At 67.6% G+C, this 53,149-nt stretch carries 65 protein-coding genes and 1 pseudogene (2 of these 66 only partly in view); 27 read left to right on the forward strand and 39 right to left on the reverse strand.

The annotated features are described in order from the left end of the window. Positions 1-152: the 5' portion of a hypothetical protein gene (locus tag DFQ15_RS02150; RefSeq protein ID WP_110464380.1), read on the reverse strand. 103 nt of this gene lie to the left of the window's left edge; 152 of the gene's 255 nt are visible here — the first part of the coding sequence; its start codon is at positions 150-152; its stop codon lies off the left edge, out of view. 91 nt (positions 153-243) lie between these two features. Beyond that, positions 244-714 carry a manganese catalase family protein gene (locus DFQ15_RS02155; RefSeq protein ID WP_110464381.1) on the reverse strand — a complete coding sequence of 157 codons (471 nt, stop codon included), beginning with the start codon at positions 712-714 and terminating at the stop codon, positions 244-246. Positions 715-1,132: 418 nt separating this feature from the next. Here DFQ15_RS02155 and DFQ15_RS02160 point away from each other — a divergent pair, with 418 nt between their 5' ends. The 4 genes from DFQ15_RS02160 (at position 1,133) to DFQ15_RS16915 (ending at position 5,709) form a co-directional block, all read left to right on the forward strand. After that, the gene (locus DFQ15_RS02160) at positions 1,133-2,365 is read left to right on the forward strand and encodes a BaiN/RdsA family NAD(P)/FAD-dependent oxidoreductase (protein WP_110464382.1); all 1,233 of its coding nucleotides are present in this window, start codon (positions 1,133-1,135) and stop codon (positions 2,363-2,365) included. Positions 2,366-2,895: 530 nt separating this feature from the next. Continuing rightward, on the forward strand, positions 2,896-3,108 hold the full coding sequence (gene rpsU, locus DFQ15_RS02165) for a 30S ribosomal protein S21 (RefSeq protein ID WP_007833691.1): 213 nt from the start codon (positions 2,896-2,898) through the stop codon (positions 3,106-3,108). A gap of 137 nt (positions 3,109-3,245) precedes the next feature. Continuing rightward, entirely contained in the window at positions 3,246-3,707 is a 462-nt protein-coding gene (locus DFQ15_RS02170; protein ID WP_110464383.1) for a GatB/YqeY domain-containing protein, read from the forward strand. A gap of 112 nt (positions 3,708-3,819) precedes the next feature. After that, the gene (locus tag DFQ15_RS16915; protein WP_146228620.1) at positions 3,820-5,709 is read left to right on the forward strand and encodes a DUF6600 domain-containing protein; all 1,890 of its coding nucleotides are present in this window, start codon (positions 3,820-3,822) and stop codon (positions 5,707-5,709) included. Positions 5,710-5,750: 41 nt separating this feature from the next. On the opposite strand, the gene icd is transcribed toward DFQ15_RS16915, so the two are convergent. Beyond that, positions 5,751-7,007: an NADP-dependent isocitrate dehydrogenase gene (gene icd / locus DFQ15_RS02180; RefSeq protein WP_110464384.1), complete on the reverse strand. Its 1,257-nt coding sequence runs from the start codon at positions 7,005-7,007 to the stop codon at positions 5,751-5,753. Between the two features lie 198 nt (positions 7,008-7,205). On the opposite strand from icd, the gene DFQ15_RS02185 reads away from it, so the two are divergent. Both DFQ15_RS02185 and DFQ15_RS02190 read left to right on the forward strand, forming a co-directional pair. After that, positions 7,206-7,463: a hypothetical protein gene (locus DFQ15_RS02185; protein WP_110464385.1), complete on the forward strand. Its 258-nt coding sequence runs from the start codon at positions 7,206-7,208 to the stop codon at positions 7,461-7,463. A 159-nt stretch (positions 7,464-7,622) separates the two neighbouring features. After that, positions 7,623-8,102, forward strand: coding sequence for a DUF192 domain-containing protein (locus DFQ15_RS02190; protein ID WP_110464386.1), 480 nt, complete (start codon positions 7,623-7,625; stop codon positions 8,100-8,102). Positions 8,103-8,169: 67 nt separating this feature from the next. Here DFQ15_RS02190 and xseA read toward each other — a convergent pair. Beyond that, positions 8,170-9,450, reverse strand: a pseudogene (gene xseA, locus DFQ15_RS02195) (exodeoxyribonuclease VII large subunit); the annotation flags it as partial. Between the two features lie 237 nt (positions 9,451-9,687). Between xseA and DFQ15_RS02200 the strand changes: the two are divergent. From DFQ15_RS02200 to DFQ15_RS02240, 9 genes are all read left to right on the forward strand, one after another. Continuing rightward, positions 9,688-10,308 (forward strand): MotA/TolQ/ExbB proton channel family protein, encoded by a 621-nt coding sequence (locus DFQ15_RS02200; protein WP_110464388.1) that lies wholly within the window; start codon positions 9,688-9,690, stop codon positions 10,306-10,308. A 43-nt stretch (positions 10,309-10,351) separates the two neighbouring features. Continuing rightward, positions 10,352-10,783 (forward strand): ExbD/TolR family protein, encoded by a 432-nt coding sequence (locus tag DFQ15_RS02205; RefSeq protein WP_110464389.1) that lies wholly within the window; start codon positions 10,352-10,354, stop codon positions 10,781-10,783. Between the two features lie 7 nt (positions 10,784-10,790). Beyond that, positions 10,791-11,840: a tetraacyldisaccharide 4'-kinase gene (gene lpxK / locus DFQ15_RS02210; protein ID WP_110464390.1), complete on the forward strand. Its 1,050-nt coding sequence runs from the start codon at positions 10,791-10,793 to the stop codon at positions 11,838-11,840. Then, positions 11,840-12,022, forward strand: a complete 183-nt coding sequence (locus DFQ15_RS02215; RefSeq protein WP_055835412.1) for a Trm112 family protein — start codon at positions 11,840-11,842, stop codon at positions 12,020-12,022. The genes lpxK and DFQ15_RS02215 overlap by 1 nt, the downstream gene beginning before the upstream one ends. Before the next feature lie 28 nt (positions 12,023-12,050). Further along, positions 12,051-12,794, forward strand: a complete 744-nt coding sequence (gene kdsB / locus DFQ15_RS02220) for a 3-deoxy-manno-octulosonate cytidylyltransferase (RefSeq protein ID WP_110464530.1) — start codon at positions 12,051-12,053, stop codon at positions 12,792-12,794. 185 nt (positions 12,795-12,979) lie between these two features. After that, on the forward strand, positions 12,980-13,636 hold the full coding sequence (gene adk / locus DFQ15_RS02225) for an adenylate kinase (RefSeq protein WP_110464391.1): 657 nt from the start codon (positions 12,980-12,982) through the stop codon (positions 13,634-13,636). Positions 13,637-13,832: 196 nt separating this feature from the next. Beyond that, positions 13,833-14,519 carry a transcriptional repressor LexA gene (gene lexA, locus DFQ15_RS02230; protein WP_110464531.1) on the forward strand — a complete coding sequence of 229 codons (687 nt, stop codon included), beginning with the start codon at positions 13,833-13,835 and terminating at the stop codon, positions 14,517-14,519. Between the two features lie 123 nt (positions 14,520-14,642). After that, positions 14,643-14,987: a hypothetical protein gene (locus tag DFQ15_RS02235; RefSeq protein ID WP_146228621.1), complete on the forward strand. Its 345-nt coding sequence runs from the start codon at positions 14,643-14,645 to the stop codon at positions 14,985-14,987. 179 nt (positions 14,988-15,166) lie between these two features. Then, positions 15,167-16,174, forward strand: coding sequence for a D-2-hydroxyacid dehydrogenase family protein (locus DFQ15_RS02240; protein WP_110464393.1), 1,008 nt, complete (start codon positions 15,167-15,169; stop codon positions 16,172-16,174). Between the two features lie 136 nt (positions 16,175-16,310). Here DFQ15_RS02240 and DFQ15_RS02245 read toward each other — a convergent pair whose 3' ends face one another. Beyond that, positions 16,311-18,503 (reverse strand): type IV pilus assembly protein FimV, encoded by a 2,193-nt coding sequence (locus tag DFQ15_RS02245; protein WP_146228622.1) that lies wholly within the window; start codon positions 18,501-18,503, stop codon positions 16,311-16,313. Between the two features lie 69 nt (positions 18,504-18,572). Between DFQ15_RS02245 and DFQ15_RS02250 the strand changes: the two genes are divergently transcribed. The 6 genes from DFQ15_RS02250 (at position 18,573) to DFQ15_RS02275 (ending at position 23,776) form a co-directional block, all read left to right on the forward strand. Further along, on the forward strand, positions 18,573-20,093 hold the full coding sequence (locus DFQ15_RS02250; RefSeq protein WP_110464395.1) for a 3-hydroxyacyl-CoA dehydrogenase: 1,521 nt from the start codon (positions 18,573-18,575) through the stop codon (positions 20,091-20,093). 50 nt (positions 20,094-20,143) lie between these two features. Continuing rightward, positions 20,144-20,917, forward strand: coding sequence for an oxepin-CoA hydrolase, alternative type (locus DFQ15_RS02255; protein ID WP_110464396.1), 774 nt, complete (start codon positions 20,144-20,146; stop codon positions 20,915-20,917). Between the two features lie 112 nt (positions 20,918-21,029). Further along, positions 21,030-21,749, forward strand: a complete 720-nt coding sequence (locus DFQ15_RS02260) for a Crp/Fnr family transcriptional regulator (protein ID WP_110464397.1) — start codon at positions 21,030-21,032, stop codon at positions 21,747-21,749. A 28-nt stretch (positions 21,750-21,777) separates the two neighbouring features. Beyond that, on the forward strand, positions 21,778-22,866 hold the full coding sequence (locus tag DFQ15_RS02265; RefSeq protein WP_110464398.1) for a phosphotransferase: 1,089 nt from the start codon (positions 21,778-21,780) through the stop codon (positions 22,864-22,866). Between the two features lie 111 nt (positions 22,867-22,977). Then, a complete protein-coding gene (locus DFQ15_RS02270) occupies positions 22,978-23,343 on the forward strand; it encodes a hypothetical protein (protein WP_110464399.1) in 366 nt (121 codons plus the stop codon). Between the two features lie 178 nt (positions 23,344-23,521). Next, positions 23,522-23,776: a hypothetical protein gene (locus DFQ15_RS02275; RefSeq protein WP_110464400.1), complete on the forward strand. Its 255-nt coding sequence runs from the start codon at positions 23,522-23,524 to the stop codon at positions 23,774-23,776. 85 nt (positions 23,777-23,861) lie between these two features. Here the strand turns inward: DFQ15_RS02275 and DFQ15_RS17355 are convergent, their stop codons facing one another. Beyond that, positions 23,862-24,026, reverse strand: a complete 165-nt coding sequence (locus tag DFQ15_RS17355) for a hypothetical protein (protein ID WP_158528994.1) — start codon at positions 24,024-24,026, stop codon at positions 23,862-23,864. Positions 24,027-24,608: 582 nt separating this feature from the next. Here DFQ15_RS17355 and DFQ15_RS02280 point away from each other — a divergent pair. Further along, positions 24,609-25,379, forward strand: coding sequence for a DNA/RNA non-specific endonuclease (locus tag DFQ15_RS02280; protein ID WP_233504231.1), 771 nt, complete (start codon positions 24,609-24,611; stop codon positions 25,377-25,379). Here DFQ15_RS02280 and DFQ15_RS02285 read toward each other — a convergent pair. Further along, entirely contained in the window at positions 25,376-26,035 is a 660-nt protein-coding gene (locus tag DFQ15_RS02285) for an SOS response-associated peptidase (RefSeq protein ID WP_110464532.1), read from the reverse strand. The two genes, DFQ15_RS02280 and DFQ15_RS02285, sit on opposite strands and share 4 nt — an antisense overlap. 104 nt (positions 26,036-26,139) lie before the next feature. On the opposite strand from DFQ15_RS02285, the gene DFQ15_RS02290 reads away from it, so the two are divergent. The 4 genes from DFQ15_RS02290 to DFQ15_RS02305 all read left to right on the forward strand — a co-directional run bounded on the left by DFQ15_RS02290 (position 26,140) and on the right by DFQ15_RS02305 (position 27,785). Next, a complete protein-coding gene (locus DFQ15_RS02290; RefSeq protein ID WP_110464402.1) occupies positions 26,140-26,514 on the forward strand; it encodes a DUF7668 domain-containing protein in 375 nt (124 codons plus the stop codon). A 314-nt stretch (positions 26,515-26,828) separates the two neighbouring features. Next, positions 26,829-27,029: a hypothetical protein gene (locus DFQ15_RS02295; protein WP_146228623.1), complete on the forward strand. Its 201-nt coding sequence runs from the start codon at positions 26,829-26,831 to the stop codon at positions 27,027-27,029. Between the two features lie 8 nt (positions 27,030-27,037). After that, positions 27,038-27,550: a hypothetical protein gene (locus tag DFQ15_RS02300; RefSeq protein WP_110464404.1), complete on the forward strand. Its 513-nt coding sequence runs from the start codon at positions 27,038-27,040 to the stop codon at positions 27,548-27,550. Between the two features lie 7 nt (positions 27,551-27,557). Then, entirely contained in the window at positions 27,558-27,785 is a 228-nt protein-coding gene (locus DFQ15_RS02305; RefSeq protein WP_110464405.1) for a hypothetical protein, read from the forward strand. 374 nt (positions 27,786-28,159) lie between these two features. On the opposite strand, the gene DFQ15_RS02310 is transcribed toward DFQ15_RS02305, so the two are convergent. The 25 genes from DFQ15_RS02310 to sppA all read right to left on the reverse strand — a co-directional run bounded on the left by DFQ15_RS02310 (position 28,160) and on the right by sppA (position 46,331). Then, entirely contained in the window at positions 28,160-28,468 is a 309-nt protein-coding gene (locus tag DFQ15_RS02310) for an XRE family transcriptional regulator (protein WP_110464406.1), read from the reverse strand. Positions 28,469-28,505: 37 nt separating this feature from the next. Then, positions 28,506-28,685, reverse strand: coding sequence for a hypothetical protein (locus DFQ15_RS02315; RefSeq protein ID WP_110464407.1), 180 nt, complete (start codon positions 28,683-28,685; stop codon positions 28,506-28,508). A 93-nt stretch (positions 28,686-28,778) separates the two neighbouring features. Continuing rightward, a complete protein-coding gene (locus DFQ15_RS02320; protein ID WP_110464408.1) occupies positions 28,779-29,045 on the reverse strand; it encodes a DUF6953 family protein in 267 nt (88 codons plus the stop codon). Further along, on the reverse strand, positions 29,045-29,281 hold the full coding sequence (locus tag DFQ15_RS02325) for a YodC family protein (RefSeq protein WP_110464409.1): 237 nt from the start codon (positions 29,279-29,281) through the stop codon (positions 29,045-29,047). The genes DFQ15_RS02320 and DFQ15_RS02325 overlap by 1 nt, the downstream gene beginning before the upstream one ends. Before the next feature lie 59 nt (positions 29,282-29,340). Further along, positions 29,341-29,613 (reverse strand): hypothetical protein, encoded by a 273-nt coding sequence (locus DFQ15_RS02330; protein ID WP_110464410.1) that lies wholly within the window; start codon positions 29,611-29,613, stop codon positions 29,341-29,343. Continuing rightward, on the reverse strand, positions 29,610-29,954 hold the full coding sequence (locus DFQ15_RS02335) for a hypothetical protein (RefSeq protein ID WP_110464411.1): 345 nt from the start codon (positions 29,952-29,954) through the stop codon (positions 29,610-29,612). Before DFQ15_RS02335 ends, DFQ15_RS02330 begins: the two co-directional genes overlap by 4 nt. Then, positions 29,951-30,802, reverse strand: coding sequence for a hypothetical protein (locus DFQ15_RS02340; RefSeq protein ID WP_110464412.1), 852 nt, complete (start codon positions 30,800-30,802; stop codon positions 29,951-29,953). The genes DFQ15_RS02335 and DFQ15_RS02340 overlap by 4 nt, the downstream gene beginning before the upstream one ends. Next, complete coding sequence (locus DFQ15_RS02345; protein WP_110464413.1) at positions 30,799-31,065, reverse strand: hypothetical protein; 267 nt, start codon at positions 31,063-31,065, stop codon at positions 30,799-30,801. The genes DFQ15_RS02340 and DFQ15_RS02345 overlap by 4 nt, the downstream gene beginning before the upstream one ends. Then, on the reverse strand, positions 31,062-31,472 hold the full coding sequence (locus tag DFQ15_RS02350; RefSeq protein ID WP_110464414.1) for a hypothetical protein: 411 nt from the start codon (positions 31,470-31,472) through the stop codon (positions 31,062-31,064). The genes DFQ15_RS02345 and DFQ15_RS02350 overlap by 4 nt, the downstream gene beginning before the upstream one ends. Further along, on the reverse strand, positions 31,459-31,839 hold the full coding sequence (locus DFQ15_RS02355) for a hypothetical protein (protein WP_233504232.1): 381 nt from the start codon (positions 31,837-31,839) through the stop codon (positions 31,459-31,461). Before DFQ15_RS02355 ends, DFQ15_RS02350 begins: the two co-directional genes overlap by 14 nt. Positions 31,840-31,844: 5 nt before the next feature. After that, a complete protein-coding gene (locus tag DFQ15_RS02360; protein ID WP_110464415.1) occupies positions 31,845-32,261 on the reverse strand; it encodes a structural protein P5 in 417 nt (138 codons plus the stop codon). After that, positions 32,258-32,644 (reverse strand): hypothetical protein, encoded by a 387-nt coding sequence (locus tag DFQ15_RS02365; protein WP_110464416.1) that lies wholly within the window; start codon positions 32,642-32,644, stop codon positions 32,258-32,260. The genes DFQ15_RS02360 and DFQ15_RS02365 overlap by 4 nt, the downstream gene beginning before the upstream one ends. Then, positions 32,644-33,405 (reverse strand): glycine-rich domain-containing protein, encoded by a 762-nt coding sequence (locus tag DFQ15_RS02370; RefSeq protein WP_146228624.1) that lies wholly within the window; start codon positions 33,403-33,405, stop codon positions 32,644-32,646. The genes DFQ15_RS02365 and DFQ15_RS02370 overlap by 1 nt, the downstream gene beginning before the upstream one ends. Beyond that, positions 33,390-34,388 (reverse strand): hypothetical protein, encoded by a 999-nt coding sequence (locus tag DFQ15_RS02375; protein WP_110464418.1) that lies wholly within the window; start codon positions 34,386-34,388, stop codon positions 33,390-33,392. The genes DFQ15_RS02370 and DFQ15_RS02375 overlap by 16 nt, the downstream gene beginning before the upstream one ends. Beyond that, complete coding sequence (locus DFQ15_RS02380) at positions 34,381-35,544, reverse strand: hypothetical protein (RefSeq protein WP_110464419.1); 1,164 nt, start codon at positions 35,542-35,544, stop codon at positions 34,381-34,383. The genes DFQ15_RS02375 and DFQ15_RS02380 overlap by 8 nt, the downstream gene beginning before the upstream one ends. After that, entirely contained in the window at positions 35,541-41,003 is a 5,463-nt protein-coding gene (locus DFQ15_RS02385; protein WP_110464420.1) for a tape measure protein, read from the reverse strand. Before DFQ15_RS02385 ends, DFQ15_RS02380 begins: the two co-directional genes overlap by 4 nt. 6 nt (positions 41,004-41,009) lie before the next feature. Then, positions 41,010-41,351, reverse strand: coding sequence for a DUF1799 domain-containing protein (locus tag DFQ15_RS02390; RefSeq protein ID WP_110464421.1), 342 nt, complete (start codon positions 41,349-41,351; stop codon positions 41,010-41,012). 68 nt (positions 41,352-41,419) lie between these two features. Continuing rightward, positions 41,420-41,755: a hypothetical protein gene (locus DFQ15_RS02395; RefSeq protein ID WP_110464422.1), complete on the reverse strand. Its 336-nt coding sequence runs from the start codon at positions 41,753-41,755 to the stop codon at positions 41,420-41,422. A 120-nt stretch (positions 41,756-41,875) separates the two neighbouring features. Further along, complete coding sequence (locus tag DFQ15_RS02400) at positions 41,876-42,526, reverse strand: phage tail tube protein (protein WP_110464423.1); 651 nt, start codon at positions 42,524-42,526, stop codon at positions 41,876-41,878. A 54-nt stretch (positions 42,527-42,580) separates the two neighbouring features. Beyond that, on the reverse strand, positions 42,581-43,039 hold the full coding sequence (locus tag DFQ15_RS02405; RefSeq protein WP_110464424.1) for a hypothetical protein: 459 nt from the start codon (positions 43,037-43,039) through the stop codon (positions 42,581-42,583). Positions 43,040-43,041: 2 nt separating this feature from the next. Beyond that, positions 43,042-43,311, reverse strand: a complete 270-nt coding sequence (locus DFQ15_RS02410) for a head-tail joining protein (RefSeq protein WP_110464425.1) — start codon at positions 43,309-43,311, stop codon at positions 43,042-43,044. A 5-nt stretch (positions 43,312-43,316) separates the two neighbouring features. Further along, the gene (locus DFQ15_RS02415; protein WP_110464426.1) at positions 43,317-43,646 is read right to left on the reverse strand and encodes a DUF7210 family protein; all 330 of its coding nucleotides are present in this window, start codon (positions 43,644-43,646) and stop codon (positions 43,317-43,319) included. A gap of 10 nt (positions 43,647-43,656) precedes the next feature. After that, on the reverse strand, positions 43,657-44,601 hold the full coding sequence (locus DFQ15_RS02420) for a major capsid protein (RefSeq protein WP_110464427.1): 945 nt from the start codon (positions 44,599-44,601) through the stop codon (positions 43,657-43,659). A 19-nt stretch (positions 44,602-44,620) separates the two neighbouring features. Beyond that, positions 44,621-44,959, reverse strand: a complete 339-nt coding sequence (locus DFQ15_RS02425) for a capsid cement protein (RefSeq protein WP_110464428.1) — start codon at positions 44,957-44,959, stop codon at positions 44,621-44,623. Between the two features lie 4 nt (positions 44,960-44,963). After that, complete coding sequence (gene sppA, locus DFQ15_RS02430; protein WP_110464429.1) at positions 44,964-46,331, reverse strand: signal peptide peptidase SppA; 1,368 nt, start codon at positions 46,329-46,331, stop codon at positions 44,964-44,966. 156 nt (positions 46,332-46,487) lie between these two features. On the opposite strand from sppA, the gene DFQ15_RS02435 reads away from it, so the two are divergent. Then, positions 46,488-47,072, forward strand: coding sequence for an MltR family transcriptional regulator (locus tag DFQ15_RS02435; protein WP_110464430.1), 585 nt, complete (start codon positions 46,488-46,490; stop codon positions 47,070-47,072). Positions 47,073-47,161: 89 nt separating this feature from the next. On the opposite strand, the gene DFQ15_RS02440 is transcribed toward DFQ15_RS02435, so the two are convergent. From DFQ15_RS02440 to DFQ15_RS02470, 7 genes are all read right to left on the reverse strand, one after another. Next, on the reverse strand, positions 47,162-48,775 hold the full coding sequence (locus DFQ15_RS02440; RefSeq protein ID WP_146228625.1) for a phage portal protein: 1,614 nt from the start codon (positions 48,773-48,775) through the stop codon (positions 47,162-47,164). A gap of 5 nt (positions 48,776-48,780) precedes the next feature. Further along, entirely contained in the window at positions 48,781-49,008 is a 228-nt protein-coding gene (locus DFQ15_RS02445; protein WP_110464534.1) for a DUF6148 family protein, read from the reverse strand. A gap of 73 nt (positions 49,009-49,081) precedes the next feature. Further along, the gene (locus tag DFQ15_RS02450) at positions 49,082-49,381 is read right to left on the reverse strand and encodes a hypothetical protein (protein WP_110464432.1); all 300 of its coding nucleotides are present in this window, start codon (positions 49,379-49,381) and stop codon (positions 49,082-49,084) included. Then, a complete protein-coding gene (locus DFQ15_RS02455; protein ID WP_110464433.1) occupies positions 49,382-51,433 on the reverse strand; it encodes a phage terminase large subunit family protein in 2,052 nt (683 codons plus the stop codon). Beyond that, a complete protein-coding gene (locus DFQ15_RS02460) occupies positions 51,430-51,936 on the reverse strand; it encodes a hypothetical protein (RefSeq protein WP_233504240.1) in 507 nt (168 codons plus the stop codon). The genes DFQ15_RS02455 and DFQ15_RS02460 overlap by 4 nt, the downstream gene beginning before the upstream one ends. A 163-nt stretch (positions 51,937-52,099) precedes the next feature. Further along, positions 52,100-52,708, reverse strand: coding sequence for a hypothetical protein (locus tag DFQ15_RS02465; protein ID WP_110464434.1), 609 nt, complete (start codon positions 52,706-52,708; stop codon positions 52,100-52,102). Further along, positions 52,656-53,149: the 3' portion of a YdaU family protein gene (locus DFQ15_RS02470; RefSeq protein ID WP_146228626.1), read on the reverse strand. 547 nt of this gene lie beyond the right edge of the window; 494 of the gene's 1,041 nt are visible here — the last part of the coding sequence; its start codon lies off the right edge, out of view — the gene reads right to left on this strand; the stop codon is at positions 52,656-52,658. Before DFQ15_RS02470 ends, DFQ15_RS02465 begins: the two co-directional genes overlap by 53 nt.

Below are 53,149 nucleotides of genomic sequence, written 5' to 3' on the forward strand. Positions count from 1 at the left end.
AGCACCGCGCCGTCGCGGGCGCAGACCGGCTGCCGGATGTCGGCGACCACCAGACCGGCGGCGACGTAGGCACGCACCGTGTCCACCTCCGGACCGTCGATCTCCGCCGGCAATTGCATGATGTCGAGCTTTTCCAGCAGTGCGTAAGGCATGATGCGTCCCTACGAAGAAATGAAGAAGTAAGGTTGACAAACGCTGCGGGTCGTCCGGCCCACGGCACCCGGACAGGACCGCGCGGCGGATTCAAAGCTCGTCATTGCGCTCCAGTTCACCCAAACCCAGTTCTGCGCCAGCGGGTGGATCGGCCTGCGGGTCGGAAGCGGTGCGCAGGGCCATGGCCGTCACCAGTTCCTCCTCTTCGGCGGTCAGGCCGACGCTGGGCATGCCCGAGCCGCCGTCCACCGCGATCGCGTCTTCCAGCCTCGACACCACGTCGAACCGGGCCGGGTCGTTCCACGGGCCGGGTGCCGGCACCGCCTCGCCCTGCGACAGGTCGAAGTAGGTGCGGGTGAAGCGCGGATCGCCCGGCAGCTTGCCCGGCGGGAAGGGGCGTTCGATCAAATAAGCGCCTTCTCGAACATCTGCTGGTGGGCGACTTTCCGCCGACATTTCGCCTTGTGGGCCGCCGAACTGCTCCAGCATCAGGTTGGCGAGGCCCGGGTTGCATTCTTCGACACGCACCGTGTACTGCAGACGCTTGTTGTGACTGAACATGGGAGTGACTTTCGTGGGGTGGAGATAGACGGAGGTGAGGCGAGGAGGAAACGGATTCCGGATCGGGCGTGCCGCGCCATTCAGGTTCGTCCGCGTAAAAATCACCGCGTGCCATCCACACGGGACGGGCGCTGTAGGTAGCCGCCGACAAAGCTTTGTCGGACCCGGTCCACGATTCGTTTGGAGGGTGTTCGATCAGCCTGCCCGCCGGGTCGGTCCACCGCCGACCCGGGCCGCGTTTCCACCCGCGCGGCGCGTCGTTAGACTCGGGCCCGTCGCACCGCAACCGTTCGTGCGGCCCCGCCCCCGGGGGGCGCGGGCCGGCCGGGCTCCCGGCGATCCGTCTCCCCCGGTCGCGTCCTGCTACAGTTTCGATAGCTTGTAGTCGTCGAGCAGCAACCCCCACAGGCACTTTTCCTTGAAATCCTTCGACGCCATCGTCATCGGTGCCGGCGCGGCCGGCCTTTTCTGCGCGGGCGTGGCGGCGCAGCGCGGGTTGCGGGTGCTGCTGGTCGACCATGCGGACAAGCTGGCCGAGAAGATCCGCATCTCGGGCGGCGGCCGCTGCAACTTCACCAACCGGGAGCTGGACCCGGCCGCGCCGCAGAAGCACTTCGTCGGCCAGAACCCGCACTTCTGCCGCTCGGCGCTGGCGCGCTACACGCCGCAGGATTTCATCGCGCTGGTGCAGCGGCACGGCATCGGCTTCCACGAAAAGCACAAAGGCCAGCTCTTCTGCGACCGCTCGGCCGAAGACATCATCGGCATGCTGCTGGCCGAATGCGGCGGCGGGGCCAGTGGCGGCGGCGTCGAGCGCTGGCAGCCGTGCAAGGTCGAATCGGTGCGCTTCTCGGAGGCCGAGGGCTACGCCGTCGAGACCCACCGCGGCCCGACATGTGCGCCGCAGCTGGTGATCGCCACCGGCGGGCTGTCGATCCCCAAGATCGGCGCCACCGACTTCGGCTACCGCATCGCCCGGCAGTTCGAGCTGCGCACCGTCGCGCAGCGGCCCGGCCTGGTGCCGCTCACCTTCGACGGAGACGCCTGGGCGCCCTACGCATCGCTCGCAGGCCTGGCGCTGCCGGTGGAGGTGGCGACCGGCCCGAAGAAGGCGCGCGCCGCCTTCCTGGAAGACCTGCTTTTCACCCACCGGGGCCTTTCGGGGCCGGCGATCCTGCAGATCTCCAACTATTGGCAGGAGGGCGTTCCGCTGGCGCTCGATTTCGCCCCGGGCACCGACGTGCCGGCGCGGCTGTCGCAGGCCAAGGCGGTCTCGAAGAGGCGGGTCGCCAACGAGCTGGCGCTGATGGTCCCGTCGCGCCTGGCCGACACCTGGACGGACGGCGACGCCGCCCTGCAGCGCCCGGTCAACGAGGTGCCCCACAAGTCGCTCGCCGCGCTGGCGGCACGCATCGCGCAGTGGACCATCGTGCCGACCGGCACCGAGGGCTACCGCAAGGCCGAGGTGACGCTGGGCGGGGTGGACACGCGCGATCTGTCGTCGCAGACGATGGAAGCCCGCAAGCAGCCGGGGCTGTTCTTTTTGGGCGAGGTGGTCGACGTGACCGGTTGGCTGGGTGGCTACAACTTCCAATGGGCCTGGGCCAGCGGCCATGCCTGCGGGCAGGCGCTGCAGCCCGCCACGACCTGACGCTATACTTTCGATAGCTAAAGGTCGTTGAGGCACGCTGGCTGCAGGCACTTTTTATATGCGGAAGCGCGACGAGAGCGTGTTATCCACTTCGACCTACCCCGCGAAATCCGGGGAGCGGCCCGGCGGCGAGGCGCAGGACGCGCCGCGGTGTGGATAGCGGCAACGCGGCGGCCGGGCCTCTGCCCGGCTTTCCCGAAGCGGGGGTCCCGCGGCAGGCGCTCGCGGCATTGCGGCCCTTGCCCGGGCACGAGCCTCGGGCGGCGGCCCGCGCCTTGCGATCGCCCGCCGCGGAACCCACGCGCTTGTGTCGAAGTGCATAACACTTTCTAAATGGACGTTACCGCCGCCGGGTCGCCGCACGAATATCCGGGCACCTGCCGCCGGCAACGCGATATAATGCTCGGCTTTGCTGGCAAACCCCCGGCGGCCTGATCACCTCAAGCCGGGGAACAATCTCAGCACGCCGGTCACGGGCCCGATCTCCCGCGATTCCAAGCGGCTGCACATATCTCGGAAAACATTACGTAATGACGACCATCCGTGTTAAAGAAAACGAGCCCTTCGACGTGGCTCTTCGCCGCTTCAAGCGCACCATCGAAAAGCTCGGCCTGCTGACCGACCTGCGCGCCCGCGAGTTCTACGAGAAACCGACGGCCGAGCGCAAACGCAAGAAGGCCGCCGCCGTCAAGCGCCACTACAAGCGCGTGCGCAGCATGCAGCTGCCCAAGAAGCTGTACTGATCCCTGCCGGGGGCCTGCGGGCTTTCCGACAGCAACCCGCGCTCGGGACGCCAGGCGCGGGTTTTTTCGTTCGCGACTCCTTTCGCACGCACTCCGGCAACGCCGCACCCGACCATTTGCCAACCCCAGGAAACACCATGGCCCTCAAGGAACAGATCACCGACGACATGAAGACCGCGATGCGCGCCAAGGACAGCGAGCGCTTAGGCACGATCCGCCTGCTGATGGCGGCGATGAAGCAGAAGGAAGTGGACGAGCGGGTGGACCTCGACGACGCGGCGATCGTCGCCATCGTCGACAAGCTGATCAAGCAGCGCAAAGACTCCGTCGCCGCGTTCGAGCAGGCCGGCCGCACCGACCTGGCCGCCAGGGAAACCGCAGAGCTGACCGTGCTGCAGGCCTACCTGCCCGCACGGCTCTCGACAGACGAAGTGACCGCCGAGGTGCGCGCCGTGGTCGCCGACATCACCGCCGAACTGGGCCGCGCACCGACCGCCGGCGACATGGGCAAGGTCATGGGCTCAGCCAAGACCCGCCTCGCGGGCAAGGCCGACATGGCCCGGGTATCCACCGCGGTGAAGGCCGCACTGGCCGGCTGATCGGCTTTCCGGCCACGCCCTGCAGTTACTGGCGCTTGCACAAAGGCGGCCCGGCGGGGCCGCCGCCGGACGGACGGTGTTAACTTCCGATCGACAAGGGCGTTCTCATAGCATGGCTGTCTCTGCACTTGTTCTCCGCCTGCGCCGCTGGTGCAAGCCCTTCCTGGCGGCGCTGCTGGCCGCCTCCGCACTGCATGCCACGGCCCAGGCCGATCCTCCCGAACGCATCGCGCGCTTCGACCTGATCGAAGGCAGCGCGCAGCACCAGACCGGCATCGACCACCAGACCCGGCCCGCCGACACCCACTGGCCGCTGATCGCAGGCGACCGCGTCTGGACCGACACCGGATCGCGCGCCGAGATCGACAGCGGCGGCATGCGGCTGCGGCTCGACGGCGCCTCGGTGATGGAATTCACCGCGCTCGATCCGCAGACCACCCAGTTGAAGCTCACCCAGGGCACCCTCGGCGTCCAGCTGCGCGCGGCCGAGCCGGGCCAGCGCTACGAGATCGACACGCCCAACCTGGCCTTCGTGCTCACCCGCCCGGGCCGCTACCGGATCGACGTCGACCCGGGCCAGGGACTCACCCGGATCGCGGCCGTGGAGCCCGGTGCCGCGGGTGTCGTGTATGGCGAGAAAGGCGAATCGCTGCCGCTCCCCGGGCCGCAGCGGCGCGATTTCGTCGGCCGCGATCTCGGCTCGCCGGGCCTGCTCGCAACCGTGGTGGCGGGCGACGACTTCGATCGCTGGTTCGAGCAGCGGGCGCGGCTGGATGCGGCCTCGGTCAGCGCCCGCTACGTCTCGCGCGAGATGCCCGGCTACCGGATGCTCGACGGCCAGGGCGACTGGCAGAACGACGGCACCTACGGCACCGTCTGGTACCCCAACGGTGTGGCGGCCGATTGGGCGCCCTACCGCTACGGCCGCTGGGAATGGGTGCAGCCCTGGGGCTGGACCTGGATGGACGACGCGCCCTGGGGCTTCGCCCCGTTCCACTACGGCCGCTGGACGCAGATCAGCAGCCGCTGGGCCTGGGTGCCGGGGCCGGCGCACATCCGGCCGACCTACGCGCCCGCCCTGGTCGGCTTCGTCGGCAGCCGGATCGAGACCGGCACCCTCGTGCTCGGCAACGGCCGGCCGGGCGTGGCGTGGTTCCCGCTGGCGCCCGGCGAAGCCTGGCGCCCCGGCTACCGCGCCAGCCCCCGCTACCTGGGCGACATCAACCGCGGCTGGGACCTGCACGGCACCGCCGAGGCGGCCGCCGGCTCGTACCGGTTCCTGAACCGGCCGGGTGCGGTATCGGGCATCGGTGCCGAAGACTTCGGCCGCCGCTGGGGCGATCGCCGGCGGATGGAAGCGGTGACGGCCGAGGAACTGGCCCGCGCCCGCGCGGTGCAGCCGCCGATCTTCCGGGCCGGTGCCGGCTACGGCGGCCCCGGCCAGGCAGGCATGCCGCCGCAGGTGCCGCGCGGCGTTTACGGCACGACGGGCGTCGGTGGCCAGCCGTTCACCGCCGGCCCGCCGGGTGGCGCGCTGGCCGACCAGGCGCGCCAGCACCAGCTGGCCCAGGAGCAGCGCCAGCGGGAGCTGCAACAGTACCGCGACATCCAGCAGGTCGAGCAGATGCGCAATGCGCAGGAGCGGTTCCAGCCCGGCTTCTCCCAGCGCCGGGCCGAGGACCAGCGGCGCGCCCAGCAGGTCTACCAGGAGCAGGTCCGCATCCAGCAGCTCGACCACGAACGCCGCGACCAGTTCCGCATGGAGCAGAACCAGCGGGAGCAGGCGGTTCAGCGCATGGAACAGCAGCAGCAACAGCAGCGCTTCCAGATGCAGCAGCAGCAAGAGCGTCAGGGGCAGATGCAGCAGCAGATCCGCCAGCACCAGGACCAGCAGCGCCAGCAGATGCAACAGCAGCGGGAATCGATGCAGCAGCAGATGCAGCCCAGCCGCGGGATGGGCGGCGCGCCGCACCATCGCTTCGAGGTGCGTCCGGGCGGCTAACGGTCAGCGGGCCGGCACACGCGCCCGCCACCGGTTCGTGGCTACATCTGTTCGATCATGACCTGGCCGAATCCCGAGCAGCTCACCTGCGTGGCGCCTTCCATGAGACGCGCGAAGTCGTAGGTGACCTTCTTGCGTGCGAGCGCCTTTTCCATCGATGCGATGATCAGATCGGCCGCCTCGGTCCAGCCCATATGGCGCAGCATCATCTCGGCCGAGAGAATTTCGGAGCCCGGGTTGACGTAGTCCTTGCCGGCGTATTTCGGCGCGGTGCCGTGGGTGGCCTCGAACATCGCCACCGTATCGCTCATGTTGCCGCCCGGCGCGATGCCGATGCCGCCGACCTGGGCCGCCAGCGCGTCCGAGATGTAGTCGCCGTTGAGGTTGAGGGTGGCGATCACGCTGTACTCGGCCGGGCGCAGCAGGATCTGCTGCAGGAACGCATCGGCGATCGAATCCTTGACCGTGATGTCCCTGCCGGTCTTCGGGTTCTTGAACTTCATCCACGGGCCGCCGTCGATCGGCTCGGCGCCGAACTCCTTTTGCGCCAGGGCATAGGCCCAGTCCCGGAAGCCGCCCTCGGTGAACTTCATGATGTTGCCCTTGTGGACGACGGTCATGCTGGGCTTGTCGTTGTCGATGCAGTACTGCAGCGCCTTGCGCACCAGGCGCTCGGTGCCCTCGATCGACACCGGCTTGATGCCGAGCGCGGACGTTTCGGGGAACCGGATCTTGTCGACGCCCAGCTCGTCTTTCAGCAAACGGATCAGCTTTTTCGCTTTTTCGCTGCCGGCTTCGAACTCGATGCCGGCGTAGATGTCCTCCGAGTTTTCGCGGAAGATCACCATGTCGGTCTTCTCCGGCTCGCGCACCGGGCTCGGCACGCCCTTGAAGTAGCGGATCGGCCGCAGGCAGACGTAGAGGTCTAGCTGCTGGCGCAGGGCCACGTTCAATGAGCGCATGCCCCCGCCCACCGGCGTAGTGAGCGGGCCCTTGATCGACACCACGTAGTCGCGCACCACGTCCAGGGTCTCCTCCGGCAGCCAGACGCCGGGTCCGTAGACCCGCGTCGCCTTCTCGCCGGCGTAGACCTGCATCCAGTGGATCCTGCGGGCGCCGCCGTAGGCCTTGGCCACCGCCGCATCGACCACCTTCAGCATGACCGGGGTGATGTCCTGGCCGGTACCGTCGCCTTCGATGTACGGAATGATCGGCTCGTCGGGGACATTCAGGGTCGTGTCGGCATTGACGGTGATCTTCTGGCCTTGGGCGGGCACCTGGATGTGCTGGTAAGACATGGGAAACCTCAGGGGAAGCGGGAGGAAAGATGCATCCGACGGACGGTAACAGGCGGGACAAAGCCGTCGATTCTATGTCCGATAAATTTGCATACTTGCCGTCAACGACGGTGCGCAAGACCGCGTTGAAACTCGGCCTTCCGGCGTTTCGGAAGGCCCGCTCCCATCCCTCTTGTTTCCGATCCAGGATACCGTCACATGAACAAGCTCCTCGCCACCCTGATCGCCGGTTTCTTCGCGATGGGCGCTTTCGCCCAGCAGGCACCGCAAGGCAACTCCAGCACCTCGGCCTACTCTCCCGCCCGGTCGCAAGCTGCCGGCGAGGCACGCAAGCAGGCCCGCATGTCCAAGCACAAGGCGGTCAAGAAGCACAAACATCCCAAGGGCCCGCACGCCGCCGGCCACGAGCCGCGGCACCCGAAGCAGCCGGTTGCGGCAGACGCCCACAAGGGCTGATCGAAAACCGCTGCGTACTTCGTTGCGGAGAGACCCGATCGACATAAGCGGCCGCCAGCGGCCGCTTTTTTCATGCCCGCCGTCTCCGCACCCGCGCCGCACGCCGAAGCGCTCCCTGCGTGAGAATCGACATCCCTTCCCATCGTTCGAAATCCGCACATGAAGAATGCACCGTCCCGCCGTTTTCTCTGGGCACTGCTGTACTCGACCCTGCTGGCTGCTACCGGCGCACAGGCGCAGGACAGCCCGAACGGCGTGCCGCAGACCGATCTCCCGCGCGTGCCGCTGATGGCGGGTATGTACCGGATCGATGCCCAGGTGGCCACGAAACCGGACGAGCGTCAGACAGGCCTGATGTACCGCCGCGAGATGCCCCAGCACGAAGGCATGCTGTTCATCTTCGAACAACCGGCCACGCAGTGCTTCTGGATGAAGAACACGCTGCTGCCGCTCACCGCGGCCTTCGTGGCCGACGACGGCACCATCGTCAACCTGGCCGACATGCAGCCGCTCAAGACCGATTCGCACTGTTCCACCAAGCCGGTGCGCTACGTGCTCGAGATGAACCAGGGCTGGTTCGACCACAAGAAGTTCAAGGCCGGCTTCAAGCTGACCGGGGCGCCTTTCCAGAGTCGCTGACCGGCGCGCTCGGCAGCGCCTGGCCGGCGTCCGCGACGACGTCGACCGACTTCGCGCGCACGCCGATGACATCCAGGGCCATGCTGCCATCGGCCAGCGTAGCCTTGAGCGACTGGCCCGCGGCCACCTGCCGCACGCTCTGAACGACGCCGCCCTGCGCATCCTCGATCCATGCATAGCCGCGCTGCAGTACCAGCGCCGGGTCGAGCAGTTCGAGCCGCAACTGCGCACGGTCGAGTACGGCGGCATGCCGAGCCAGCGACGACGACACCGCCGGTGCCAGTGCCTGCGCCAGCCGCTGCTGCAGATGCGCGGCCCGCTGCAGCACGGCACGGGCACCGTAGCGCAGGGTGTGCATCTGCCGATTGAGCTGCAGCCGCTGCTCCGCCAGGCGCGACGACGGCCGGCCGACGCGGGCCGCCAGCGTGTCGATGCGCTGGCTTTGGCGGTCCAGCACCCGCAGCACCGCGCTCTCCAGCGCGTCGGAGGCCTGGTCCAGCCCGGCGAGCAGCACGTCGCGTGCCGGCGCCGACAACTCGGCCGCCGCCGTGGGGGTCGGCGCGCGCAGGTCGGCGACGAAGTCGGTCAGGGTGAAATCGGTCTCGTGCCCCACGCCCGTCACCACCGGCACCGGGCTGGCGGCCAGGGTGCGCACCAACGACTCGTCGTTGAACGCCCACAGGTCTTCCATCGAGCCGCCGCCGCGCACCAGCAGGATCACATCGACCGGCTGTGGGTCCTGCGGCCGGCGTGCGTGGACATACAAAGCCTCCAGCGCCCGCACCAGTTCGGCAGGCGCGCCGGCGCCCTGCACCGCGGCGGGTGACAGCAGCACCGGCAGGTGCGGCGCGCGGCGGCGCAGCGCCGTCACCACGTCGTGCAAGGCGGCAGCGCCCAGAGACGTGACGACGCCGATACCGCGCGGCATCGGCGGCAGCGCGCGCTTGCGTGCCGGATCGAACAATCCCTGCGCCTCCAGCCGGGCCTTGCGCAGCAGGAACTGCTCGAACAGGCCGCCCTGCCCGACCCGGGACATCGACTCGGCCACCAGTTGCAAATCGCCCCGGGCTTCGTAGACGCCGAGCCGCCCACGCACATCCACCAGCTCGCCGTCGCGCGGGTTGAAGTCGAGCAGCCCGGCCGCGCGGCGGAACATCGCGCAACGCACCTGGCCCTGCGCGTCCTTCAACGAGAAGTAACAGTGTCCGCTGAACGCGCGGGAGAAACCGGCGATCTCGCCGCGCACCGCGACCGGGTTGAAGCGGGCGTCGAGCGCATCGCCGACGGCGCGGCACAGCGCACCGACCGGCCAGACGCGCGCACCCGCAGGCTGGCCGGGTTCAAGCATGGAACGGCCTGCCAGGCGAGCCGGAATCGAGAGAAAGGACTGCTGTTTTTTTCATCGAACTGTCGCATGCCAATGCCGGCGCGGGCTGCAGCCGCAATCCGCCGGCTTGCGCACAAACTTATCCACACGATCTGTGAGCGACCGGCCGGCGGGCCGGCACGGGCGGCGAAGCATGTCGCCGAAGGCGTGCGCCATAATCCCGGCCGACATCGTAGTACGCCACCGGAGGAAGTCCTTTTGTTCTCGATCATACAAGCGGCCGGATGGCCGATATGGCCCCTGGTGCTCTGCTCCGTGCTGGCCCTGGCCCTCGTCATCGAGCGCTTCCTGAGCCTCAAGACCTCGAAGGTCGCCCCGCCGAAACTGCTTGACGAGGCGTTCGCCGTGTCGGCCCGCACGGTGCCCGGCCCCGACGTGGTGACGCAACTGGAGCAGAACTCGGTTCTCGGCACGGTGCTCGCCAGCGGCTTCCGGGCGCTCAACAGCAACCCCAGCTGCAGCGAGAGCGATCTGCGCGCCGCGATCGAGGGCGCGGGCCGCAGCGCAGCGCACCGGCTGGAGCGCTACCTGAGCGCGCTGGCCACCATCGCGTCGGCCGCGCCGCTGCTCGGGCTGCTGGGCACGGTAATCGGCATGATCGAGATTTTCGGATCGCAACCGGGCGGCGGCGGCAACCCGGCGCAGCTGGCGCAGGGCATCTCGATCGCGCTCTACAACACCGCCTTCGGCCTGATCGTGGCGATTCCGTCGCTGATCTTCTGGCGCTATTTCCGCGGCCGGGTCGATGCCTACCTGCTGACACTGGAACTGGCGGCGGAGCGCTTCGTGCGACACCTGAACCAGTTGCGCAAATCCTGACCGCGGCATCGCCATGAGCCTCCATTTCCGCGGACGTTCCCGCATGGATTTCCGCGCCGGCAACCGGGACGAGCCCGAGATCAACCTGATCCCGTTCATCGACGTGCTGCTGGTGGTGCTCATCTTCCTGATGCTCTCCACCACCTACAGCCGCTTCACCGAGATCCAGCTGCGGCTGCCGGTGGCCGACGCGCAGGCGATGCGCGACCACCAGAAGGAAGTGCTGGTCTCCGTCAGCGGCGACGGCCGGTTCACCGTCAACAAGACGCCGATGGCCTCGGGCGCGGTCGATGCGCTGAGCAAGGCGCTGGGTGCCGCCGCGAAGGCCGGACCCGACACGGTGGTGATCATCAGCGCCGACGCGAGCGCGCCGCACCAGACCGTCGTCACGGTGATGGAAGCCGCCCGCCGCGCCGGCCTGGGCCAGATCACCTTCGCCACCCAGAGCACCGCGCGCGCCGGCGGCACGCCCTGAGCCGCCGATGACGCCGGGCGGCGGCCTGCGGGAGCGGCTGCAGGACGCATGGCTGAAGCGGGGACCTCTGGCCTGGTCGCTGCGGCCCGCGTCGTGGGTCTACCGCGCGCTCTGGAACCTGCGCCTGGCGGCCTATCGGCGCGGCTGGCGGCGCACCGAGCGGGTCGGTGTCCCGCTCATCGTCGTCGGCAACGTGGTGGCCGGCGGGGCCGGCAAAACGCCGACGGTGATCGCCGTCGTCGAGCATCTCCAGCGGCGGGGCCTGCGAGTGGGCGTCGTCTCGCGGGGCTACGGCCGCGCCCTTGCCGCCGCTGCGCAGGACGACATTCGCGCGGTGCTGCCGCAGGACCTGCCCCAGGTCGTCGGCGACGAGCCCCTGCTCATACGGCGTCGCACCGGCGCGCCGGTCTTCGTCGGCAGCCGACGCGCCGCGACCGCCCGCCGTCTGCTGGCCGCGCACCCCGAGGTACAGCTGATCGTCTGCGACGACGGGCTGCAGCACCTGGCCCTGGGCCGCGACATCGAGATCTGCGTGTTCGACGACCGCGGCGTCGGCAACGGCTGGCCGCTGCCCGCCGGCCCGCTGCGGGAGCCCTGGCCCCGGCCGGTGGACCTGGTGCTGCACACCGGCACCCGGCCGGCGTTCGCCGGCTACCGCGGCGCGCGTCGCCTGGCCGACCATGCGCTGCAGTCGGACGGCACGGTGCTGCCGTTGACGGCACTGGCCGGCGTGGCACTGCACGCCGTGGCCGGCATCGCGCGGCCGGAGGCGTTCTTCTCGATGCTGCGCGACCGCGGCCTGGCCGTCGCCCAGGCCACCGCGCTGCCCGATCACTATCATTTCGATAGCTGGAGGCCGGCGTCGGACGCCGGCCAGCGGCTGGTTTGCACCGAAAAAGACGCCCCGAAGCTCTGGCAGGCGGCGCCGGACGCGCTGGCGGTGCCGCTGGTGTTCGTGCCCGAACCGGCCTTCCTGGCCTCCCTGGACGAGCGGGTCGATGCGCGCCTGGCACGGCTATCATCGCCCGCTCACGACGCCGCTCAAGGAAAGCCATGATCGACAGCAAACTTCTCGAACTGCTGGTGTGCCCCGTCACCAAAGGCCCGCTGGCATACGATCGCGAGAAGGACGAGCTGACATCGCGCAGCGCCCGCCTGGCCTACCCGATCCGTGACGGCATTCCGATCCTGCTGGAGAACGAAGCCCGGACGCTGTCCGACGAAGAACTGGGCCTGTGATCCCGCGCACGCGTTCGCCATGACCGCCCTGCCCTTCACAGCCTTGATCCCGGCCCGGCTGGCCTCGACCCGGCTGCCGGACAAGCCTCTGGCCGATATCGGCGGCTTGCCGATGGTGGTGCGGGTGGCGCACCGGGCCCTGGCCTCCGGAGCGGTCCGGACCGTGGTGGCGGCCGACCATCCCACGATCGTCGCCGCCTGCGAACGCCACGGCGTGGAGGCCCTGCTGACCCGCGAGAACCATGCCTGCGGCAGCGACCGGCTGGCCGAGGCCTGCGACCTGCTCCAGTTGGCCGACGACGACGTCGTCGTCAACGTGCAGGGCGACGAGCCGCTGGTGCCACCCGCGCTGGTGGCCGCCGTGGCCGCAGCGCTGCATGCCCGGCCCGAGGCCAGCATCTCCACCGCGGCGCATCCGATCGACACGCTGGCAGACTACCTCGACCCTAACGTGGTGAAGGTGGTGGCCGACGCATCGGGCCTGGCGCTGTATTTCAGCCGAGCCCCCATTCCGTGGCTGCGCTCGACCGGCGCGACAGCACTGCCCAGCCCGGCGCCGTTGCGCCATGTCGGCCTGTACGGCTACCGGGTGCGCTTCCTGCGGGCGTTCCCGCGACTCGAACAAGCGCCGCTGGAAACCGCCGAAGCGCTGGAACAGTTGCGTGCGCTGTGGCATGGCTACCGCATCGCGGTGCACCTGACACCCGAGGCGCCCGGCACCGGCGTCGACACGCCGCAGGACCTGGCGCGCGTCCGCGCGCTGTTCGCGTGAAACCAGGCTTCGGCAGCGGTTCGCGAGCGGTCGCCGGGGGCAAATCTCCCTCGAAAACCCTGTAAGCATGCGTGCTATCCTCCCGCGCAAGTCAGAGTACCGCACCCGCCCTTCCCAGCCTGTCCTCGACGGCGCGCCGCGCGGCCCGCGGTGCCACCGCCATATTTCACCATCCGAGGACTTCCATGAGACTGATTCTGCTGGGCGCGCCCGGCGCGGGCAAGGGCACCCAAGCCGCTTTCATCTGCGAAAGGTACGGCATCCCTCAGATTTCCACCGGCGACATGCTGCGCGCGGCCGTCAAGGCCTGCACCCCGCTCGGGCTGCAGGCCGACGCGGTCATGAAGTCGGGTGCACTCGTCGGCGACCAGCTGATCATCGACTTGGTCAAGGAACGCATCGCGCAGCCGGACTGCGAAAAAGGCTTTCTGTTCGACGGTTTCCCGCGCACCATCCCGCAGGCCGATGCGATGAAGAGCGCCGGCGTCAAGCTCGACTACGTGCTGGAGATCGACGTGCCGTTCGAGGCGATCATCGACCGCATGAGCGGCCGCCGCTCGCACCCCGCATCGGGCCGCACCTACCATGTGAAGTTCAATCCGCCGAAAACCGAAGGCAAGGACGACGTCACCGGAGAGGAGCTCATCCAGCGCGAGGACGACAAGGAAGCCACCGTCCGCAAGCGCCTGGAGGTGTACAGCGCCCAGACCCGTCCGCTGGTCGACTACTACGCCGACTGGGCGCGCAGGGAGCCCGACCGGGCGCCGCGCTACCGTGCCATCAGCGGCATCGGCTCGGTCGACGAGATCACGCGCCGCGCGCTGGAAGCGCTCTCGGCATAACGCTCGTTTCGCATCCCTGGATCAAGGCCGCTCAGCGGCCTTTTTCTTTTACGCAAAACAGATGCGGGCCCGTAGAGACGAGCCGGAAAAACACCACGCCCCGTGCTGCCAACCGCGCCGTGCTTGCCAATCCGGTGAAACTGTTCAAAAATACAGCTACTGGATATTCAGACAGCACCGCCGCGGAGAAATGACCATGATCGACAGCCACGCAGCCCCCATCAAGCTGACCGCACGCCAGCAGGAAATTCTGGCACTCATCAAGCATGCCGTCGCGCGCACCGGCGCTCCGCCGACCCGCGCGGAGATCGCCCAGACCCTGGGCTTCAAGTCCGCGAACGCGGCGGAGGATCACCTCCAGGCCCTGGCGCGCAAGGGCGTGATCGAGCTGGTGAGCGGTACGTCGCGCGGCATCCGTCTGCGGGGCGACACCCTTCAATCGCTACACTCCGTCGGCCACCTGCCGGTTTCGCTCCCGCTGCCCGGCCTGGCGCAGCTGGCACTGCCCTTGGTCGGCCGTGTCGCGGCCGGCTCGCCGATCCTGGCGCAGGAGCATGTCGACCGTACTTACTACGTCGAGAGCGGCATCTTCCAGCAACAGCCCGACTACCTCCTGAAGGTGCGCGGCATGTCGATGCGCGACATCGGCATCATGGACGGCGACCTGCTGGCGGTGCGCTCCACCCGCGAAGCCCGCAACGGTCAGATCGTGGTCGCCCGCCTGGGCGAGGAAGTGACCGTCAAGCGCTTCCAGCGGACCGATGACGGGATCGAACTGCACGCCGAGAACCCCGACTTCGAACCGATATTCGTCCAACCCGACGAACCTTTCGAGATCGAGGGCCTGGCCGTGGGCCTGATCCGCAACACGATACTCATGTAGCGTCTTCTGCAGCGCCAGGTGGCGGGCGTTCGGCAGGCTTGGTTTTCAAGCACTGGCGACCCTGGCGGCTGCACCTCTTCCAAATCCTGCCGTTCCTGAACCTTCTTCGATCTGGAGTTACGCATGGGATTTGCCGCTATCGCACAGGCAGGGATTTTTGCGCCCTTTTCTTCCTGGATGTGGCGCCGCGCAGGAGACCGCCGGCACGCGCGCCCTGCAGCCACGCCTTCGACGCAGACCGCACCGCTGCGGCTGGTACCCCGCACCGTGAACGCAGCATCGGTCATTGCGGCGATGGGTTGCGTGGCGCCAGCCGGCGGCATGCCGTCCGCCCCGACGCGGCCGACACCGCTGCGAGTCGTGCGCGTCGTCGAAGGTCGCCAGAGCGCGCAGTACGCCGGGCGCATGGTGATCTCCGGCCGCATGGCCGACGTATGCGCGGAGCTGGAAAGGCTCGCGCCGCAGTAGACCGTCGGCACCGTCCGATCGGGGAATCGCAGCCGCTTTCGTGTCGCCGCAACAGGAACAGGCCGGGCGGGGCGTGGCCCCGTCGACGGGGTCCGGGCATCGCAATGGAGTATCCGGAAATACGCGGGCCGCGTTGGCTGCCAAGTTCTACCCGGCGGGTGACAAGGCACAATCGGGGCATGAATATTGTGATCCTCGACGACTATCAGGATGCGGTGCGCAAGCTGCATTGCGCTGCACGGTTGGACGCCTACTCCGCCAAGGTCTATACCAATACCGTCAAGGGTCTGGGCCAGTTGTCGGTCCGGCTGCGCGATGCGGAAATCATCGTCCTGATCCGGGAGCGGACACAGATCAACCGGCAGCTGATCGAGAAGCTGCCGCGCCTCAAACTGATCGCGCAGACGGGCAAGGTAGGTGGCCACATCGACGTGCAGACCTGTACCGAGCGGGGCGTGGCGGTGGCCGAGGGAGTCGGCTCGCCGATCGCGCCAGCCGAGTTGACCTGGGCGTTGACCATGGCGGCGATGCGCCGCCTGCCCCAATACATCGCGAACCTCAAGCACGGCGCCTGGCAGCAGTCGGGCCTGCGGGCCGGGTCGATGCCGCCAAACTTCGGCATCGGCAACGTGCTGCGTGGCAAGACGCTGGGAATCTGGGGTTACGGCAAGATCGGTCAGCTGGTCGCCGGCTACGGGCACGCCTTCGGTATGCATGTCCGGGTCTGGGGCCGCGATGCCTCGCGCGCCAAGGCGCGGGCCGACGGCTACCAGGCGGCCAACAGCCGCGAGGAGTTCTTCCAGCAATGCGATGTCGTTTCCCTTCATCTGCGGTTGAACGACGAGACACGCGGCATCGTCAAGCTCGACGACCTGTTGTGCATGAAGCCGACGGCCCTGATCGTGAACACATCGCGTGCGGAACTGATCGAGCCCGAGGCGCTGCTCACGGCTCTCAACCGCGGCCGGCCCGGCATGGGCGCGATCGACGTGTTCGAGACCGAGCCGCCCCTGCAGGGCCACGCCCTGCTGCGGCTGGAGAACTGCATATGCACCCCGCATATCGGCTATGTGGAGCAGGACAGCTACGAGATGTACTTCGGCGCGGCGTTCGACAACGTCATCAACTACATCCAGGGTGTTCCGACCAACATCGTGAACCCGGGTGCGCTGCAGGTCCGACGTTGAGCGTGCTGCCGTCCTGAGGCGCCGATCCACAGGGCGCCTTCCTTCTGCCGGACAGCGCCATCGCATCGTTCCACACAGAAGCTCTCGCGCGAAGGCGGCCGCGGTTGTGGCGGCTATGGCAGTCCGACCGCGAACGTCAACTGTCGGACTCGGGCGCCCTGCCCTTGTCGAGCGCTTCCAGGTCCAGCAGATCGAAGTCGATCAGGTTGTCGTCGGTCCGTGGCGCCGGCCCGAAGCCGGCAGGTACCGCAGCGGCACGCGCGTCCGGGGCGGAGGGTGGCTCCGCCGGCATGTCGAAGCCGATGAGCGGCTCCAGACCGATGCCTTCGACGTCCTGGTCCTTGCGCAACTCTTCCAACGAGAAGCTCGGGCGGTAGTCGTTCAGGGCGTCGGACGGCGGGGTGTCGGGTGGTGACGCAGGAGCCAACTCGGATTCCAGGGACGCCGCGGAGATACCCGCGCTCGATACGCCCGAGGCCGCCGCACCGGCGCCGCCGGTCACCACCGACGCACCTCGTGCCTTACCGCCCTGGCGCGAGGTCGGATCCCGCTGGATCGCAATGCGCGCCACCGCATGCAGCAGCAGGAGTTCGCGGTAGGCCTCCAGCTCGAAGGGCGCGGCGGGCAAGTGGCCCGGCTTGCGGAACAGGTAGTCCTCCAGCACGTCCAGGATGTCTTCGTGCTCCCAATGCACCTCGATGCGTGCCAGGGCCTCCGGATACTCTTCGAGCCGGCGGCGGCTCTTGAGAAAACCGGCGAAAACCGGCACGTCGGCGTTGAAGCTGGCGTTGAACTCGTCCCGCAGTTTCCGATAGGCATCGGTCAGGCTCAGCGTGTGCAAGATCTTCAGCAGGTCCAGATAGACCGCCGGGTTCACGCCAGGATGCGCGGCGATGTAGCTTTCCAGCAGCGCGATCGCCTGCTCGTACTGGCCGAGGGACACATAGAACTCGGCGTTCTGCTGCACGTCGAGCAAGGCATCGGTGTCGAGCTGGCGCAGCCCGTGCGCGGCGGCCGCCGCCGCCGCGGAGCTGGAGCCGGTCGCGGCGGGTGCCGCGTCGAATATCGGCTGCGCAGGCACGATCTCCGCCGCGACCACGGAAGCGGCCGCAGGCGCCGGTGCGACCGGCGCGGCCCGCTGCGGCAGGTCCTGCGGCGCACGGGCCACCGGCGCGGCGGCCGGGCGAGCCACCGGGGCGGGCGGTGCCACGACAGGAATCGGTTCCAGCACGGAGTCCTGGAAAAACGGCGCGACCGGCGCAGACCCCTCCGGCTGGCGCGGCCGCCACCAGACGGCGCCGGACGCATCCCGATTGCCACCGCGGCCGAACAGAAAGAAGACGAGCGCCGCCACCAGCAGCGCCAGCGCACCGAGGGCGCCCCACAGGTAGTGCTGGCGTTCGCGTTCGGCTTCGTCGACGCGGGCCTGCCATTCGGCCTCTCGGGCCCGGTCACGTGCCGCATTGTCTTGCAGCGTCTTCACCTGGTCCTGCAGGGTCTGCGCGTTGCGGTTCTGCTCGGCTTCGGCCGGGGCGGTCGTCTCCGGCGAGGCTTCCGCGAACAGGCGGCGCCAGGCGGCTGCGGCCATCGCGCGCTGTTCGGGCGTCACCGTGGCGGCCGGGGCGATCATGTCGAAAGACGGCCGCAGCGGAAGGTCGTGCTCTTCGAGCCACTCGGTCGGCGACTGGAGTTCGAGCCGCGGCACGCCCGGTGCCGGGGCCTTGCGGGCCGGCGCGGCGTCGGGCCGGCGCGGTGCGGTCGGTCGGGATGCGGCGGCGGGCCGGGCAGTGCTGGCCGCCGGAGCGCTCCGGCCGGATGCGGACGGCGGCGGCGTACGGCTGGCGGAACCCTTGTCGGCCGATGCGATCGGCGGCAGCGCGGTGCCGTCGCCGCGGCGCGGCGGCTCCGCCACCGGGCGCCCCGGCAGCACGATGGCCGGCGCCGGATCGGCCTGTGCGGTGGGCGGGGATGCGAGCAGCACGTAGCGGCGCGCCAGGCCCTGCCCGCAGCCTGCCCGCAGGTTGACCGACACGACCGGCTCGTTCACCGCGATGGCCGACGCCAGCTGGATGCGCACCTGCGACGGCTGCGCGCCCGGCAGGGTGGCGATCTGGACCCGCGACGGATCGACCCGCGTCTCGCCGTAGAACAGTTCGGCATGGGCGCAGCTTGAACCACCGTCGGACGGGCCGTCCAGCGTCAGGTCGAATGTCAGCTGGAGCGGATGGCCGACGACGGCGGCGCCCTGCGGCGATCCCAGCGAAAGCGCATGGCCCGCCGAGGCCGCGGCCAGCAAGGCGATGCCGAAAGCGGTTTTACTGCTTGTCACGCGCGGTCTTCTCCATGTCGCTCGATTCTGTCATACGGCCTCAAGAATACGCGGCGTGATAATTACCCCATGCACAAGGTTTATCCCACCACCGCCGTGATCGGCGCAGGTGCCATGGGGCGCGGTATCGCACAGATGGCCGCGCAGACCGGCAGCACCGTCCTGGTGTTCGACCGGCAGCCGGGCGCCGCCGAACAAGCCGTCGAAGCGATCCGTGCCCAATGGGACCGCATGGCCCGAAAAGGCCACCTGACCGCCGAAGCCGCTGCGGACCATGCCGGCCGGCTGTCGATGGCCGAATCCCTGCACGCCCTGTCGTCCACCACACTGGTCGTCGAGGCGATCGTCGAGCAACTCGATGCCAAGCGCCAGCTGTTCACCGCGCTGGAAGACATAGTCCCGACCACCACGGTGCTGGCGACCAACACCTCGTCGTTGTCGGTCACCGCGATCGCCGCACCGCTGCGGCATCCCGAGCGCTGCGCGGGGCTGCACTTCTTCAATCCGGTACCGCTGATGAAGGTGGTCGAGGTGATCGCCGGCCTGCGCACCGCGCCGGCCATCTGCGACGCCCTCCAGGCCTACGTCGCGCAGATGGGCCACACGGCGGTGCACGCGCAGGATACGCCGGGATTCATCGTCAACCACGCCGGCCGGGGATACGGCACCGAAGCGCTGCGCATCCTCGGGGAGAATATCACCGATGTCGCCACCATCGACCGCATTCTGCGCGACCAGGTCGGCTTCAGACTGGGACCGTTCGAACTGATGGACTTGACCGGACTGGACATTTCGCACCCGGTCATGGAATCGATCTACCACCAGTACCACCAGGAGCCGCGCTACCGGCCCAGTGCGATCACCGCCCAGCGCCTGGCCGGCAACATGCTGGGCCGCAAGACCGGCGAAGGCTTCTATCGCTACGCGGATGGCAAGGCGGACCTGCCGGCCGAACCACCGGTGCCGGTGGTCGAGACGGTACCGCCCGTGTGGGTGTCGCCGCGCGCCGCGCGCCGCGCCGAGCTGCTGCAGTCGCTCAGGGACCTGGGCGCGACGGTCGAGACAGGTGCCGCCCCTTCGTCGAACGCTCTGACGATCGTGGCGCCGCTCGGCTTCGACATCACCACCGTGGCGGTGGTCGAGCGGCTCGATCCGGCACGCACCGTCGGCATCGACCTGCTGTTCGCCGATGCCGCCACGCGGCGCCGGGTGCTGGCGGTCAATCCCGCCACCCGCCGCGACATGCGCGACGCCGCCCATGCCTTGTTCGCCCGCGACGGCAAGCCGGTCAGCGTGGTGCGCGACAGCGGCGGCTTCGTGACGCAGCGGGTGGTCGCGACGATCGTCAACATCGCCTCCGACATGTGCCAGCAAGGCGTGTGCACGCCGCAGGACCTCGATACCGCGGTGACGCTGGGCCTGGGATACCCGACCGGGCCCCTGGCGTTGGGCAACCTGCTCGGACCGACCAATGTCCTGGAGGTGCTGTTCAACCTGCAGACGGTCTACGGCGATCCGCGCTACCGTCCGAGCCCGTGGCTGCGCCGCCGCGGCGCGATCGGCCTGAGCCTGCTGCATACAGAAGACTAGACGGCGCGCCCACCCGCCGCCGCCCACCGCATCCCACGACAAAGGCCCGCATGCCCGCCGAGCTAAAGACCAGCAGCCATGGTGCCACCATGGTGCTCACGCTGCACAACCCCGACCAGCGCAACGCGCTCGGCCCCGCGATGTACGCCGCGGGCATCGAAGCACTCAATGCCGCCGGGCCCGAAGTGCGCTCGGTCGTCATCGCGGGATCGGGTGGCTCCTTCTCCGCCGGCGGCGACCTGCAGCGCCTGCAGAACAACCGCCAGCAACCACCCGAAGTGCAGGCGCAGAGCATCGACGCGCTCCACCTGTGGCTGGAGGAAATCCGCTCGTTCCCCTGTCCCGTGATCGCGGCGGTGGAAGGCGCTGCGGCCGGTGCCGGCTTCTCGCTGGCGCTGGGCTGCGACTTCATCGTGGCCGCCAGCAATAGCGTCTTCGCGATGTCGCACACCGGCGTGGCGCTCTCGCCCGACGGCGGAGGCTCGTGGCAGCTGGCGCGCTTCCTGCCCCGCCAGCTGGCCAGCGAACTGATCATGCTGGGCCAGCGGATCGACGCCGAGCGGCTGCGGCACTTCGGCATCGTCAACCGGGTCTGCGCGCCGGGCGGCGCGCTGGAGGAGGCGCTGACCCTGGCCGAGCAGCTGAACCAGCGCGCGCCCAACGCGCTCGCCAGCGTCAAAGAACTGCTGAGCGGCGCGATGGACCACCCGCTCGGCCCGCATCTGGCCAGGGAGCGCGACCAGTTCGTGCTGAACCTGCACCACGCCAACGCCGGCATCGGCATCGGCGCCTTTCTCGGCAATACACGGCCCGATTACGAATGAAAAGTGGCGGCAGCCGGCGCAGGACGCCGACTTCTAGCTATTAATTCAATAGCATTCCGCAGTCAGGCGATTCGGCCTTTGCAGGAGCCCCCCGTCACCCACACGGCAGACCATGGACGAACCGATTCTCACCATCGAAGAACGCGAGGCGATCAACTCCGGTCGCTGGTTTTCTTCCTTGTCGCCCTCCCTGCGCCACGACATCCTCAGATGCGCGTACGTCAAACGCTACAAGGACGGCGACCTGCTGGCGGCCCGGGGCGACTCCCCGCAAGAGTGGGTGGCCTGCGCCCGCGGCGCGGTGCGCGTCAGCTCCACCTCGGTATCGGGCAAGCAGATCACCCTCACCTATGTGGAGCCGGGCATCTGGTTCGGAGACGTGGCCTTCTTCGACGGCGAGAAGCGAACCCACGACTGCTACGCTCACGGCGACACCACCACCCTTTGCGTGGCGCGGGCCGACTTCCGCGATATCCTGTCGGCCCACGTCGAGCTGTACGAGGCGCTGCTGCGTCTGCACGCCCGCCGCATCCGCACGCTGTTCGGGCTGGTGGAAGACCTCAACACCCTGCCTCTGCGGGCGCGGCTGGCCAAGCAGCTGGGGCACCTGGCCCGCAGCTACGGCGTGCCGAGCCTGGGCGACAACAACGAGATCCGCATCTCGCTCCACCTGGCACAGGAAGAACTGGCCCAGCTCCTGGGTGCCTCGCGCCAGCGCGTGAACCAGGAATTGAAGACGATGGAGCGCGAGGACGTGATCCGCATCGAAACCGCCGGTCTGGTGGTGCGCGACCGACAGGCGCTGCGCAGCATCGGCGACGCAGACCACTGACCCGGGCCCCTCGATCGACCAAGGCCCCATGACCACCAGCTACAGCCACTTCGAAGTCACCCGCCCGGTGTCCGACCAGCACGTGATCGACGTGCCCGCACTGGAGGCATGGCTCTCCACCCGTATCGAGGGCTTCGAAGGACCTTTGTCGGTGGAGATGTTCAAGGGCGGCCAGTCCAACCCCACCTACAAGCTGGTCACGCCGTCGACCGCGTACGTGCTGCGCTCGAAGCCCGGCCCGATGGGCAAGCTGCTGCCGTCGGCCCATGCGATCGAGCGCGAATTCACCGTGATGCGGGGCCTGCGCGACACCGCCGTGCCGGTGCCCCGGATGCACGTGCTGTGCGAGGACGAGTCGGTCATCGGCCGCGCCTTCTACGTCATGGAGTTCATGCAAGGCCGGGTGCTCTGGGACCAGACCCTGCCCGGCATGTCGAATGCCGAGCGGGCTGCCCTCTACGAAGAAATGAACCGGGTCATCGCGGCGCTGCACACCGTCGACCACCGGGCCTGCGGACTGGAGGCCTACGGCAAGCCGGGCAACTACTTCGCGCGCCAGATCGCCCGCTGGAGCCGCCAGTACCAGGCCTCGGTCACCGTGCCGATCCCGGAGATGGACCGACTGATGGAATGGCTGCCGGCGCACATGCCGGCCAGCGCCCGCGACGAGCGCCATACCCGCGTGGTCCACGGCGACTACCGACTCGACAACCTGATGCTCCACCCCACCGAGCCGAAGGTGCTCGCAGTGCTCGACTGGGAACTGTCGACGCTCGGCCATCCGCTGGCCGACCTCAGCTACCACTGCATGGCCTGGCACATTCCGCAGGGCTCGTTGCGCGGCATCGGCGGCGTCGATATCGCGGCGCTCGGCATCCCTTCCGAGGCCGACTACATCGCCCGCTACTGCGAACGCGCAGGCTTCGCGACGCCGGCCGAATTGGCGCCGGACTGGAACTTCTACATCGCCTACAACATGTTCCGCATCGCGGCGATCCTGCAGGGCATCGCCAAGCGGGTGGAGACCGGCACCGCGTCCAGCGCGCAGGCCGTCGCCTCGGGCGCCGGCGCACGGCCGATGGCCGAGTTGGCTTGGCGTTTCGCGCAGAAGGCTTGACCTGTCCGGGTCGACGGCCATGCGATTTCTGTAACAGTCTGATGGGTGCCTATCGAATACCGAGGGGCTTTGCCAGATACTGGCGACGTGTTCAATCCAACAGGAATCGCCATGAAAACGACACGCAACTCCTTGCGCCCACTGCCCGCCGCACTGCTGCTGGCCACCCTGGCTTTCGGGTTCACCGCCCACGCCCAAACGGCGACCGTGCCGCCTGCCGAAACCGCCGTGTCGCCTGGGTCGACCCAACCGGGTGCCGGCAAGCGCGCAGTGGAAAGAACCAAGCGCACCGCCCGCCGTGCAGGCAACGCCACCAAGCGCGGCGCCAAGAAGGTCGTCAACGGCACCGAGAACGTGGCGGAGCGTGCCGGCGGCGCCGTGCGCCGCACCGGCGAGCGGATCGGCGACAAGCTACCGCCCGCACCACGCGACCAGGGCCTGAACGGCGTCGGCCAGCCCCGCGTACCTGCGAACTGATCGGGTATCGCCGAGCCGCACCGGTCAGACCGGTGGCCGCTGTCCGAGCCCCGCTGCCGGCGGGTTTTGTCCTACACGGGCTCGCGGCGCGTGGGGTGGGCGCTGCTAGGCGACCCTTCGCTAGATTGGCGTCTTACGTTGCAGCGCGCTGCGATCCTTCCACTGACCGGAGATATCCATGATTACTTCCAGCAACGGCGACCACAACCTTCCCGACGACGTCGATCCAGACGGTGTCGTGGGGCGTGCGGCCAACAAGGCCTACGAGACGGTCGACCGCGCGGCGCAATCCGCACAGGAAGGCTGCAATCGCCTGAGCAACCTGTGCGAGGAAATCGCCGACATGCCCCGCAGCACGATTCGCGAAAACCCGATCGCCGCGGTGACGCTGGCCTTGTCGGTGGGCTACCTGTTGGGACGGCTGGGACGCTGATCTCCGCAGACCCACCGTCGCCAACCGAAAACCGAGAAGGGGGCGAATCGATGATTCGTCCCCTTCTCCGTTTTTGGCCTGCGGCCTATTCGCCCACGGGTTCCGGCTGGATTATCCGTTCGACTTCTTCGTCGAGCGGCACGTTGCTCGGCTCGATCAAGCCTTCGCCCGGGCGCGGAATATCCATATCGTCGATGGAATCTTCCTCGGGGATGTCTTCGATGTTCGGGAATTCTGGATTGGTGGCCATGGAAGCTCCTTGGAATGGAAAAGCCGGAAGCAGACACATACGCTCAGCCGTCAGCCAGTATCGGCAACGGTATGATCGCCGGGAAGTCGAAATTTCATTCTGGTGCGTGCTTTTGCAAAAGTCCACACGCCGGCGACCGCACTCGCTGCCCGTAGCTCAGTTGGATAGAGCATCAGCCTTCTAAGCTCTCCAAACTAGCGAGGATTCGTAAGGGTTTGCCGTCGGTTTGCGCTCCGCAAAACTGTATGAATGAACAGTGTTCCGAGCCGCATTCTTTGGTGCTAACCATAGGCTTTGCGGAGCGGTTTGCACAGTCGAATCGGCTCAGCAGCCCGTAGGACAACGGCGCTCACAGTTGGGCTCTTTTATGGTCGTGAGCCCTGCTCTATCCCGTCGACCTCGGTGTTCGAGGTTCTGCAGTCGCTACTAGCCGATCGGCCGGAAGCTGCCACATGAACTCCATGCTGCGTTGAGCATGGCGGTAAGCTTTGCGTGATGTCTAAAAAGAGCAAATTGCGGGGCCGAGCGGCGACCTCCCGTCGCCCGTCCTCATCTGGACTAAGGTCCGGTTTACACGCTTTCGTGCTGTCGTTCGCCACAGGTCTAGCCGCGATAGGCTGCAGCAGTTCGCCGTCGATCGCGCAGCGGGGCACGCCAATCGCTGCGGAACGTCAGGCCTCACAGCCCGGCGCTTCAGGCTTCGCAGCCTGCCCGCAGCATTTCCCAGCAGCGCCGCCCGCAGTGGCCGCACCGGGCTCCCAGCGCGAACTCTGCTTCGACGCCTTTGCCGTGCTGTACTCGGGCGAAAGCAAGACACCCATCTACACGGTCGAACGCCTGACCCGTAGCAGTTTGATGTCCGCCCAAGGGATCCCGCGCAACGACCGGTTCTACCCCGAAGCACGATTGCCGGCCGCCTACCGCGCCCAGCTCGCGGACTATGCCGGCTCCGGCTACGACCGCGGCCACATGGCCCCGGCCGGCGACATGCCGACGGCGGAAGCAAAGGCGCAGAGCTTCAGCCTGGCCAACATGGTGCCGCAGGCGCCCGCGTTGAATCAGAAGGCATGGAACCAGATCGAGCAGGCCACGCGGAAATATGCAGCTAGGGCTTCAGGTGACGTGTACGTTTTCACCGGGCCGAACTACGGAGCGCGTCCAGCCACTATTGGCCCAGGCAAGGTGTGGGTGCCGGCCGCAACCTGGAAGCTGGTGCACGTGCCGGCCGAGGGACGCTCTTGGGCGTACTGGATGAGCAACGACGCTGGCCCCCACAGCTTGAAGCCGATCGACTATGCACAGTTCATCAGGCAAGGTGGGCCGCAGCTGTTGGGCGACCAGCCAGCGCTTTAATCCGTCACCTTGGGCTGTCGCGGCTCTGCGGTCGCGACCAGCCTATCGGCCGGAAATTGCCGCATGAACTCCATGCTTATGCCGGCCGGCGCGTCGAGCCAGTCGCTGTAGAGCCCTCGCAGCAGGATCACCACCATCCGCTTTTCGTCGCCGGGCTTGTGGTAGTTGCGCATGAGCACGTGGTCGTCAGCGTTCACCGTCAGCATGGTCATGCTGTGCGTGTTGAGCGCCGAGTTCCACTCCCAAATCCCGGCTATCCCCAGGTCGACGCCATCGGCCCGCTCAATCCGCGTTGGCACGGCCTTGCCCGACCGCCAGTCCGGCTCGTAGATGGCCGCCGCCGGAATGATGCAGTGCTGTGCGCGCTTCCACGCATCGCGGAAGCTGGGCTTCTCGGCAGCCGTCTCGCTGCGGGCGTTGTAGGTGCGCTTGGCCAGGCTGCTATCCTTCGCCCAGAACGGCAGCAGGCCGAACGTGCCAGTGACGGCTTCCAGAGGCCCCACGGCTTCGTCGCAGGCATCGGCCGCCTTCGGCCGGCGCAAGAACGGCCCGCCGTACCCGGGCCACAAGTCGGTCTTCGTCCAGTCTGCGGGCGGCGCGACTGACCAGCGTTCGAGGAACAGCGCCTGTTCGGGCGTTCGGTAGTGTGAGCACATGGCGCTATTCTGAGCACCCTGGGCCAAGCGGCTGTAAGCGACGCACGGCACCAGACATTCCATCGCCCCGGGAGCCCGCCATGCATCACCCTGCCGCCGCACAAATGCCGACCCCAGAGGACGGCGTCTCGCAGCCCGTGCCGACCGCCTGGCGGCCCATCCTCGCCGCGGTGGTAGACCGCTTCGCCGTCGGCGACTTCGGCCTGGTGCAAGGCGTGGCCGGCGTGGTCGGCGTGGAGCCTATCCCGGCAGACCTGGCCGACGACATCCGCGCGATCGTGGCGCTGACGGGCGAACGGCTCGCCCCGCTGCCGCCTGAAGCGTGGGAGCGTGCCAGCGCTGAGTGGTACACCGACCGGTGGATCGTGCTGGTGGATCTCTGGACGACAAGCGGGCCGAGCGACCTGGTGATGGCTGGCCCGATGGACGAGACCGCGGACGGCCTGCGGTTTACCGTCGAGATCGTCCACACTCCGTAGCGCACCAACCGCTCGTCGCCCCGAACGGCGGCCGGTGGGCCCGCTGCATATGCGGCAGCCTCAGCGCGTAAAGCCGATTCTGTCCGGCCGCCATTCTGCACCAACCACTGTATGCTTTTACAGTGCTGTGCTACATCTACCCCCTTCGCTACATGGGCGCACGTCGGCCCGTCGACGAGGTGCTGGACGCCTCACCCTGGCATGGATGGCTTGCGTTCAATCGACCGCACCCGTGGGGTCAGCCTGGCACTGATGCCGTATTGGCACGACCAGAAGAGCGCACCAGGGCGTTGGCAACGCTCTGCGGAGCCCGCGTGCGAAGAATCGAGGGCGGCATGCTGATCGAGGGCCAGGACTACCACGTCGGCGGCCACCCGAGCGCTACCGCCCAGGTGTGGGCAGTCGGCATCGCCGAACCAGATCTGCGCGAGCTGGTGGCGTCGATTTGCCGAAAATCCGAGGTCGTGCAGGGCTACTGGTCCCGCACCAAGATGCTCAGGGGGTTGCCGCCGTGACGCTTCGAATGAGCATGGAGGAAACGCTAAGCCGTATCGGTGCCGCAACGCATGAGCGGAATGGCCGACCCATCGACCAGATCGACCAGGCCGAGGACGCCGAGGACCAGGTAGCACGGGAGTGCGTCGAGGTGCGCCTACAAGGCTACGACGCCAGAGGCGAGCGCGAAGCCGGCGAGGTTGCGGCAGCACTCCGGCAGTACCGCCGCGCCTTCGAGCAGCTGCTCGGCGGGCCGCGCCATGTGCTGGCCGCACTGCGAGCCGCAGAAGAGTCGCGAGAGGTGCCGCTAGAAGAGCTGGAGCCCTCCGATCGTGAGCTGCTGCGGAAGTGGGCTGGCGCGGCCGCACGGCTGCAGTCCGAGGGCCTGGGCGCCCTGACGACCGGAACCGCTCACAAGGCATGGTTCAGCGCCAAGATTGTTCGGCGGCGGGACGAGCTGGCAGCCGCCGCGCGAATCAAGGCTGCGCGCGAAGCACCGCCGGCCGCACCGCGGTCGCCTGGCCAGATCAATCTTTTCTGAGGTAGCCATGCAAGACGACCACCCTACCCTCCTGCACACGCCGGCACCACCGACGTCGATGCAGCGCCACCACCGCTTCCAGTGGAGCACCACGAACACCCTGCCGCTGGCGCCCGATGCCTACGTGGTGCGCGAGAGCGGCGCGCTCTGGCAGGTGCGGGTGAAGGAGACGCTGGCGCTGGTCTATGCAGGGCCAGGGCCGGTCTCGGTCGAGCGGTCGAACGCACCGTTCTAGCGTCGACGCAGCTTTGCGACCAAGCGCCCAAGACCGCGCCCGAAGGCGACAGCTCCAGAGCTGGGAGGCCTGGCTCGATCGAACCGCACCGCGTCCGTTACGTGCGGCGCGAGTTGGCGGCCTACAGGCGAATCGAGCGGTATAAGGGCCGGGCTCTTACAAGCCCGGCAGCCGTCATACCGCGAACTGTGCCGCCACGCGGTGTAAAGCATTCCAGGCAGAAGCAGGCAGATCCACAGGACCACCTCTACGCCAAGCGACCCCTTGGTAACGGTCACCGGCTCGGCAACTGTTCCGCACTCCCGACAAACCTTTTGCATAGGCCCTCCCAAGGCTAGCGGGATGGTACTTCAGCCCAAATCAACCAGCCGTATCTACAGCGCCTTGAGATTGGGCCGCTGCCTGGCCGGCATCACCGAGAGGCGCGCGGTGTCAACAATCGCGCCAATCTCCTCCATCTTCTCGCCCACCTCCCGCAGCTGATCGGGCGACAACGTCAAACGCGCTGCGATGAGGAACAGCATGTGGATGTTGACGTCGCGCGGCTCGGCCCCGCCGGTGTACTTGCGCCACTGCGATCCGCCGGCAACGCTGGCCAGCTCGGCCATCTGCTCGCCCGAAAAGCCGAGCTGCTCTTTCAACCGCTGGAGGTCGTCGGGCGTGGGCGCACTGTAGGAGATCATGATCGCAAAGGAAAACGGCCCTTGCGGGCCGTGGTGCTTAGTGGAGGAAGAGCTTGGTCGCTGCGACCGAGGCGCCGATGATGGTGGCGGTGACCACCACCGGGTACCAGTAGCGCTCGCGGTTGAACTTCGCGGCCTCGGCATTGAGCTTGATGGTTTCGGCCATCAGCTTGCCGATCTCGGCTTCAGTCTTCAAAATGTCCATCGTCTTTTCCATGATGCTTCCTTACGGGGTGTTGGGCTGCGCGGGCTGCGCTACCACTGCAAGGAATGATAGCCCCTTTGGTGCTATACATCAAGCATTTTTAAATCAACCGCTGGCCTCTCTGCCAGGCTCGTCTTCGTTGACCCGCCAACGCCAATAACGATCCGGCCTAACCCAAACGACTTTTTCCCCCGACAGCGTGTTGAACGCCAACAACACTGAACGCGCGAGTACGACATTGCCGTCTGCATTCTCGCGAAGCAAACTATCCGCCCCTGCCCTAGCCAGCAGATCCACAGTGTCGTCCTGATAAATACAACCATCCCTCTCGAGCATTGCCAACATCCAAGTCGCAATATCGTTCGGGCTCATTACGCAGCCTTGGACGCCACCGCTGGTGGTACAGCAGGCGGAAGCTGCGCAGGCACCAGTTCTTCATACTTAAAGCTGCCGTGGTCTAGCTTTTTTCCAGCAAACCAATGACAGCGATACCAAAGATCGTGCGGTTCAGGGACTTTGGTGACGGTCATGACTGGCCCTCCAGATTTCAATGAGACCAAATCTCCAACTTCGTATTTTTCTTCTGTACCGGCGGCAGCTTTAGGCATAGCAACTCCTTTAAAAAAGCCATACTACTTCAGCCGATCAGCGCTGCTACGAAAAAGCTTCATTCTGTAACTGGAGCGATTGGACTGATGCAGCTGCTTAAAGCCACGACAAGCTCCTGTTCATAGGCTTGCCGCAAATCGACCTCGGCGATCGCGTGTGCCACCCAGGTATCGACGTCGTAGGGCGGCCGCAGCGCATCGAGCGGCATCGCAGGCCGTGCAGGCGTCTGCACGCGGCACTCGACTGGCACCGGCACCTTGACCTGCACCGTGCGTGCGGTCCCGCAGCCGGCCAGCGCGCCCGCTGCGGCGATCACGATCGCTACCTTCATGGCTTCGCCCTCCCCTGTTCCCAGCGCTGCAGGCGGGCCTGCGCGCTGGCGTAGTCGTCGCCGGCGACGGCCGCCGGCGTAGAGATCTCCCGCGTGGCGCGCTGTTGGGCCGCCACGGCCGCGGCGCGGGCGGCGGCCTGCACCGGCTTGGCTGCCGCCGCGCGTTCCTTCGCCAGGTCGACCAGAGCCTCGACGGCATCGCTCGAGGCCGTCGCATCGGCGCGCGCCTGGTCGCGCTGCTGCTCGGCCACGGTGCGGGCGTCCCGGGCGTCGATCCAGGCCCAGCCCAGCAGGGCATTGGCGGCGATGCTGGCGGCCACCAGGTAGGCGAGCGGGCTCATGCCGACCGCCCGTGAAGCACGATGGCCTCAATCTCCGCGCGCTTGGAAGGCGGCAGGGCGAAAAATCGTTGGTCGACCGTCGGCCCGTCCGCCCGCTTCGACAACCCGAACGGCTTCAGCTCGGCCGTGCAGCGGGCCATGGAGCGATCGCGCGTCAGGTTGAGGGCATAGCCCCAGTTCACCGGCAGAATGCGGCCCCAGGGCACCGGCAGGGCCGCGACCAGGTGGTAGCGGCCGCCCTGCTCGAACAGGGCCCAGCCCGGCCGCGACCTGTCGCACCAGATGTCGCCCCAGGCCTGTTTCGGTCCGGTGGGCCACGGCACCCCCATGCGGGTCGCCAGGTTGGTGCAGCGGTTGCGCGATCCGAGCCAGGTGCGGCGGGCCGCGTCGCTCCGGGCCGGCTGCTCGCTGTAGTAGGTCGGCGTCTGCTGGTCGACGGGCACCAGCAGCGGAATGCCCTCGGCCTGGCTCATGGGATCGAGGCCGGTCAGGTCGTAGCCCAGCTCGACTTGGTCGAGCGGCACCTTCCCGAGCGTGACGTCGGCATAGGTGGCCCAGGGCCGCTGGTCGCCGTTGATGCCCCAGTTATTGCCGTAGACCCGGTCCCAGCGGGCCAGGCCCTCGGCCGTGCGCGGCAGGCCACGCACCAGGTGCCGCACCACCAGGAACGCCGACAGGCCGAAGACCTTGACCCAGCCGCCCCGCAGCCAGGCGCCGAGCATGCTGGCGGTGGCCTTGGCCTTGTGGGCGAAGGGCACTGGCAGGCACCACAGCAGCACCAGGGGCGGCAGCACCCAGATGGCGAGCAGCGCGGCGATTGCCGCGGCCGCGATGACGTACCAATTCATGATCCGCTCCTCGCGCAGTTTTCGTACATGCGCACGATGGTTTCGGTGTGGGCCCGGCGCTCCAGCGCGCTGGCGCCGGCGCGCAGGGTGGGCAACAGCGGGCAGGCCCGCTGCAGTTCGTGGATCTCCACCAGCGTGCGGACGTCGGCCGATGCGGCCTGGCAGGCCTGGGCGGTGATGTCGGCCGGCGGTTCCGCCGGCGGCGTCGATGCGCAGCCGGCCAGCAGCACCCCGGCGGTCAGGGAGAGGTGGGCGCGCTTCATCGGGCGCCCTCCCCGATCCGGGCGTTGGCCTTGCCTATAGCGCTGTTGATGGCCTTGCGGTCCTGCTCGATCGCTGCGGCCGGAACGCCGGCGGCCTTGGCTGCCTTACTGGCGGTTTGGGCGGCCACCTGGGCGGTTTCTGCCGCAGTGGCAGCCACGCCGGCGGCCTCGGCGGTCGAGCCCGCAGCCTGGGCCAGCCTGCCGCTGATGGCCTGCAAGGCCATGCGGTTGGCGTCCTGCAGGCGCTGCAGCTCTTCGAGGTGGTCCTGCCGGTCCTCGATCAGCATGCCGCGCATGCGCTCGGTGCCGGCCCAGTAGCCGAGGCCGGCGCCGCTGGCCAGCAAGGTGGCGAGCAGGATGCAGGCTTCGCCCACCTCACGCCATTTGCGATAGTCAGGTTTTTGCATGGACTTGCTCCGTCAGTTCGCGCACCCGGTTTTCGAGGCTGGCGATCTCGCTGGTCGCGTGCTCCAGCTGCCGCTGCATGCCGGCCAGCTGGCCCTGCAGCTGACCCATCATGGTGATGGCCTCGTTTCGCTCGCGGGCGAAGTCGTCGGCCCGCTTGTCTGCCAGGGCGCGCGCGGCGCGCTCGGCCTCCAGCAGTTCCTTGTAGACGTTGATGGCAGAGACGCGGCCGGCGTCGTCGGCCCGGTCGGCAGCACCGCGGGAGAGGTACTGCCGCAGGAAGATGAAGCCGCCGCCGATGGCGCCGATCGCCATGCCGATGGCACCCATGGGGCCGCCGGGCAGGCCGTTGAGTTCCGGCACATCCACGGCGCTCACTCCAGCGCCAGGGCGACGGCCTGGCGGATCAGGGTTTCGGGGTACGGCTGCTGGCCGTTTTCGTGGGCGACGATGGCCGGGACGATGCAGGCCAGCGTCGCCGGGTCCTGCAGGTCGATCTGGTCGCCCGGCAGCACGCCGAGGGCCTTGGCGACCTGGCGGGCGTAGGCGCCGGTGTCGTTCTCGACCGGCGGCGCCCAGCGACCGATGATGGCCGCCGGTGTGCGCAGGTTGTACTTGCGCTGGTAGCTGAGCAGGACCTTGACCAGGGCGCGCAGGCCCCACACGGGGCCAATGAAGACGACGAAGCGCGGGTCGCTGGATTGATCAGCGGCCATGCCCTGCCAGCGCTCGGCGGTGCGGTCGATGTTGCCGGGGTTGTGGTTGCGGATGCCGCGGGGGATTGGGCTCATGGGCGCTCCTCGGGCTGCACCGGCGCGTCGAGGATTGCCGTGGGGTCGATCTGGTGCCCCGCCGCCTGGATCACGGCCAGACCGGCCGGCAGGTCGTCGCGGTCCAGGTCGATGTAGCTGCGCACCTGCACGTCGCGGATCACGGCGATCACCCCGCGGTCGGTGCTGGCCAAGATCGGGTACTTCTCGGCGCCGAAGCGGTCGTAGAAGGCGCCGACGGTGATGTGGCGGGCATCCGGTGGAGGCGGTGGAGCGACGAACTTGCCGTCAGACCCCTGGAGCCAGCCAGGGCCTGCAGCGCCGCACGCCACCCAGCCGGGCGGCCGATCGGGCGAGTCGATCACGTTGTCGATCACCCCGTTGATCACGAATGCATAGCGCATCAGAACTCCTCCACGATGATGATCCCGCCGCTACCGTTGCCGCCGCGGCCCGAGGCCACAGAGCCTGAACCCGAACCGCCGCCACCGGCGCCGTAGCCTGTGGCGTCGCCCCCCTGGGCGCTGGTTCCGCCGGAGTCGGTGCCGGCGCTGCCGCTGCCGCCTACCCCCATTGCCGAGTCGCCGCCACCGCCACCGCCCATGAAGGTCGTAGAGCCAGCATTGGCCGCACCTGTGGACTGGCCGGTCGCGGTTCCGGCCGCCGTGACGCTTGCCGGCACGCCCGCAGCATTGCCGCCGTAGCCGCCGTTTCCGCTCGATCCGCCTCCGTTCCCGCCGCCACCGCCTGCGGTGGTGGAACCACTGGCCATTTGCCCCTGGATCGCCGAATTGCTGCCGCCTTGCTGGACTCCAGCTGCCGCTGCACCGCCGCGCGCCAGCAGCGGGCCGAAGCGGGAGTTGCCGCCAGCAGTGCCAACCGTTCCATTGGCCGCGCCGCCTGGGCCGGCTGCGCCGACCTGGTACGACACTGCTCCCGACAGGCTGGTGAAAATCTGTTGGTGCTGCCCGGCCGCGCCGCCTCCACCGCCGTTGCCGGTGACGGCTTGGCTGCGGTTGCCGCCCGCGCCGCCGCCCACCATCGTGATGCGCTGCATGGTGCTGCCGGTAAGGATGGTGTGCGTGCCGGTGCCGGTGGTGTAGACAGTCGTGCGCTTGGCGCCGCCTGCGGCGAACTGAGAAAGTAGAGTCATTTGATCGCCCAACCGTAGGTGGCGCCGGTCGGCAGCAGCTCGGGGGCTGCGAACTGGCTGTTGATAGTCATGGTGGTTTCGCTCATCCCCATGTGCTTGCTGCCGTTCCAGGCGACGACGTTGTCGGCCCGACCGTTTGCCACCACGACGCCGATCGACGCGCCGCCCCAGACCGGGGCCGCGGGCATGGTGACGGTGACCACGCCGGCGAACTGCAGGATGTAATCCTTGCCCTGCTCTGCGGTGACGGTGGCTGTGGTGACAAGCACCTGCGCGCGCGAGCTGCCCGCAGCATCGCGGCCGGCAAGACTGATTTTCCAGTCGTTATAGGTACCCGTGCCATCCGCCTTGTCGACGGTGACGCCCAGGGGGCCAGCGCCTGAGTTGGTGTAGCCGCCGACCAGGCCGCGCATGGCGGTTGCGGGGTCGGAGGATCGCGCAATCACCACGTATTGACCCTCAGCGAAGCCTTTGCCGGAACCGACGTTGATCGTCAGCGCACCAGGCTGCACAGGCAGGCTGGTGGTGCTGGTGGCGACCAACGGGGCTCCAGCCTGCGCCGCACTACCAGCAGCCGCGGTGGCCGCATCCTGCGCGGCTTGCTTCAAAAGAACCGTGTCGGCCTTGAGCTGCACCGTGTCGGCTTTTGCCTGAGTGGCTACGCCGGCAGCGTCGACAGCCTCCTGGCGCTTTGCCCCAGCGATGGAGGCCGAGCCGGAAGCCTCGCCGGCTTTAGTGGTGGAAATGCCCGCAGCATCGACTGCTTGATCACGCTTCGACGTTGCAACTCCAGCAGCGGCAACTGCCGTGTCGGCATCGGCGTTCACGGCCAAGACCGCGGCAGCCACCGCATCGGCCTGCCCGTCGATATGGTCGCCGGTCGCATTGACCTGCGTCGTCCAGAGCTGCTGCGCCAGCACGTGCGCAGCCGCCTTGCGCTGGAAGTCCGGGATGGTGTCGCCCGGCTGCGGCGGGTCGGGTAGGTGGTCAATCATTGGTGGTCAGGCCTTCGAGGTCGAGAGAGCACTTGGAGAGGTCGCGGTAGGCGATATCGATGGAAAAAGACCGGTAGATGCCGTAGACGGTGGTGCTCTCGTAGAGGGACGAGCCGATCCACAGGCAGGGCCTGGCGCGCAGGCTGGCCAGCAGGCGGCGGGTGGCATCGACCTCGGGCCGCTCCAGCCACATCTCGAAGCTCGCGCGATCTGAGAAACCCCGCTCCACCAGCTCCAGGTCGCCGAACTCCGGATCGAATTCCTTCCGGCTGAAATCGTTGATGCCCAGTTTTGCGCCCAGCTGCACGCCCATGCCGAATTCCTGCTGCTGGCCGATGAGGCAGGTGGCGCAGGCGGTGGCGCTGCCCTCGATGTCGATCAACAGGTCAGCGCCCGGGTATGGCGGCAGGTCGAGGTGAAGCGACTGGGTGATGGCCGCGCGGCGGCCGTAGTAGAAGTACCACCAGCCCACCTGCAGCGGCAGCGAGCCGAGCGGTGCCACGCCGCTGTCGTAGACGGTCCCGGCATCGGGATCGACCATGCGCACTCGCACGCTGGCACCGGCCAGGCCGAGCAGGCCCAGGCCGCTGATGACACCACCGGGCCGCAGCCGAAGGTTGATCGGGCCGGCGTTCGTCGTCTTGGAGCCGGCCTTGCCGAACATCGCCCAGCGGTTCGTCGAACCGATGTCCTGCCAGGCCTTGCCGTCGGTGGCCGGGTTGCGGCCGCGCTGGGCGTTGGCGCGCAGGGTGTGGATGCCCGACTGGGTGCCGCTGGTGGCGATGACCGCCCCGCCGGCGGCGGCGGAGAGCTGAAAGGTGTCGGCACCGGGGTTGCGCACGAAATACACCGTGCCGGCGACCAGGCCGGTGGGCAGCGCACCGGTGGTGGTGAAGACCACCGGCGTACCCTCTGCCTGGCCGTGGGCGGCCCACATGACCATCCCGGGGCTGGCAATGCTGACCGTGACGGTGGCCACCGCGCCCAGGATGCTGCGGTACCGGCGATGCGTGGCGGCCAGGTGCACCACGTCGTCGAGGGCATACACCCCGGCGATGGTCCAGGCGGGCGAGGAATCCTCGGCCACGTTGCTGGAGACCAGCACGGCGTCGGTGATGGCGGTGGGGTTGACCACCTTCAGGGGATAGGTGCTCATGCGGTCACCGCCTTGGTCGGCAGAGGATCCTTGGCGCTGCCGAAAACCTGGATGCCGCCCGAACGCAGCGCATCGATATCGGTCTGTACCTTGCGCAGTAGAGAAACCGCGGAAGCGAAGGCGCTGTTGCCTGCCAGCTGCGCCTCCAGCAGCCGCGCAAAACCGGCCTGCGACATGTCGCCCATGCCGGGATTGGCAGCCGGGTTGTAGGCCCGCGGCACGATGGCCTCGCCCTCGTGGATCTGGGCCAGCATGTCCCTCGGGACGTAATTAGTGCCCACGGCGAATGCCGGGATGCCTGCCGCCGCGGCCGCAGCCAGCACATCGCCATAGAAGAAACCGTCGTGCGCCGCCACGTCTCGCAGCGTGAAGCCTGCGGCCTTGGCGGCGCTGTAGTAGCCCGCTACGTCGCCGGTGCCGGCCCACTTCGCGTAGATCGCATCCAGACCTGCCAGACGGGCCGCCTCGGCGCCGGCAATATCGCGGGTCACATAGCCATCGCTGAAAACATAGCTGCCGTTGCCCTGGCGGCCCAGCGCAGAGCCGGTGACCCCGGCCGATCCGCCGCTCGGGCCCGCACCGACCACCGCGCCGCCGGTGGTGCCCGCGCCGGGCTTGGCGGCCGCCGGCGGGAACATGGACTTGTGCAGCGCCTCGATCGCATCGGCCACCGTCACCGTGGCATCGATCTGGCCGCGGGCCAGCTCGATCTGGGTGCGCTCGAACTTGAGCATGTCGTCGAGGCGCTTGATCTCGTCTTCGGCCAGCTTCACCTGCTGCTCGGCGGTGGAGAGCTGCTCGCCGGTGTAGCGGCCCAGTTCGTCGAGCTGGGCGGCCAGCACCAGGCGGGCACGGTCGGCGTCCGCCCGGGTGGCGAAGTTCTTGTCGTCCATGCCGCCGCGCAGGGAGGCGATGGCGCTGGACAGGTCGTCATTCTTTGGCAGCGCACCGGTGGTGCGCACGGTGCCGACGGCGTTGGCGACGAAGGCGGCGGCCTGCTGCAGGCTCATGGCCCGGGTAGCGTCCACCTCCTGGTACAGGTCGCGGATGTTCGACTTGAGGGTGTCGAACAGGGTCGAGAGCGTGCCGACCGTCTCCTGCGCGGTCTGCTGGACGACCTGAAGCGCCTCGATACGGGCGCTGACCGAGCGCTCCAGGGTGGCGAAGGCGGCATCGACCCGGGCGGTGGCGTCCTGCAGCAGCCACAGGGTATTGAGCAAGGACTGCAGCTCGGGGTCGGCCGAGGCGGCGGCGTATTCGATGGCGCGGCGGCGATCGGTGACGGCCCGGCTGTTGCCGGACAGCTCGTCGATCTGGTCCTGCACCGAGGCCCGCTTCTCGGCCTTCTCGGCTGAGGCGGCCGCGGCAGCGGTGGCGTCTTCCAGCTCCCACAGGCGAACGATCAGCTTCTGCAGGGCGGGATCCGCTGCAGCAGCGGCGTACTCGATACCCCGGCGGCGATCAGTCACCGCGCGGCCGTTGCCGGACAGCTCGTCGATCTGGTCCTGCACCGAAGCACGCTTCTCGGCCTGCTCGGCCGCTGCAGCCGCTGCCGCGGTGGCGTCCTGCAGCTCCCACAGCCGGACGATGAGTTTCTGCAGCGCAGGGTCGGCCGCAGCGGCTGCGTATTCCAGGCCGCGCTGGCGGTCGACCACGGCGCGGCCGTTGCCCGAGAGCTCGTCGATCTCGTCCTGCACCGAAGCGCGCTTCTCCGCCTGGGCGGTGGCGGTAGCCGCGGCGGCGGTGGCGTCCTGCAGCTCCCACAAGCTGACGATCAGCTTTTGCAGGGCCGGGTCGGCGGCTGCAGCGGCGTATTCCAGGCCACGGCGGCGGTCAACCACGGCGCGGCCGTTGCCGGACAGCTCGTCGATCTGGTCCTGCACCGAAGCCCGCTTCTCGGCCTGCTCGGCGGCCAGCGCAGCAGCGCTGGTGGTCGCGGCCTCCGTGATGCTGGCGAACGCATCCGACAGGCTCAGCAGCGTCGCATAGGTCTTGCGGCCGCTCTCGGTCGTCAAGTCCTGCGCCTCCACCAGGTCGCGGAACGCGGCCCGGGTGGTGGGCATGGCGATGTCCATGCTGTCGAACGTGCTGCCCAGCTGGCGCTTGACCACGTCGCGCCGCTCGTCATCGGTGTAGAAGTTCTGCAGGAAGCTGCTGGCGGCAGCCTGGAACTTGTCGAGCCCGCCGAAGACATCGACCAGGGCCGAGGCGGCAGCACCGCCGGCAAGGGAGGCCTTCAGCGCGGCCTGGTCGAGCGAGTCCAGCACAGCGTTGACGCTCGACAAGCTGCCGGCCAGGCGGGCCAGCGTGTCGATGGATGTTTCCCCAGCCTTGCGAAAGGGATCCAGCGCCGAGGCAGACGATACGGTCTGCCCGGCACCGGCGCCCGGCACATTGGTGCCCACTCCCAGCGGCAGCGCGCCGGCGGCATCCTCTGCGATGGCCGCAGCCGCAACGGCCGATCCGGTGGTGGCGCCGGAGAGGATGCCACCCGCCACGATGTTGGCCAGGTCGTCGCCCAGGCCCTTGAACACCGCGGCCAGCTTTTCCTGAACCTGCGTATCGGACAGGCCCTCGGTGCTGATGAACACGTCCTTGGTAAATCCGTCGATCGCCTTGGCGTTGAGGCCCAGCACGTCGGCATAGCCGGCGACGCTGTCGAATACGCTCTTGATCGACGAGTCGAGCGCGGCGCGGGTGGCATCGGGCAGCGGAGCGGTGTCGTCGCGGTACGACGGGCCCGAAAACAGGGTGCCGCCCTTGCGGATGGTGGTGAAGGCCGCCAGGCTGCTGTCGTAGCCGACGGTGCCCTTGATGCCGACGTCTGTCTTTTTCTCGGACCGGAAGACGCCGAGGGCGTTGAGGGCCACGAAGGCGGCCGCCAGATAGGGTGCTGCCGCCATCACGGTCTGGCCGATACCGGCCAGCCCGCCGGCCGCGTTCGCGCCGGCCGCCGCGGCCGCCGGCACCTGCGAGGGACCCGCCAGGCCGGAGACACCGTAGCCGAAGCTGCTGATGGTTTGCGACCCCACCATGTTGCCGAAGCCGGTGATGCTGCCACCCACGCCGGTGAGCCCACCCGTCGCCAGGCTGTATGCGGAATTGGCATTGCTGGCCAGGCCGAGCAGGTTGCCGGCACCACCCCCACTGCCGCCCCCGCCGCCGAGCAGCCCGGAGATGGTGCCGGACACGGGCGACAGGATGGCGCTGATGACCGGCCGCAGCACCAGCGTGTTGAACATGTTCTTCAGCGTGTCGCGGAAGTTCTGTGCGAAACCCTTGCCGGACTCGAAGCCGCGCAGCAGCGCATCGGTGAGCGACTGGTTGACCTGGTCGCTGGCACGCCTCATTTCGGAGGTGATGTCCTCCGCAGCCTTGGCAGTGGTCGTGCGGTCGTACTTGACGCCGAGCAGCTCGTTACGCTCTTTGAGCTGCTGGATTTCCTCTTTCAGCGCGAATTCCTGCACCGTCATCGTGCCGCTGATGGCGCTCTTACGCTCCATTTCGGCCAAGGTGGCCTCTTTCGTGGCGATGACCGCGGCCCGGCGGGATTGCAAGATGCGCTCCTGCGCATCTTCGGACAGACCGATCAGCGCGATCTCGTCGCGCATGGTCTGGTTATCTGCCGATGCGTCGGCGGTGGATTTGATCCGGGCGTTGGCCTCCTGAAGGCGAGCGTCGCGCAGATCGGCGATGGCCTTCAGCTCAGCCAGTGCGAGGTTCTTCGCCGCCTCGGCTGTCGACAGTTCGGCGATTCGCTCTTCGACCACCTTGCGCTGGGCGTCCGACAGCTTCAGCTTGCCGGCGGCCAGTTCCTTGTCGAGGTCGATCCGCACCTGCTGCGCAACGGTCAATTGGCCGCCGTTCTCCATCTCCTGCTTTTCAGCGGCGATCTTCGCGTTGATCGAGGTGATCAGGTTGACATAACCGGTCTCCTGCTTTTTCAGCTCAGCGCCCGACTCGTCTTTCTTATCCTTGTGTTTCTCGTTGATGTTGGCGATCTCGGTGCGCAGCGCGGCCTGGAGCTTCAGCACCTCGTTCGTGTTGCCCTCGGCCTTGGCCACCAGCTCGGCATTGCGTTTCTCAGCTTTCTTGATCTCGTCGTTACGGATCTGCGCGGGCGTCTGCCGGGTGCTCTCGCCGAGATACTTGTTGCGCTCTTCCTGGTCGCGGGCCCGCTGACCGGCCGCCGCCATCTTTGCGTCCTCGATGCTCGTGTTGATGCCCGCGCCCATTGCCAGGGCCTGCGTCTGCTGCAGCTCGGCGCGAAACTTGGCGATCTGCTCACGGCGCTGGCGGATGGTTTCGGCGATGTTGTCGGCACCACGCTGGCGACCGCCCTCCACCGCCCGGGCCATCGCCTCTTCGGACCGCTGGTTTTCCTGAATGAGCGAGTCGATCGCGCGCTGGATACCGGCTGCGGTCTTAGTGCTGGCTTCCAGCGCGACCGCGCCGGCGCCACCGATGGCAGCGATTCCCAGCAGCACGAGCACAGCCGGGTTGGCCGCCATCACCGCGCCGAGCGCAGATATAGCGCCGCCCACGGTCTTGAGCGCGCTCACGAATGCCGCAGCGCCCGCAACTACAGCCACACCTCCCACCCCACCGGCCAGCACCTTGAAGGTCGTTTCGTTTTCTCGAATGGTGCCGCCCAGCGCGTCCACAGCCTGGGCCACGGTACCTATCGCCTTGGCCAGGGTGGCGGATGCGCCAGAGGCCTTGTCGAAGTCGCCGACCGTGCGAATCGACGCATTGGTCAGCACGGTGAAGGCCTGGCCAACAGTCAGGGTGGCGTTCTTCACCTCGCCTGACAGCACGCCGGCCTGGGACTCCAGCGCCTTGATAACCTGCTCGGCGGTAATCTTGCCCTGGGCACCCAGTTCGCGCAGCTCGCCGCGGGTGACACCCAGGCCATCGGCCAGCGCCTTCGCCAGGCGCGGCGTCTGTTCCATCACCGAATTCAACTCTTCGCCGCGCAGCGTGCCGCTGGCCAAGCCTTGGCCCAGCTGCATCAGCGCGGCCTGCGAGGCTTGCGCGCTGGCGCCGCTGATGGTCACCGCGTTGGCGATGGCTTCGGTGATGCCCAGCATGCGCTGCTGGCTGACACCCAGGCCGGCCGCCGCCGTCGTGATGGTGGCGAAGGTGCCACCCAATTCGACGAAGCTGGTGCGCGAACGCTGGGCGATCTCGTACAGCGACGAATAGGCGGCGGCCGCCTGCTGGGCTCCGCCGGTCGCCAGCTTCAGCTGGTTATTCAGGGTGGTGACCGCATCGGCGGCCGACAGCACCTCTTTCACGCCCAGCGCCGCGCCCAGGGCGCCGGCCAGACCAGCCAGGCCACCACGCAGCGAGGTGGCGGCGGTGCCGATCGTGTCCATGCCGCCGCTGACGCGGCGCAGGCCTGCCTCCACCTCGCGTTCGCCGCCGAGGGAGAGCTTGATACCGATCGGCGTGGTCACGTGCGGCTACTTTCCAGTGGGTTTCTTTTTGGCCCGGCGTTCGGCCCAGGCATCGATGGCGGCGCGCTCGCAGGCGCGGATGCAGCTGAAAAGGCTGCGGCGTTTCTTGCCGTGGCGCATGCCCTGCTCGTCGAAGTAGCTGGCGACGCCGGCATAGTCGAGCCCCGATGCTTCCGGGCGCCACTGCGTCTGCAGGTTGTTCCAGTGGCCCCATGCGGGCAGGCATTCCGGCCAGATGTAGACAGGCACGTCGTCACTGCTGGTGTCGTCGAGCACAGGGCCACCGGACGGTGCGAACGCCTGCAGCTTGGCGAGCTGCGCCCGGACGGGCGAATGCTCAGCAGGCATGGACGCAGGTGCTTGCGCATCGTCTGGCGTGTCCGGTTGCGACTCGATCAGCAGCGCGACGGCCTGCGCTAGTTTTTTTCCTTGGCGCCCACCTCGGCCAGGTACGTGCGGTAGGTGAGGTACGCGAGGCCCGGGATCTTCAGCAGGCTGCGGTACGCGTCCTCGCTGAAGGGGACGTTTTCCTTGGCCTGGGTCTTGACGCCACTCCAGTCGGTGGTGACCTCGACCAGGAAGTCGGCCAGCGGCTGCTCGCCGTCTTCCTTCTGCTTGGCGTTGATCTGCTCCTGATCCAGGCGTTCGCAGGTGAGACGGAAATCGAACGGCTCCGGCGTGCCGGTGGCGTTATTGATGGTGCCCTTGACCTTGAAAGAGACGGTTTCGCTAACGACGATGGAGATAGCCATGATGGTGTGCCCGATGAATGGATGGGCCCGAGTGGTGAGGGGTGCGCGGCTGCCTGCTCGGGCAAGACAGGCCGGACACCGATGGCGCCCGTGCCGCGCATAAAACCGCTGCGGCTGCTGTCAGCTGGAGAGGACGGTGGGCAGGTTCTGCGCCTCGATCGAAATCTTGGTCTGCACCACGCCCTGGGCCTGGCCGGTGGGGACGCCCGCGGCACTGGCGTAGCCGGTGAGCAGCATCCTTGCGCCGGTGCCAAAGCGCAGGCGGATCGCGCGCTTGGTCTTCGACTTGTGGGCCTTGTTCAGCTCGATGAAGGCCGGGTCCGACAGATCGAACAGGTTGGTCATCGACATGGACATGGGCGAGACCACCGTGGGGGCGCGCTTGCGCACCTGGTCGTGGATGGTGGTGACGTCGGTGTATTCCGGGTCGCCGCCGGAGGTGTCGATCGTCTGGGCGGTGCGCATGCTGGCGCCGAAAGTGATGATCTGGAAGCTGCCGCCGATGAAGGTCTGGTAGTCCCGGGTGTCTTCGCTGTCGAGCAGGAACTTCTTGGTGGCGGTGTCCAGGCCGGTGATGCGGAAGACGCGCGCGTCGATCTCGTTCATGCCCTGCGAGGACATGACGATGTAGTCGCCCGCGGCCGGGTTTACCGAGCCCGTGTAGGTGGCCTCGCCGACGGCGGCCTTGCTGACCGCCGAGAGCGCGATGGAGGGGGACAGGGCGGTCTGCACATCGACGCCGACGTTCGTCCAGAAAATTGGATCTGCCATGGTGATACCTCGAAAGTGGTGGAGTGAGGGAGAAATGAAAATGGGCGGCGGCCGTCAGGCCGGCTGGTGCGGGGCGCCCGCCAGCGTGAGATAAGTGGCCTGCCAGGTCTGGCGCAGCTCGAAGAGGCCGACGGCTCCGGTGCCGGAGTTGTCGGGCCGGCTGCCGACCAGCGAGAGCCGCCGCAGCAAGCCGCCGGTGAGCGTGGTGGCTGGCAGCGCGAGCAATGCCGCCTCGATGCCACCCGCCAGCGCACGGCCGGCGGCGGGTGCACCGCCCTCGCCCTTGACGCAGGCTGAGGCCTCGAACTGGAAGACGCGCAGCTGCACGGCCGGGAAATTGACCGTCTGGTCGTCGACCGACTCGTCGCCACCGTTGAGCAGCACTGCGGGCAGCAGTGTGGTCGGCAGCTCGTCGGGCCGCTCCAGAAACACCCGATCCACCGGCACTAGGCCGGCCGCCAGAATGGCGGCCTGCACTGCCTGCAGGATGCGGGTCTGCATGTGGTCGGCCATGGTCATGCCTCCCGCAGCTGCAGCACGGTGATGCCGGTGCCGTCTGGCTGGATGCCGGTGACCGCATAGGTGCGAGCGCCGACCGTGAGCGCGTCGCCGTGCTGCACCAACGACACCAGCGCCGTCTGGACGACCGCGGCCGGCCCGGTCGTTTCCATGCCCATGGCCGAGAGATACGCCGCGTCGAGAATGACGGGCAGCACCTCACCGCCCAGCATGGCTGGCACGCTGAAGTCGGCGAAGAAAACGGACAGGTCTTCCGCGAACGCCATGGCGATCAGGTCCGCGTCAGATCGAGCGACGAATCGGCCGAGCCGGTCGCTGCAGGCGCGCCGCCGGCCGCGCCAGGGCCGGCATCGGCTTCGCCCGCAGTACCGCTGCCGTTGCCGCTGCCGTTGCCGTTGCCGTTGCCGTTGCCGCTGCCGGCGCTGGAACTGGAGCTGGAGCTGGAGCTGCTGGCGGATGCAGCGCCAGCAGAGCGCCCGGTCGCCTCAGCCGCGCCGGCATCGATCAAGGCCTTGGCGTGCTTGTCCTTGATCTCTGTGCTCTCGCCTGCGGCGTAGCGGGTGCCGTCGTGCTCGACGGGGGTCAGGAATCGAATCTTCATGTCGATCCCCTTAAGCCACGGCGTTGGCGATGAGGAAGCCCGCCGATGCGCCCGCGATCACCGGCGCCTCGACCCGCGTGTACGGATAGAACCAGGTCTTGGCGTTCGGGTCGTAGTAGGGCTCTTCGACCATCGGGTAGCCGTCGAGCGTGTAGGTGTAGCCGTAGCTGGGCGTGCCCATGTTGGCCAGGGAGGACAGCTCGGTGTACGCCAGCACCACGTCTTTGCCCCACACGTCCACGAAGGTGCCGTCGTCGAGGGCATAGATGCCGTCGCCGATGACCACGCGCGCGATGTCGAACAGCGACTGCAGCAGCTCGGTAGTGGCGATGTCGCGGCCGGTGTATTTCATCCGGTCGACCACCTTCGGATGCTGCTTCAGCTTGGCCATCACCGCCGCGCCGATCACCATCGTGTTGGGACGCTTGCCGGTCGACGTGCGGATGGCCTCGCGGGCGGCCTCGACGACCGCGACGGGGTCGCTGGTGGTGCCGAAATCGGACCACTGGAACGTGCCCGACAGCGTGATCTTGTTGTTGGCCGAGTAGTTGGCCGGATTGCGGGCCAGGTCGGCCTGCTGCTTTTCCAGACGCAGATCGAGCGCGTCGGACACCACCTTGATGCTGGCCGAGGCCAGATCGATGCCGGGCACGGCGCTGGCCTCTTCCAGCAGCTCGCGCGGCACGCTGGATTCCAGCGAGTAGTCGAGCAGCGAGAAAGGCGAGCCCTGGAAGCCGACCTGGATGCGCTTGGTGTTCTCACCAGGCGCACGCTGCGTGTTGGTGTAGAGCATGAACGCTTCCTTGCCGAAGCTCAGGATGCGACCACCTCGGGCGGCAACGCCGACCGTGGGGAACAACAGGCCGCCGACAAAGGCGCTGTTCTGGAAGCCCTGCGCGACGCTCGACAGAATCGGGTCGATCAGGCGGGCCTGCGATGGAGAGAGTTGGGGCATGGTGCGGTGGCTCCGGTGATCAGTTTTGGACGACCAGCACTTCGATCTGCTGGCCTGCGGCGGTGGCAGCGGTCATGGCCCGGGCCACGGTGGTGCCGCTGGCCTTGGTGATGACGGCACCGGCGGTGCCCACCTCCAGGGCGGCATCGACCGCGATGGCAGCACCGGCGATGGCGACGGCGGTGCCCTCGGTGACGACGGGCGCCCGCTCGCCGATGGAGGCGCCGGTCTTGGCGAAGCCGAGTGCGCGGCCGGCGGCGGTGGCGATGGCGCCTGCGCCGCTCACGGCGGCGTACTGGGTGATCGCGCCGGTGGCGTTGACGCCGTTGACCAGAATTTCGACAGATGCGACAGCCATGGCTTCAGGCCTCCGGGTTGATTTGCTTGATGGCCTGGACGTAGGTCAGGCCGGGGGTCTTCTTCATGAGCGCCTTGGCGTCACGATCGATGTCGGCACGCGACTTGGCGCCCGCGCCGCCCGCAGCAGCGGCGGCGGCCGAGGCGTCGACCGCAGGCGGCGCGCCGTTGGGCAGTACCTGCGGCGCATCGTTTGCCAGCGCGGCGGCCTGGGCTGCCCGCGCCTGGCGCTCGGCAGCGACGACGGCCGCTGCGGCGCCGGGGCCGGTGGTGGTGCCGTCGAACTTGAGGCTGGCGATCAGCGATTCGTGGCCGGGCAGGCTTGCGCCTTCGACGGCCTGGATGCGGGCGCGCTCGGCAGCGGCGCCGGCAGCGGCGCCTTCGGACAGCAACGCCTCGACCAGATCGGGGTGATCGGCGGCGAGTTGCTCGCGGGACATGGGCATAGAAATACTCCGGGTGGTGGGGTTGGCGGTGATCCGCGCAGCACCGGCGCGGGGTGCGCCCAGGCGGGCGCCCGGGGCAGCGCGCGTGGCGTTATCCCGGTTGAGCTGCTGCACCAGCGCGTCGAGCGTGGAAACACCGTCCACCAGCCCGGCATCGATGGCTTGCTGCCCGATGAAAATGCGGCCGTCGGCCATGTCTGCGAGAACGCGCTCGACCGCGACGCCGCGGTTGTTGGCCACCGTCTCGACGAACAAGCCGTAGAGGTGGTCCATGCGCTCTTGCATCGTTGCGCGGCCCGATTCGGACAGCGGGCCGTACTGGCTCTCGATGCGCTTGAACTTGCCGGCGAAAACCTCGGTGGTCCGCACGCCCTTCTGGGCTTCGGCACCACTCACATCCACGTGTGTGGAGACGACGCCGATGCTGCCGACGGCGGTGGTGCGGTCGGCGATGTAGATCTGCTGCGCGGCCGAGCCGATCCAGTAGGCGGCGCTGGCCATCATTCCGCTGGCGAGTGCGACAACGGGCTTGACCGCGCGGGCAGCGAAGACGGCATCACCCAGTGCCTGGGTGCCGTCGACGGTGCCGCCGGGCGAATCGATGGCGAGAACGATGCTGTGGACCGCCGTGTCTTCCAGCGCGGCGCGGATATCGCGCTCGATCAGCTGCGAGCTGGAGCCGCCCGAGATCTCCATGAAGAGATTCATGCGCTTGGCGATGACGCCGTCCACGGCGATGACGGCGACGCCGTCGATGACCGGATAGGACTCCTCGCGCTGGCTGACCAGGGGGCGGCCGATGCGTGCTTCGACGCCCGCGATGTCGATCTTTTCGCCACGGAGGTGGGTGGCGTAGATCCCCTGGATTTCCAGCAGCTTGTCGGGCTGGATGGCCCAGGGTGCGGTGAGTACGTCGAGTAGTTTCATGTCCTGCAGTGGTGTGTGCAGGCATGACTCTAAAAATTAGTGCTCCCTTAAAATAGGGCAAATTGCGACAAGTGGACCACGTCCAGGCCGCAAGCGACCAACGAATACTGAGCGTCAAGGGCGATTAAAAATTCACATTTATTTCAAAATTAAATTATGACACTTGAAATTCCTGAAGAGGCCTCAAAACAATATTATGAGTTTATCGAATTCAGATCTGCTTTAAGTAACGAGTCCGATCGGGGTTGCGCTCTATTTGCGGCAGCCTATCTCGATTCCGCTTTAGAGGGACTTCTCTTAGCAAGTCTGATTGAAAACAAAAAAAGCCGAGAAGAATTATTCGAAGGCAGCTCGCCCCTCGCCACCTTTTCCGGAAGAATAAAACTTGCTTGGTATTTAGGTTTTATTTCAAAGGAGTTTAGAACGGACTTGGAAGCCATCAGGAAAATACGAAACGAATTTGCACATAGTGCTGCTAATTTAAGTTTCGAGACTCAGTCAATCTCTGATAAATGTCGCAACTTGGGATTCTCTTATCACGAAGCAGATGCAAGGCCGAGAGCCCACTTCACTGCAGCAGCGAGTGGCCTTGTTTCGACCATCCATTCCCTGGAGAGAAAGGCAAAGCGACCTGCTGCAATGCCAGATGATCGACCAAGCGACGAAAAAAAGGCTGAAATAAGAGCCCGAGCCAGAGCCGCATTCGCAGCCGAACATCGCATGTCTACAGACCAGAAATAGGTAAATTTTTAAATTGCAAATTTATCTATGCGATTTTCGTTGAGACCTAAGGTTTTTTGAGCTTTATGCGTTGATAACACGTCACCAAATCATTTAATACCGTCTAGTAGGTCTGTGGAAACCTGAGATGCAGCTTTATTAGATACGAACGTGCCATCACGGCGCTGCCTATCGACCTCGCGTCTACGCTGCCGCTGCTTGATCTCCCATTCCACGCCGTCGTGCAGCACGCTCTCGGCGGCGAGCGTGCTGATGCCCATCTCGACCCGATCCCACGCGGCCGCCACTTCCTTGGTCGGATCGATGCTGCCGGGACCGTCGCCCACCCAGGTTCCCAGGCTCCAAGCCGCGCGCACGCTCTCGTCGGCGAAGAAGCCGGGCGCGGCGATGCGCCCCTCGGCAACCTCGTGGGCCAGCCACGTCTCGTAGACCGGCTGGCAGAAGTAGGTGGCGACCCAATCCCGCCGGCTGCGAAACAGCTTCCATGCCATCAGCAGCGCGCCGCGCGCCGCGCTGTAGCTGGACTGGAAGTGCATCACCAGCACCTCGTAAGGCAGTTCCAGCGCCATGCCGATCTGGCGCAGGATGGCCTGCACGAAAGGGTCGAATTGGGCGTTGGGCCGGCCGGGGTTGACCGGCATCGCCTCTTCGCCGGGCAGAAGGTTGACCACCTGGCCCGCCTCCATCTCGCCCGACCACTTGCCGGCCTTGTCGGCCAGCACGCCCTGCGCGTCGTCGTCGAAAAGATCACCGAACGCGGTCGGATCCATCTTGATGAAGACGGCAAACAGACCAGAGACCACGGCGGCCTGCAATTCAGCGTCGGAGTAGCGCTGCAGCTGCTTGAGCGGTTCAATGATCGGTGCCAGCCACGGCACGCCGCGCACTTGGCCTGGCCGCAGCGCCTTGTAAAGATGGATGACGTTGCGCCGGCCGGAGGGGCCACGAACTGCCATGCGGTCCCAGGCATTCGCGATGCCGGCCGGATCGCCGGGATGGCGGCGCGCGATGTGCACGTACATGGCCTCCCCGGTTTCCGCAGCCAGCTCGACGCCATCCTGCAGCAGATCGGTGTTGACCGCACCATGGGGGTTGCACACGCGGTCGGCTTCGATCAGCTGCAGCGCCAGACGCCGACGCCCCGCGCGCACCGGCATGGGAGTGGTGGCGAACACGTCGCCCGACTCCAGAGCCGATCGAAAGGCCAGCTCCTGCAGCCCGTAAAAGTTGAGGTTGCGCGACGTGGCGCAATCAGGCGAGATAGCCCATGCGCCGAACTTGCGCTGCGTGTCAGATTGCCACTCGGCGGCCTGGTCCTCATCAAGGCCGAGGCGGATGGCATCGATGGCCGGCGAGAACGAAAGGCCTGTGCCCACCACGTGGCTCACCGTGCTGCCGACAGCACCGGTGGCGACAGGCGCGTTGCGCACCTGGTCGCGGCTGCGGGCCCGCAGCATGGGCAGATCGCGTGCGATATCGCTGGCCGGACCACCAGCGCGCGGCGCATACCGCGAAAGCGCAGCGCGATCCAGTCGCGCCCCGGTGTAGCCGCCCGAAAGGGCCAGTGCGCCGCGCGCCGCCAGCCGCTGCACGGCGTACTGCGGCGCGACGTAGGCGATCACGCGGTCGAGCATGTTCTGGCCGCCGCCGGCCGCAAGCGCAGCCGCCATGGCTACGCCCTGCTGATTGAGCTGCTGGACCATGGTGATCAACCTCCGGGCACGACGACGCGCGAGCGGCGCATGCCGACCGCACTGTTGCCGAGCTGGGTGGCCCGGGCGTTCCAGGTGGCGATGCCCTGCTGGATGTCGGCCAGATTGGCCCTGGTAAGCCGGCGGCCGGCGATCTCGTACGACTGGCCGGACAGCACGGCCGTCTCGGCCGCTAGATAGGCGTTGAGCTGGGCCTGCGCCTGGACAAGGGTAATTCCTGACATTGGGGTGTTCCTGGTGATGCGGGAGAAAGTCTGCTGCGGCATGCAGGCCGAAGCTAGGGCAATTTGCGACGGGTCACTCTGGGGGCGGTCTTTTCATGAGGCGGTAAAGCGTCGCCCGATGAATGCCCGACCTGGCTGCAATCTCGTCCGTAGGCGCTGCGGACAGCCCAGCCTCGTAGACGCTGCGCCGCTGCTGCGCGTCCATGTGCTTGCGCCGCTTCGGCAGGAAATGCCGACGGCCTCCGTACGCCGCGCGCAGGTCAGCATCGATGCGCTGCAGCAGCTCTGGCGATATGCCTGGCAGGTCCCTGCGCACCGCGGCAATCAGAAGGGCAAGGATGTCGGCATCCTCTTTAGGCTCTTGATCGACCACTTAAACGCACGCCCTGCGGGTTCCCGCCAGTGAAATCCGGCTGCCCATCACCCGCGGTGGCTGCATGGCAGGCCGGACAGCCGGTATGCCACTCTCGTTTTGATAGCTGACTGCCGGCGCGGGCTCTGAAGTCGGAGCCGATTGCGCGAATAAGTCGGGAGCCATCGCCGACTCCAGCCGCTGCCACTGCCGATCGGTGTAAGTGTGGAGGCCCAAGCGGTGGGTGGCGAAGATCGCGTAGACCGTGCAATCGAGCGGTTCGTTGCGCTTGCGCAGCATGTTTTCCCACCGGTAGACGGTGCCGGTGGCGGTCTTGACCAGCACGCGAGATTCGGCGGTCAGCCCAAAATAGAACTCAGCCGCCAGGTGCTTGCTGGTGTGCACGTAGCCGGGCCCGGGCTGGGTAACAATCAGCCGGCCATAGATCAGGTCCTTCGCGGTGTCGGTACCGACCATCCACAGCTTCACGCCGCGGCGCACGACCTGGCCCCGGAAGTTGACGTCCTGGGCACTGGCCCGGCCGGCCACGGGCTTGCCGGGCACCTTGTCGCCCTTGACCGCAAAGATGCGGCGCCGTTCACGCAGCCGGCAGAAGTTATAGACCTGGTGGGTGAAGTGGCCGCCGGTGTCGACGGCCGCGGCCTCGATGCCCAGGCGTGAACCGTTGGCGTGCGGGAAGCTGGTGAGTAGGTAGGCGTCCAACTTTTCCCAGTCGGCCTGCTCAGCAGGGTTGGCCACCATCTTCACGTGGTCGACCACCCACATTTCCTCGCCGCGTCCGATGGCCCACACGACGATTTCAAACCAGGTGTCCTGAATGTCGACGCCGGCCACCAGCACCAGGCCGCCGTGAGGCACGGTGCGCAGGGCATAGTCCTCGGCGCGCTGCATCAGGGCGTGTTCATCGGCCCGGTCGGAAGCCTCTTCCCAGACGTCGCCGCGGGTTTCGTTCACGAAGCCCTGCATCGGGCCCGGGTCGCCCTGCTTCAGGCGCACGTGCGCTTCCAGGAACTCGCGGACGATGTCGTCCCAGGTGCGCTGCGGGCTGTAGGCGGCCCAGACGTGCGAGCCGACGTGCTCGGGCGGCTGGCATGGCACGCCCATGCCATCGCGCCAGATGCGGTCGGGCCCGTAGCGGTACCGGTGCTGGTGGTCGATCCACACGCCCTCGCGCCAGATGCCCAGGTAGTCGGCCTGGGTGATGGACTCACCGCAGTGCGGGCAGACGTGGTGGGCGCCGCCCGGCTGGCCGTTCCACTTGAACCCGCTTTTGGCGGTCTTGCCGCCCCAGGTGAGCGGGTGCTCGGCATCGCAATGCGGACAGGCGATGTTGTAGACCATCTGCGCGCCGGCGGCGGTGTGCCGGGCGTCGGTGTGCGAGAGGCCCTTGATGCGCGGGGTGCTGCCGGCGACAAGCTTCGGGAAGGGGGCACCCTCCAGCCGGCCGCGGGCCAGGGTGATCGGGTCGGAGGACTTCTCGATCTGCTGGTCGAAGGCGTCCAGCTCGTCGAGCAGCGAGACGGCCACAGTGATTCGGCGAAACGCCCGGGCCGCCTTGCCGCCCAGGAGGTGGAGCACCGAGCCGACGAAGCGCTTGAACTTCATCGTGTCCTCGCCGCCGCCGGTCAGCGCCACGCGGCGCAGCGCCTTCACGTCGCGCAGCATTGGCTCGACCTCGCCCTTCACGAAGCTGTCGCGGTCGTCGTCGGTGGGTTGCCAGAGCGCCTGCTTGCGGCGGCGGTGCGCGGCGTTGTAGGCCATGAAGGCGAGCAGGATCTTGGTGTAGCCGACGCGCTTCGATTTCTTCACCGTCAGCTCGGTGATGCGGTCGTCGCTCATCCAGTCCATCAGGGCGATCTGGAACGGGTAGGCCTCCCACTGCCCCTGCGCGTGGCTGCTCTCGGCCGAGAGGTAGAAGTGATCGGCCGCCCAGTCGGACAGCGGCTGCGGCACCACGGCGCGCAGCAGCGCCAGGCCGTCTCGCACCGCAGCCGCCACGGCGAGCCGGGTGGTGCGGGGCGACTGGCGGGCGACCGCGGCCAATGCGCTCATGCGGGCACGCCTCCCTGGCCGTCTTCCTCGTCGTCGTCCTCTTCCAGGGCCTCGACCGCCAGCGCGGCGGTGCTGCGCAGCCAGTCGTTGCGGGCCGAGGCCAGCGCGGTCTCCAGCGCGTTGCGGCCTTCGACCGGCAGGGGGCAGACCTTGTGCAGTGCACCGGGGAGCGCCTCGAAGCGATCGGCGATCGACTGGGAGGCGGTGGCCAGCACCGCGGTGAGCAGCTCGATCGGCGCGTACTGGCCGCGGGCGATCGCATTCTTGATGTCGACGCCCTCGCGCTGGGCCCTGGCCAGGGCGGCACGCTCCTGCACCAGGTCCAGGCCACCGGCTTCGCCCGACGCACGGCCGGCGGCCACCTCGCGCAGCCGCTCGCAGTAGTCGAGGATCCACGCATGCGCGGTCTGGCCGCGCACGATGACGCCATCCGCCACCAACTGGCTGACCTTGGCCGGGCTGATACCGACCAGCTCAGCGAATTCTGCCTGCTGGATGGGCACCAAGAGAGCTTCCAGTGGCTTCACTTAACCCCCTTAGCAGACCTACGAAACAGTCCAACAACGGGGTTCGAATTACCCGCATCGGAGGGGGCTCCGGGAGGACCCGTTAGGGGGGTGGGGTGTGGTGCCGATGCCACGCGCGCCCCTGCCGGGTGCACCGCCATCACGCCGCCCTCGCCCGGCCTGCCGAGGCCAGGATGCGGGCCATCCGCTCGCGTACTGCAGACGATGGAGGGCCGACCTTGGTGTCGTCCTCGATCAGCGGCAGAGGCGGCGGCACAGGCGCGCCCCACCCTGAGGCCAGCTCACGCTGCATGGTCCATTCCCAGCGCTTGCGGCAGTCGGCGAATGCTTTCGTGCGCAGTTCGTGGGCCATCTCGTGAGCAGCACGCCACACGGCAGGATGCGTCCACTGCCCCATGCGTCCGGCTTCACGCTCCCGCATGCCAGCTGCCGCTTCCAGCCAAGCCGTCTCAGGATCGAGCGCTGGCCTGCATAGCTGGCGGAACTCGCCCAGCGTCGGGGCGAAGCGGCGATCGGCACATGCGGCCACACCGCGCTCCAGCTCGTGGCGCTTCAGGTCGGACAGGCGCTCGGCCCATTCGGCCTGCAGCACGATCGGCTCGACGCCGCGGTACATGTCGGCCATCTTGGCGCCCAGCTGCGCACCCAGGCTCTTGAAGACCTGGGCGACGGCCAGCTGCGACAGCGGCAGGCGTTCAGGCGACGACTCGGGCGTCGGCATCGACAGTGCGGTGGTCAGGTGCTGCATGGGTTGCTCCAGGGTCACAGATGGCAGAAAGGAAGTTGGCACGCTCATCGGTCGCAGAAGGCGCTCGGCCCCTGCTCATTGGCGGTATTCGGGTGTTCGCTGCGTCGTGCCTTCGCCCCTTCGCTGTGGCGAGGGCATACGCGAATGTCTTGCCCCGCTGGACGGCATCGGCCGCGGCATCGACCAGCTCGGGCAGGGTGATCCCTGCATCCAGCAGCGCGATCAGCGTCGGGTGCGCGGGGTTCGCGTCGGCCAGCCCCGCCTGTCGCATCGCCCTGCACGCCTCGCCTGCGGGTGTGCCCACGCGCTCCTGCGCAGGTGCACGCGGGGGTGCGCCTGCATGCGCATGCGTGTCCCCTCCCCTGGCATCTGGCGTCTGGTGTCTGGCGTCTGGGGTCTGGTTGCCGTGCGACGTAACACCGTCTTCCGGTGACACCGTGG

Source organism: Xylophilus ampelinus, from assembly GCF_003217575.1.
GTDB classification, from domain to species: domain Bacteria; phylum Pseudomonadota; class Gammaproteobacteria; order Burkholderiales; family Burkholderiaceae_C; genus Xylophilus; species Xylophilus ampelinus.

Bases quoted from the DNA above. Each gene is read 5' to 3' on its own strand.
- DFQ15_RS02155 (WP_110464381.1), bottom strand. From the start codon at position 714: ATGTTCAGTCACAACAAGCGTCTGCAGTACACGGTGCGTGTCGAAGAA.
- rpsU (WP_007833691.1), top strand. From the start codon at position 2,896: ATGACGACCATCCGTGTTAAAGAAAACGAGCCCTTCGACGTGGCTCTT.
- DFQ15_RS02170 (WP_110464383.1), top strand. From the start codon at position 3,246: ATGGCCCTCAAGGAACAGATCACCGACGACATGAAGACCGCGATGCGC.
- DFQ15_RS16915 (WP_146228620.1), top strand. From the start codon at position 3,820: ATGGCTGTCTCTGCACTTGTTCTCCGCCTGCGCCGCTGGTGCAAGCCC.
- icd (WP_110464384.1), bottom strand. From the start codon at position 7,007: ATGTCTTACCAGCACATCCAGGTGCCCGCCCAAGGCCAGAAGATCACC.
- DFQ15_RS02185 (WP_110464385.1), top strand. From the start codon at position 7,206: ATGAACAAGCTCCTCGCCACCCTGATCGCCGGTTTCTTCGCGATGGGC.
- DFQ15_RS02190 (WP_110464386.1), top strand. From the start codon at position 7,623: ATGAAGAATGCACCGTCCCGCCGTTTTCTCTGGGCACTGCTGTACTCG.
- DFQ15_RS02205 (WP_110464389.1), top strand. From the start codon at position 10,352: ATGGATTTCCGCGCCGGCAACCGGGACGAGCCCGAGATCAACCTGATC.
- lpxK (WP_110464390.1), top strand. From the start codon at position 10,791: ATGACGCCGGGCGGCGGCCTGCGGGAGCGGCTGCAGGACGCATGGCTG.
- adk (WP_110464391.1), top strand. From the start codon at position 12,980: ATGAGACTGATTCTGCTGGGCGCGCCCGGCGCGGGCAAGGGCACCCAA.
- lexA (WP_110464531.1), top strand. From the start codon at position 13,833: ATGATCGACAGCCACGCAGCCCCCATCAAGCTGACCGCACGCCAGCAG.
- DFQ15_RS02235 (WP_146228621.1), top strand. From the start codon at position 14,643: ATGGGATTTGCCGCTATCGCACAGGCAGGGATTTTTGCGCCCTTTTCT.
- DFQ15_RS02240 (WP_110464393.1), top strand. From the start codon at position 15,167: ATGAATATTGTGATCCTCGACGACTATCAGGATGCGGTGCGCAAGCTG.
- DFQ15_RS02250 (WP_110464395.1), top strand. From the start codon at position 18,573: ATGCACAAGGTTTATCCCACCACCGCCGTGATCGGCGCAGGTGCCATG.
- DFQ15_RS02255 (WP_110464396.1), top strand. From the start codon at position 20,144: ATGCCCGCCGAGCTAAAGACCAGCAGCCATGGTGCCACCATGGTGCTC.
- DFQ15_RS02260 (WP_110464397.1), top strand. From the start codon at position 21,030: ATGGACGAACCGATTCTCACCATCGAAGAACGCGAGGCGATCAACTCC.
- DFQ15_RS02265 (WP_110464398.1), top strand. From the start codon at position 21,778: ATGACCACCAGCTACAGCCACTTCGAAGTCACCCGCCCGGTGTCCGAC.
- DFQ15_RS02270 (WP_110464399.1), top strand. From the start codon at position 22,978: ATGAAAACGACACGCAACTCCTTGCGCCCACTGCCCGCCGCACTGCTG.
- DFQ15_RS02275 (WP_110464400.1), top strand. From the start codon at position 23,522: ATGATTACTTCCAGCAACGGCGACCACAACCTTCCCGACGACGTCGAT.
- DFQ15_RS17355 (WP_158528994.1), bottom strand. From the start codon at position 24,026: ATGGCCACCAATCCAGAATTCCCGAACATCGAAGACATCCCCGAGGAA.
- DFQ15_RS02285 (WP_110464532.1), bottom strand. From the start codon at position 26,035: ATGTGCTCACACTACCGAACGCCCGAACAGGCGCTGTTCCTCGAACGC.
- DFQ15_RS02290 (WP_110464402.1), top strand. From the start codon at position 26,140: ATGCCGACCCCAGAGGACGGCGTCTCGCAGCCCGTGCCGACCGCCTGG.
- DFQ15_RS02300 (WP_110464404.1), top strand. From the start codon at position 27,038: ATGAGCATGGAGGAAACGCTAAGCCGTATCGGTGCCGCAACGCATGAG.
- DFQ15_RS02305 (WP_110464405.1), top strand. From the start codon at position 27,558: ATGCAAGACGACCACCCTACCCTCCTGCACACGCCGGCACCACCGACG.
- DFQ15_RS02310 (WP_110464406.1), bottom strand. From the start codon at position 28,468: ATGATCTCCTACAGTGCGCCCACGCCCGACGACCTCCAGCGGTTGAAA.
- DFQ15_RS02315 (WP_110464407.1), bottom strand. From the start codon at position 28,685: ATGGAAAAGACGATGGACATTTTGAAGACTGAAGCCGAGATCGGCAAG.
- DFQ15_RS02320 (WP_110464408.1), bottom strand. From the start codon at position 29,045: ATGAGCCCGAACGATATTGCGACTTGGATGTTGGCAATGCTCGAGAGG.
- DFQ15_RS02325 (WP_110464409.1), bottom strand. From the start codon at position 29,281: ATGCCTAAAGCTGCCGCCGGTACAGAAGAAAAATACGAAGTTGGAGAT.
- DFQ15_RS02330 (WP_110464410.1), bottom strand. From the start codon at position 29,613: ATGAAGGTAGCGATCGTGATCGCCGCAGCGGGCGCGCTGGCCGGCTGC.
- DFQ15_RS02335 (WP_110464411.1), bottom strand. From the start codon at position 29,954: ATGAGCCCGCTCGCCTACCTGGTGGCCGCCAGCATCGCCGCCAATGCC.
- DFQ15_RS02340 (WP_110464412.1), bottom strand. From the start codon at position 30,802: ATGAATTGGTACGTCATCGCGGCCGCGGCAATCGCCGCGCTGCTCGCC.
- DFQ15_RS02345 (WP_110464413.1), bottom strand. From the start codon at position 31,065: ATGAAGCGCGCCCACCTCTCCCTGACCGCCGGGGTGCTGCTGGCCGGC.
- DFQ15_RS02350 (WP_110464414.1), bottom strand. From the start codon at position 31,472: ATGCAAAAACCTGACTATCGCAAATGGCGTGAGGTGGGCGAAGCCTGC.
- DFQ15_RS02360 (WP_110464415.1), bottom strand. From the start codon at position 32,261: ATGAGCCCAATCCCCCGCGGCATCCGCAACCACAACCCCGGCAACATC.
- DFQ15_RS02365 (WP_110464416.1), bottom strand. From the start codon at position 32,644: ATGCGCTATGCATTCGTGATCAACGGGGTGATCGACAACGTGATCGAC.
- DFQ15_RS02375 (WP_110464418.1), bottom strand. From the start codon at position 34,388: ATGATTGACCACCTACCCGACCCGCCGCAGCCGGGCGACACCATCCCG.
- DFQ15_RS02380 (WP_110464419.1), bottom strand. From the start codon at position 35,544: ATGAGCACCTATCCCCTGAAGGTGGTCAACCCCACCGCCATCACCGAC.
- DFQ15_RS02390 (WP_110464421.1), bottom strand. From the start codon at position 41,351: ATGCCTGCTGAGCATTCGCCCGTCCGGGCGCAGCTCGCCAAGCTGCAG.
- DFQ15_RS02395 (WP_110464422.1), bottom strand. From the start codon at position 41,755: ATGGCTATCTCCATCGTCGTTAGCGAAACCGTCTCTTTCAAGGTCAAG.
- DFQ15_RS02400 (WP_110464423.1), bottom strand. From the start codon at position 42,526: ATGGCAGATCCAATTTTCTGGACGAACGTCGGCGTCGATGTGCAGACC.
- DFQ15_RS02405 (WP_110464424.1), bottom strand. From the start codon at position 43,039: ATGGCCGACCACATGCAGACCCGCATCCTGCAGGCAGTGCAGGCCGCC.
- DFQ15_RS02410 (WP_110464425.1), bottom strand. From the start codon at position 43,311: ATGGCGTTCGCGGAAGACCTGTCCGTTTTCTTCGCCGACTTCAGCGTG.
- DFQ15_RS02415 (WP_110464426.1), bottom strand. From the start codon at position 43,646: ATGAAGATTCGATTCCTGACCCCCGTCGAGCACGACGGCACCCGCTAC.
- DFQ15_RS02420 (WP_110464427.1), bottom strand. From the start codon at position 44,601: ATGCCCCAACTCTCTCCATCGCAGGCCCGCCTGATCGACCCGATTCTG.
- DFQ15_RS02425 (WP_110464428.1), bottom strand. From the start codon at position 44,959: ATGGCTGTCGCATCTGTCGAAATTCTGGTCAACGGCGTCAACGCCACC.
- sppA (WP_110464429.1), bottom strand. From the start codon at position 46,331: ATGAAACTACTCGACGTACTCACCGCACCCTGGGCCATCCAGCCCGAC.
- DFQ15_RS02435 (WP_110464430.1), top strand. From the start codon at position 46,488: ATGACACTTGAAATTCCTGAAGAGGCCTCAAAACAATATTATGAGTTT.
- DFQ15_RS02440 (WP_146228625.1), bottom strand. From the start codon at position 48,775: ATGGTCCAGCAGCTCAATCAGCAGGGCGTAGCCATGGCGGCTGCGCTT.
- DFQ15_RS02445 (WP_110464534.1), bottom strand. From the start codon at position 49,008: ATGTCAGGAATTACCCTTGTCCAGGCGCAGGCCCAGCTCAACGCCTAT.
- DFQ15_RS02455 (WP_110464433.1), bottom strand. From the start codon at position 51,433: ATGAGCGCATTGGCCGCGGTCGCCCGCCAGTCGCCCCGCACCACCCGG.
- DFQ15_RS02465 (WP_110464434.1), bottom strand. From the start codon at position 52,708: ATGCAGCACCTGACCACCGCACTGTCGATGCCGACGCCCGAGTCGTCG.